Origin of the sequence: Pseudomonas sp. GD03862, from assembly GCF_029840855.1 — a bacterium.
Taxonomy (GTDB): domain Bacteria; phylum Pseudomonadota; class Gammaproteobacteria; order Pseudomonadales; family Pseudomonadaceae; genus Aquipseudomonas; species Aquipseudomonas alloputida.
Genome location: NZ_JAOCDI010000005.1, coordinates 170350 through 212942 on the forward strand (window position 1 = coordinate 170350; position 42593 = coordinate 212942).

The 42593-nt window shown below is 62.5% G+C and carries 45 protein-coding genes and 1 pseudogene (1 of these 46 running past the window's edge); 27 read left to right on the plus strand and 19 right to left on the minus strand.

What is annotated here, in order from left to right; all coding sequences use genetic code 11:
• Positions 1–425: the end of a phospholipase D family protein gene (locus tag N5D53_RS05525; protein WP_104886905.1), read on the plus strand. Its footprint begins 1129 nt before the window's first position; 425 of the gene's 1554 nt are visible here — the last part of the coding sequence; its start codon lies beyond the left edge, outside the window; its stop codon occupies positions 423–425.
• 34 nt (positions 426–459) lie between these two features.
• On the opposite strand, the gene N5D53_RS05530 is transcribed toward N5D53_RS05525, so the two are convergent.
• Together N5D53_RS05530 and N5D53_RS05535 are read right to left on the minus strand one after the other, a co-directional pair.
• Positions 460–1599, minus strand: coding sequence for an MFS transporter (locus N5D53_RS05530; protein WP_003253511.1), 1140 nt, complete (start codon positions 1597–1599; stop codon positions 460–462).
• Between the two features lie 110 nt (positions 1600–1709).
• Positions 1710–3203 (minus strand): aldehyde dehydrogenase, encoded by a 1494-nt coding sequence (locus tag N5D53_RS05535; protein ID WP_190869828.1) that lies wholly within the window; start codon positions 3201–3203, stop codon positions 1710–1712.
• A 196-nt stretch (positions 3204–3399) separates the two neighbouring features.
• Between N5D53_RS05535 and N5D53_RS05540 the strand changes: the two genes are divergently transcribed.
• Both N5D53_RS05540 and N5D53_RS05545 read left to right on the plus strand, forming a co-directional pair.
• Positions 3400–3759 carry a cupin domain-containing protein gene (locus N5D53_RS05540; protein WP_003258971.1) on the plus strand — a complete coding sequence of 120 codons (360 nt, stop codon included), beginning with the start codon at positions 3400–3402 and terminating at the stop codon, positions 3757–3759.
• An 83-nt stretch (positions 3760–3842) separates the two neighbouring features.
• Positions 3843–4046 carry a hypothetical protein gene (locus N5D53_RS05545; RefSeq protein ID WP_064493079.1) on the plus strand — a complete coding sequence of 68 codons (204 nt, stop codon included), beginning with the start codon at positions 3843–3845 and terminating at the stop codon, positions 4044–4046.
• A gap of 67 nt (positions 4047–4113) precedes the next feature.
• On the opposite strand, the gene rpmG is transcribed toward N5D53_RS05545, so the two are convergent.
• Positions 4114–4269 (minus strand): 50S ribosomal protein L33, encoded by a 156-nt coding sequence (gene rpmG, locus N5D53_RS05550; protein ID WP_003253507.1) that lies wholly within the window; start codon positions 4267–4269, stop codon positions 4114–4116.
• A gap of 11 nt (positions 4270–4280) precedes the next feature.
• The gene (rpmB, locus tag N5D53_RS05555; RefSeq protein WP_003253504.1) at positions 4281–4517 is read right to left on the minus strand and encodes a 50S ribosomal protein L28; all 237 of its coding nucleotides are present in this window, start codon (positions 4515–4517) and stop codon (positions 4281–4283) included.
• 361 nt (positions 4518–4878) lie between these two features.
• Here rpmB and N5D53_RS05560 point away from each other — a divergent pair, with 361 nt between their 5' ends.
• Positions 4879–6468 carry an ABC transporter substrate-binding protein gene (locus N5D53_RS05560; RefSeq protein WP_190869827.1) on the plus strand — a complete coding sequence of 530 codons (1590 nt, stop codon included), beginning with the start codon at positions 4879–4881 and terminating at the stop codon, positions 6466–6468.
• Between the two features lie 134 nt (positions 6469–6602).
• Here N5D53_RS05560 and radC read toward each other — a convergent pair whose 3' ends face one another.
• A complete protein-coding gene (gene radC / locus N5D53_RS05565; protein ID WP_121160857.1) occupies positions 6603–7283 on the minus strand; it encodes a DNA repair protein RadC in 681 nt (226 codons plus the stop codon).
• A 125-nt stretch (positions 7284–7408) separates the two neighbouring features.
• Here radC and coaBC point away from each other — a divergent pair, with 125 nt between their 5' ends.
• From coaBC to argB, 4 genes are all read left to right on the plus strand, one after another.
• Positions 7409–8620, plus strand: coding sequence for a bifunctional phosphopantothenoylcysteine decarboxylase/phosphopantothenate--cysteine ligase CoaBC (coaBC, locus tag N5D53_RS05570; protein WP_003253409.1), 1212 nt, complete (start codon positions 7409–7411; stop codon positions 8618–8620).
• A 5-nt stretch (positions 8621–8625) separates the two neighbouring features.
• Positions 8626–9081, plus strand: a complete 456-nt coding sequence (gene dut / locus N5D53_RS05575; protein ID WP_190869826.1) for a dUTP diphosphatase — start codon at positions 8626–8628, stop codon at positions 9079–9081.
• A gap of 111 nt (positions 9082–9192) precedes the next feature.
• Positions 9193–10593, plus strand: coding sequence for a phosphomannomutase/phosphoglucomutase (locus N5D53_RS05580; RefSeq protein ID WP_104962819.1), 1401 nt, complete (start codon positions 9193–9195; stop codon positions 10591–10593).
• A 30-nt stretch (positions 10594–10623) separates the two neighbouring features.
• Positions 10624–11529, plus strand: a complete 906-nt coding sequence (argB, locus tag N5D53_RS05585) for an acetylglutamate kinase (protein WP_004575216.1) — start codon at positions 10624–10626, stop codon at positions 11527–11529.
• A gap of 159 nt (positions 11530–11688) precedes the next feature.
• Here the strand turns inward: argB and pyrE are convergent, their stop codons facing one another.
• Complete coding sequence (gene pyrE / locus N5D53_RS05590; RefSeq protein ID WP_003253405.1) at positions 11689–12330, minus strand: orotate phosphoribosyltransferase; 642 nt, start codon at positions 12328–12330, stop codon at positions 11689–11691.
• Positions 12331–12410: 80 nt separating this feature from the next.
• Between pyrE and N5D53_RS05595 the strand changes: the two genes are divergently transcribed.
• The gene (locus N5D53_RS05595; RefSeq protein ID WP_003253401.1) at positions 12411–13190 is read left to right on the plus strand and encodes an exodeoxyribonuclease III; all 780 of its coding nucleotides are present in this window, start codon (positions 12411–12413) and stop codon (positions 13188–13190) included.
• Positions 13191–13223: 33 nt separating this feature from the next.
• On the opposite strand, the gene N5D53_RS05600 is transcribed toward N5D53_RS05595, so the two are convergent.
• Entirely contained in the window at positions 13224–13592 is a 369-nt protein-coding gene (locus N5D53_RS05600) for a DUF4870 domain-containing protein (protein ID WP_003253399.1), read from the minus strand.
• A gap of 23 nt (positions 13593–13615) precedes the next feature.
• Positions 13616–14338 (minus strand): ribonuclease PH, encoded by a 723-nt coding sequence (rph, locus tag N5D53_RS05605; RefSeq protein ID WP_003253397.1) that lies wholly within the window; start codon positions 14336–14338, stop codon positions 13616–13618.
• A gap of 227 nt (positions 14339–14565) precedes the next feature.
• Between rph and N5D53_RS05610 the strand changes: the two genes are divergently transcribed.
• Positions 14566–15429, plus strand: a complete 864-nt coding sequence (locus N5D53_RS05610) for a YicC/YloC family endoribonuclease (RefSeq protein WP_010955794.1) — start codon at positions 14566–14568, stop codon at positions 15427–15429.
• 13 nt (positions 15430–15442) lie between these two features.
• Positions 15443–16063: a guanylate kinase gene (gmk, locus tag N5D53_RS05615; protein ID WP_010955795.1), complete on the plus strand. Its 621-nt coding sequence runs from the start codon at positions 15443–15445 to the stop codon at positions 16061–16063.
• Positions 16064–16194: 131 nt separating this feature from the next.
• Here gmk and N5D53_RS05620 read toward each other — a convergent pair whose 3' ends face one another.
• The 3 genes from N5D53_RS05620 to N5D53_RS05630 form a co-directional block, all read right to left on the minus strand.
• The gene (locus tag N5D53_RS05620; protein WP_129931878.1) at positions 16195–17736 is read right to left on the minus strand and encodes an APC family permease; all 1542 of its coding nucleotides are present in this window, start codon (positions 17734–17736) and stop codon (positions 16195–16197) included.
• A gap of 119 nt (positions 17737–17855) precedes the next feature.
• Entirely contained in the window at positions 17856–18623 is a 768-nt protein-coding gene (locus tag N5D53_RS05625; RefSeq protein ID WP_012054103.1) for a gamma-glutamyl-gamma-aminobutyrate hydrolase family protein, read from the minus strand.
• A 4-nt stretch (positions 18624–18627) separates the two neighbouring features.
• Entirely contained in the window at positions 18628–20010 is a 1383-nt protein-coding gene (locus N5D53_RS05630; RefSeq protein ID WP_129931877.1) for a glutamine synthetase family protein, read from the minus strand.
• A 205-nt stretch (positions 20011–20215) separates the two neighbouring features.
• Between N5D53_RS05630 and N5D53_RS05635 the strand changes: the two genes are divergently transcribed.
• The 5 genes from N5D53_RS05635 (at position 20216) to N5D53_RS05655 (ending at position 24952) form a co-directional block, all read left to right on the plus strand.
• Complete coding sequence (locus N5D53_RS05635) at positions 20216–21088, plus strand: LysR family transcriptional regulator (RefSeq protein WP_003253385.1); 873 nt, start codon at positions 20216–20218, stop codon at positions 21086–21088.
• Positions 21089–21328: 240 nt separating this feature from the next.
• Positions 21329–21592 carry a DNA-directed RNA polymerase subunit omega gene (gene rpoZ / locus N5D53_RS05640; protein ID WP_003253383.1) on the plus strand — a complete coding sequence of 88 codons (264 nt, stop codon included), beginning with the start codon at positions 21329–21331 and terminating at the stop codon, positions 21590–21592.
• Positions 21593–21651: 59 nt separating this feature from the next.
• On the plus strand, positions 21652–23760 hold the full coding sequence (gene spoT / locus N5D53_RS05645) for a bifunctional GTP diphosphokinase/guanosine-3',5'-bis pyrophosphate 3'-pyrophosphohydrolase (RefSeq protein ID WP_010955800.1): 2109 nt from the start codon (positions 21652–21654) through the stop codon (positions 23758–23760).
• Between the two features lie 23 nt (positions 23761–23783).
• Positions 23784–24164: a RidA family protein gene (locus N5D53_RS05650; RefSeq protein WP_009684531.1), complete on the plus strand. Its 381-nt coding sequence runs from the start codon at positions 23784–23786 to the stop codon at positions 24162–24164.
• Positions 24165–24220: 56 nt separating this feature from the next.
• Complete coding sequence (locus tag N5D53_RS05655) at positions 24221–24952, plus strand: lipoprotein (protein WP_010955801.1); 732 nt, start codon at positions 24221–24223, stop codon at positions 24950–24952.
• A gap of 169 nt (positions 24953–25121) precedes the next feature.
• Here N5D53_RS05655 and N5D53_RS05660 read toward each other — a convergent pair whose 3' ends face one another.
• The gene (locus N5D53_RS05660; RefSeq protein WP_104962822.1) at positions 25122–25979 is read right to left on the minus strand and encodes an SDR family oxidoreductase; all 858 of its coding nucleotides are present in this window, start codon (positions 25977–25979) and stop codon (positions 25122–25124) included.
• A gap of 190 nt (positions 25980–26169) precedes the next feature.
• Between N5D53_RS05660 and exbB the strand changes: the two genes are divergently transcribed.
• From exbB to N5D53_RS05690, 6 genes are all read left to right on the plus strand, one after another.
• Entirely contained in the window at positions 26170–27132 is a 963-nt protein-coding gene (gene exbB / locus N5D53_RS05665) for a tonB-system energizer ExbB (protein ID WP_104962823.1), read from the plus strand.
• Positions 27133–27135: 3 nt separating this feature from the next.
• Positions 27136–27564 carry a TonB system transport protein ExbD gene (gene exbD, locus N5D53_RS05670; protein ID WP_003253367.1) on the plus strand — a complete coding sequence of 143 codons (429 nt, stop codon included), beginning with the start codon at positions 27136–27138 and terminating at the stop codon, positions 27562–27564.
• Entirely contained in the window at positions 27561–28292 is a 732-nt protein-coding gene (locus N5D53_RS05675) for an energy transducer TonB (protein WP_010955804.1), read from the plus strand. Before exbD ends, N5D53_RS05675 begins: the two co-directional genes overlap by 4 nt.
• 94 nt (positions 28293–28386) lie before the next feature.
• On the plus strand, positions 28387–29313 hold the full coding sequence (locus N5D53_RS05680) for a hydrogen peroxide-inducible genes activator (protein ID WP_003253362.1): 927 nt from the start codon (positions 28387–28389) through the stop codon (positions 29311–29313).
• 3 nt (positions 29314–29316) lie between these two features.
• Positions 29317–31395 carry an ATP-dependent DNA helicase RecG gene (recG, locus tag N5D53_RS05685; protein ID WP_064493087.1) on the plus strand — a complete coding sequence of 693 codons (2079 nt, stop codon included), beginning with the start codon at positions 29317–29319 and terminating at the stop codon, positions 31393–31395.
• 78 nt (positions 31396–31473) lie between these two features.
• The gene (locus N5D53_RS05690; RefSeq protein ID WP_010955806.1) at positions 31474–32877 is read left to right on the plus strand and encodes an HDOD domain-containing protein; all 1404 of its coding nucleotides are present in this window, start codon (positions 31474–31476) and stop codon (positions 32875–32877) included.
• 174 nt (positions 32878–33051) lie between these two features.
• On the opposite strand, the gene N5D53_RS05695 is transcribed toward N5D53_RS05690, so the two are convergent.
• The 4 genes from N5D53_RS05695 to N5D53_RS05710 form a co-directional block, all read right to left on the minus strand.
• Positions 33052–33426 (minus strand): helicase, encoded by a 375-nt coding sequence (locus tag N5D53_RS05695; protein ID WP_010955807.1) that lies wholly within the window; start codon positions 33424–33426, stop codon positions 33052–33054.
• Between the two features lie 148 nt (positions 33427–33574).
• Positions 33575–33874, minus strand: a complete 300-nt coding sequence (locus N5D53_RS05700) for an HU family DNA-binding protein (protein ID WP_003253355.1) — start codon at positions 33872–33874, stop codon at positions 33575–33577.
• 187 nt (positions 33875–34061) lie between these two features.
• Positions 34062–35210: an FAD-dependent oxidoreductase gene (locus N5D53_RS05705; protein WP_266023916.1), complete on the minus strand. Its 1149-nt coding sequence runs from the start codon at positions 35208–35210 to the stop codon at positions 34062–34064.
• 16 nt (positions 35211–35226) lie between these two features.
• Positions 35227–35394, minus strand: coding sequence for a rubredoxin (locus tag N5D53_RS05710; protein ID WP_003253349.1), 168 nt, complete (start codon positions 35392–35394; stop codon positions 35227–35229).
• Between the two features lie 225 nt (positions 35395–35619).
• Between N5D53_RS05710 and N5D53_RS05715 the strand changes: the two genes are divergently transcribed.
• Entirely contained in the window at positions 35620–36177 is a 558-nt protein-coding gene (locus tag N5D53_RS05715; RefSeq protein WP_012054112.1) for a chorismate lyase, read from the plus strand.
• Complete coding sequence (ubiA, locus tag N5D53_RS05720) at positions 36177–37067, plus strand: 4-hydroxybenzoate octaprenyltransferase (protein ID WP_004575206.1); 891 nt, start codon at positions 36177–36179, stop codon at positions 37065–37067. Before N5D53_RS05715 ends, ubiA begins: the two co-directional genes overlap by 1 nt.
• Positions 37068–37100: 33 nt before the next feature.
• Here the strand turns inward: ubiA and N5D53_RS05725 are convergent, their stop codons facing one another.
• A complete protein-coding gene (locus tag N5D53_RS05725; protein WP_020190123.1) occupies positions 37101–37472 on the minus strand; it encodes a hypothetical protein in 372 nt (123 codons plus the stop codon).
• Between the two features lie 174 nt (positions 37473–37646).
• On the opposite strand from N5D53_RS05725, the gene phoB reads away from it, so the two are divergent.
• The 3 genes from phoB (at position 37647) to N5D53_RS05740 (ending at position 41206) form a co-directional block, all read left to right on the plus strand.
• Positions 37647–38336 (plus strand): phosphate regulon transcriptional regulator PhoB, encoded by a 690-nt coding sequence (gene phoB, locus N5D53_RS05730; RefSeq protein WP_003253341.1) that lies wholly within the window; start codon positions 37647–37649, stop codon positions 38334–38336.
• Between the two features lie 48 nt (positions 38337–38384).
• A complete protein-coding gene (phoR, locus tag N5D53_RS05735) occupies positions 38385–39692 on the plus strand; it encodes a phosphate regulon sensor histidine kinase PhoR (RefSeq protein ID WP_020190122.1) in 1308 nt (435 codons plus the stop codon).
• 173 nt (positions 39693–39865) lie between these two features.
• Positions 39866–41206: a hemolysin family protein gene (locus tag N5D53_RS05740; RefSeq protein ID WP_104886899.1), complete on the plus strand. Its 1341-nt coding sequence runs from the start codon at positions 39866–39868 to the stop codon at positions 41204–41206.
• Positions 41207–41218: 12 nt separating this feature from the next.
• Here the strand turns inward: N5D53_RS05740 and N5D53_RS05745 are convergent, their stop codons facing one another.
• Entirely contained in the window at positions 41219–42115 is an 897-nt protein-coding gene (locus N5D53_RS05745; RefSeq protein ID WP_266023922.1) for a peptidoglycan DD-metalloendopeptidase family protein, read from the minus strand.
• Positions 42116–42261: 146 nt separating this feature from the next.
• Positions 42262–42593, minus strand: a pseudogene (locus tag N5D53_RS05750) (response regulator); the annotation flags it as partial.

Here is a 42593-nt window from a genome sequence, read left to right on the forward strand (position 1 = left end):
ATCGTCGTGCCTTGCTTGAGCACGGGGTGCAGCTTTACGAGCTTCGCCGCCAGCCAGGCGACCCCAGCGCGGGGCGATTGAGTTTTCGTGGCAGCTCGGATTCGAGCCTGCACACCAAGGCGATCGTGTTCGACCGGCGCAAGACCTTCATCGGCTCGTTCAACTTCGACCCGCGCTCAGTATTGTGGAACACCGAGGTCGGGGTACTGGTGGACAGCCCGGAGCTTGCCGAATACACCCGCGAGCTAGCCCAGCAGGGTATGGCGCCTGCGCTGAGCTATCAGGTGAAACTGATAGGCAACAAGCTGGTGTGGGCGACCGAGGACAATGGCCAACGGCACGTGCTGACGTCTGAGCCGGGTGGGGTCTGGCGGCGGTTCAATGCCTGGATCAGCAAGGCGGTTGGCTTGGAGAAGATGCTATAGCGGCGATTCCGGGGCCTTGCGGCCCCCAAAATCATCAGGCAGAAACCGGCTCAAAGGCTCCGCGCCGCCGGGTCAATACCACCAACCCCGCAGCCCCGGCCGCCATCAGGAACAGCAACGCATGCCCGCTGATCCACTGGCTCCCCGCCCCCGCCAACAACGGCCCGAGCAAACAGCCAATACCCCACAGCTGGGCCACGTGGGCATTGGCCCGTACCAACTCATCATCGCGGTAGCGCTCACCGATCAGCACCAGCGACAAGGTGAACAAGCCGCCGGCACTGGCGCCGAACAACACCCACAACGGCCAGATAACCGGCGTGTGCAACAGCAGCGGGATCGCCAGGCTGGACACCAGCAGGGTCACCGCACAGCCAGTGAACAGGGTACGTCGCGACATATGGTCGGCCAGCGCGCCGATGGGCAATTGCAGCACTGCATCACCCACCACCACGGTACTCACCATGAACAAGGCGATTTCGGTGCTGAAACCCTGCTGCAGGCAATACACCGGCAGCAAGGTGAGGATCATCGCCTCGAACGAGGCGAACAGGGCAATGGCCCAGGCAATTACCGGTAAGCGTCGGCAGAAGGCGAACAGGTCGCCAAAGGTGACACTGCAGGCTTCCGTGCTCGGCGCTCCACCACGCCCCAGCAGAACCAGCGGCGCGGCCAGCAGCAGGCCGGTCGCCGCCCAGAAGCCGAAGTCGTCATCAGAGCCGAGGAAACCCAGCACCAACGGCCCGGCCAACTGGCTCAGGGCGTAGCTGCTGCCATACAGCGCCACCAACCGGCCACGCCACTGTTCGACCACCAGTTGGTTGATCCAGCTTTCGCCGAGGATGAACACCACGGTCAGAGACATGCCGATCATCAGCCGCAGCAGCAGCCATAACGGGTAACTAGGCAGCAGCGCGAGTAGGCCAATCGACAGCGCCCCGCCCCACAGGCATAGGCGCATCGCCGAAGGTACGCCAACCCAACCTGCCAGGCGGCTGGCCAGGCTGGCGCCGGCCAGTACGCCCAACGCCGGCATTGCCGCCATCACGCCGATGGCGAAGCTGCCGTAGCCCCAGGCCTCCAGGCGCAGGGACACCAGCGGCATGCTCACGCCAAGCGCCAGCCCGACACTGAGCACCGATGCCAGTACGGCGAAGTAGGTACCCCAACGCATTACAGCCTCCCAGCCAATATTTCCAGGGGCCCATTTGCGGGCAAGCCCGCTCCTGCAACGGTCGCGAAGACCTGCAGGAGCGGGCTTGCCCGCGAAAAGGACCTACCGGGTTACAGCTTGATCCAGGTCGCCTTCAGCTCGGTGTACTTCTCCAGTGCGTGCAGCGACTTGTCACGGCCGTTGCCCGACTGTTTGAAGCCACCGAACGGCGCGGTCATGTCGCCACCATCGTACTGGTTGACCCAGACGCTGCCTGCACGCACGGCACGGGCGGTCTTGTGGGCCTTGGAAATGTCCGAAGTCCAGATACCAGCGGCCAGGCCATACGGGGTGTCGTTGGCAATGGCCACGGCTTCTTCGGCGGTGTCGAAGGCAATCACCGACAGCACCGGGCCGAAGATTTCTTCCTGGGCAATGCGCATGGCGTTAGTCACGCCGTCGAAGATGGTCGGCTCGACGTAGGTGCCGCCGGTCTCTTCCAGGGTGCGCTTGCCGCCGGCCAGCAGCTTGGCGCCGTCCTTGTGGCCAGCCTCGATGTACGACAGCACGGTGTTCATCTGCTGGGTATCGACCAAGGCACCGACAGTGGTCTGCGGGTCCAGCGGGTTGCCTGGCTTCCAGCCCTTCAGGGCCTCTACCACCATCGGCAGGAACTTGTCCTTGATCGAACGCTCGACCAGCAGGCGGGAACCTGCAGTGCACACTTCGCCCTGGTTGAAGGCGATGGCGCTGGCGGCGGCCTCGGCGGCTGCTTGCAGGTCCGGGGCGTCGGCAAAGACGATGTTCGGGCTCTTGCCACCGGCTTCCAGCCAGATGCGTTTCATGTTCGATTCGCCCGCGTAAACCATCAGCTGCTTGGCGATCTTGGTCGAACCGGTGAACACCAGGGTGTCCACGTCCATGTGCAGGGCCAGTGCCTTGCCCACGGTGTGGCCATAGCCTGGCAGCACGTTCAGCACGCCAGCCGGGATACCGGCTTCGATCGCCAGTTGGGCGATGCGGATGGCAGTCAGCGGCGATTTTTCGGACGGCTTGAGCACGACCGAGTTACCGGTGGCCAGTGCAGGGCCGAGTTTCCAGCAGGCCATCAGCAGCGGGAAGTTCCACGGCACGATGGCACCAACCACACCCACGGGTTCGCGGGTAACCAGGCCAAGCTGGTTATGCGGGGTCGGGGCAACTTCGTCGTAGACCTTGTCGATGGCTTCGGCAGTCCAGTGAATGGCCTGGGCCGCACCTGGGATGTCGATGCTGGAGGAGTCGCCGATCGGCTTGCCCATGTCCAGCGTTTCCAACAGCGCCAGCTCTTCGACGTTCTTGCGCAGCAGGTCGGCGAAGCGGATCAGCTTGGCCTTGCGCTTGGCGGGGGCCAGCTGCGACCACACGCCGGAGTTGAAGGTGGCACGGGCGTTTTCAACAGCGCGGTTGGCATCGGCCAGGTCGCAGCTGGCAACCTTGGCCAGGAAGCGTCCGTCGACCGGGCTCAGGCACTCGAAGGTTTCACCGGATACGGCATCGGTGTATTCGCCGTTGATGAAGGCACGGCCTTCGATCTTCAGTTGCTGGGCACGTTGTTCCCAGTCCGCACGGGTCAGGGTGGTCATACGAAACTCCTCCTCTTGTTTAGGTGCAACGCCGCACTGAGGACTCACAGGCGTTGTCAGAATTCTGGCCGGGCGCCACGCGCACACTGGCAAGCGATACCCTAAACCAGCCGGTGTAAACTATCAATATATTTGACACGAGAGGCTCAAAAGCCTACTGATGTTCATTTTATTAAACAACAACAGGAGCCGAACCATGAGTATTGATAGCATCATCGACTTCGCGCAGGTCATCACCGAGGCCGAACGCTACCGCCCGGCTGCAGAGAAAATCCTCAAGGGCGAGCCGGACCAGGCGGTCTACAACCATTATTCCAGCCCGTGCGGGCAGTTTGCCGCTGGCGTATGGGAAGGTGAGGTGGGCCAGTGGACAGTGAACTACACCGAGCACGAATACTGCGAGATCGTTCAGGGCGTTTCGGTGCTGCGCGACCAGGACGGTGGGGCGAAAACCCTGCGTGCCGGCGATCGGTTCGTCATCCCCGCCGGCTTCAAAGGCACTTGGGAGGTGCTGGAGCCGTGCCGCAAGATCTATGTGATGTTCGAGCAGAAATAACTATGTAGCGCAGGGAGTTTGCAGGCATGCGTGAGGATGACCCTGCCCGTTTCGGGCCATTCAGCCTCACAAGGAAAATCAGCATGACCAACGAAGAAGTTCTGCAAACCCTCGCCCACCTGGTCGGCACCCGCTACGTGCCGGAGCTGAAAGAAACCATCCGCGCCCTCACCGGGCGCGCTCGCGTTGTTGGCCCCAACGAGATATCCACCCGCGACTACGACGCCGCGCGCATCCAGATCAAGGCCGACGCCGACCTGATGATCCAGAGCTTCAGCTTCAACTGACCCTGACAGCAGCTAAAAAAAAACCCGCTTCCTTTCGGATGCGGGTTTTTTTCAGGTCGCCGATCAATTACTTGATCTTGGCTTCCTTGTACACCACGTGCTTGCGAACAACCGGATCATATTTCTTGATCTCGATTTTGTCCGGGGTGGTGCGCTTGTTCTTGTCGGTGGTGTAGAAGTGGCCGGTACCGGCACTCGAAACCAGACGGATCAATTCACGCATGATGCTCTCCCTTAAACCTTGGCGCCAGCTTTACGGATGTCAACCAGAACGGCGTCGATGCCGCGCTTGTCGATGATACGCATGCCTTTGGCGGAAACGCGCAGACGCACGAAACGCTTCTCGGATTCAACCCAGAAACGGTGGTGCTGCAGGTTCGGCAGGAAACGACGACGGGTTTTGTTGTTTGCGTGGGAAATGTTGTTCCCGGTTACTGGACCCTTACCAGTAACTTGACAGACTCTCGACATGACTCAGCCCTCTAAAACCACATGCCCAACCCGGCATGGGTTGGCCGCTTAATCTCTCAGTCTTTGGCGCCTGGGCGCCGTGATTCTGGAGGCCTTATCGACCGGATCCGCTTATGCGACAGGCCGAGCCCCTAGAAAAGAGCGCTGCTTTATACCAGAAAGACTTGGCTGCAACAACAGTAGATGCACATTACCGCTAGCCAGAACGCGCCGGGCCAGCATAGCGGCAGGCCCCGCCAGTCGTCGACCGCTCGTCGCAAGATTTGCAAAAAAGGGTGTGGTCATTTGCCGGCGGGCGCACTAGGGTAAGCCTTTTCCAGACTGCACTGGCAGATGGGCCACTGACAGCCAAGGAGCCACCATGCGTGTCGCCGCACTTTCCTTATTGTTCACCACCCTGTTCGCCGCTGGCGCTGCCCAGGCCGCTCCGCTGAGCGTTTGCAGCGAGGCCAGCCCCGAAGGCTTCGACGTGGTGCAGTACAATTCGCTCACCACCACCAACGCCACCGCCGACGTGCTGATGAACCGCCTGGTGGAGTTCGATGCGGCGCAAGGCAAGGTGGTGCCGAGCCTGGCGACCAGCTGGACGGTATCGGCCGACGGCCTGGTGTATGACTTCACCCTGCGCGATGACGTCAAGTTTCACAGCACCCCCTACTTCAAGCCAAGCCGCAAGCTGAATGCCGACGACGTGCTGTTCAGCTTCCAGCGCATGCTCTACCCGGCCCATGCCTGGCACAAGACTGCGCCGGGCGGCTACCCGCATGCCCAATCGCTGCAACTGGGCAGCCTGATCAAGGCGATCGAGGCACCGTCGCCGAACACCGTGCGCTTCACCCTCAGCCACCCGGACGCCACCTTCCTGGCCACCCTGAGCATGGGCTTCGCCTCGATCTACTCCGCCGAATACGCCGACAAGCTGCTCAAGGCCGGTACGCCGGAGAAGCTCAACAACCAACCGATCGGCACCGGGCCGTTCGTGTTCCAGCGTTTCCAGAAAGACGCCGTGGTGCGCTACCGCGCCAACCCGGACTACTTCGCCGGCAAGCCGGCGGTCGACCCGCTGATCTTCGCCATCACCACCGATGCCAACGTGCGCCTGCAGAAGCTCAAGCGTGGCGAGTGCCAGGTTGCCCTGTCGCCCAAGCCGTTGGACATTGCCGAAGCGGGCCAGGACGGTAACCTCAAGGTGGCCACCACCCCGGCATTCATGACTGCCTTCGTCGCCATCAACAGCCAGCACCCGCCGCTGGACAAGCCGGAAGTGCGTCAGGCGATCAACCTGGCCTTCGACAGGCAAGCCTACCTCAAGGCCGTGTTCGAAGACTCTGCGGTGGCTGCCAATGGCCCCTACCCGCCCAATACCTGGAGCTACGCCAAGGACCTGCCCGGCTACCCGCTGGACCTGAAGAAAGCCAAGGCCCTGCTGGCCAAGGCCGGCCTGGCCGAAGGCTTCAGTACCACCATCTGGACCCGGCCCTCGGGTAGCCTGCTCAACCCCAACCCCAGCCTTGGCGCGCAGATGCTGCAAGCCGACCTGGCGAAGATTGGCGTTAAAGCGGAGATCCGCGTGATCGAATGGGGCGAGCTTATCCGCCGCGCCAAGGCCGGCGAGCATGACTTGCTGTTCATGGGCTGGGCGGGCGACAACGGCGACCCGGACAACTTCCTCAGCCCGCAGTTTTCCTGTGCGGCGGTCGAGTCAGGAACCAACTTCGCACGCTTCTGCGACAGCCGCCTCGACCAGCTGATCAGCGCCGGGCGCACCACCAACGACCAGAGCGTACGCAGCCGGCTGTACCAGCAGGCGCAGACACTGATCCAGCAGCAGGCGCTGTGGGTGCCACTGGCGCACCCGACGGCAGCGACCTTGCTGCGCCAAGGCGTCGAGGGGTACCAGGTGAGCCCGTTCGGGCGGCTGGATTTCAGCAAGGTGACGGTGACCAAGTAAGCCTGTACCGGCCTCTTCGCGGGTAAACCCGCTCCTACAGGACAGCGCCAGCCTGGCAGTTGGCGCTACCCCTGTAGGAGCGGGTTTACCCGCGAAAGGGCCCGTACTGACCCTATAAGGCTCTCAGTACTCCCTCAGGCCACAATCCACCCATGCTCGACCATCGACAATGGCTCCCCGTCACCGATGATGATGTGATCCAGCACCCGCACGTCGATCAACGCCAACCCCCGCTTCAACGTCAGGGTCAAATGCACATCGTCCTGACTCGGTTCACTGATCCCTGAAGGATGGTTGTGGCACAGGATCAATGCCGCAGCGTTGTGCACCAACGCCCGCCGCACCACCTCTCGCGGATAGACACTCGCCCGATCTATCGTGCCCCTGAACAGGATCTCAAATGCCAGTGGCCGGTGCTTGGTATCGAGAAACAGACACCCGAACACCTCGCTGGCCTCATGCCTGAGCATGGCTTTCAAGTAGCGTCGCACCGCTGCCGGGCTGTCCATGGCAGACTCCCGCTCAATCGACGTTGCAAGGTGCCTGCGGCCGATCTCAAGCAGTGCCTGCAGCTGGCTGTACCTCACCGGGCCCAACCCAAGCTCGCCGACGAAGGCCTCGCGGTCAGCCTCCAGCAACCGGCGCAAGCTGCCGAACTTCACCAACAAGCCTCGCGAAAGCTCCACGACATTACGCCCACGTACGCCTGAGCCGAGAAAAACGGCCAGCAGCTCCGTATCTGTCAGGCTCCCTGCCCCTCGCTGCAACAACTTCTCCCTAGGCCGTTCTTGCGCCGGCCACTCCCTGATGTTCATTCCACCCCTGCCTTTGCTGCGGCCCATTTCGGCCCTGTGTTAATCTATTTCGCCTCGTACATGCGACGTTCCGCCGCAGGCATTTCAAACGTCGTCGCCCGCTCTCACTGGAAAAAGGCAAGCCTATGCAGCGGCTGTATCGCAAGCGCATCGTTCTCGGCGTGGGTGGCGGCATTGCCGCCTACAAAAGCGCCGAGCTGATTCGCCGTCTCCTGGAGCACGGCGCGCAGGTGCGCGTCGTCATGACCCGGGGTGGTGCAGAATTCATCACCCCGCTGACCCTGCAGGCGCTGTCGGGCCACCCCGTACACATGGACCTGCTCGACCCGGCCGCCGAAGCTGCCATGGGCCATATCGAACTGGCCAAGTGGGCGGACCTGGTGCTGATCGCCCCAGCCACCGCCGACCTCATGGCACGCATGGCCCAGGGCATGGCAGACGACCTGCTGACCACCCTGGTGCTGGCCACTGACGCCACCGTCGCCGTGGCGCCGGCGATGAACCAGGCCATGTGGCGTGACCCGGCCACCCAAGCCAACCTCGAGCTGCTCAAGAGCCGTGGCATTCAGGTGTTCGGCCCGGCATCCGGCAGCCAGGCCTGTGGCGACGTCGGCCTGGGGCGCATGCTCGAAGCCACCGACCTGGCCTGGTGCGCCGCGGAAAGCTTCAAGCGCCAGGCACTGACCGGCAAGCACGTGCTGATCACCGCCGGGCCGACCCAGGAAAACATCGACCCGGTGCGCTACATCACCAATCATAGCTCCGGCAAGATGGGCTTCGCCCTGGCCGAAGCGGCCGCCGAAGCAGGGGCTCGGGTGACCCTCGTCACGGGCCCTGTGCACTTGCCAACCCCTGACCGGGTCAGCCGCATCGACGTCGTCAGCGCGCGGGACATGCTCGCGGCCTGTGAAGCGGCCATGCCGTGCGACCTGTTCATCGCCTCGGCAGCGGTTGCGGACTACCGCCCCGAAGTGGTTGCCACACAAAAACTGAAGAAAGATCCTACGACCGGCGACGGCATGCTGCTGCAGATGGTGCGTAATCCCGATATCCTTGCCACCATTGCTGGCCGCGCCGACCGCCCGTTCAGCGTCGGCTTTGCCGCCGAAACCGAGCACCTGCTCGATTACGCCACGCGCAAGCTCAAGGACAAGAACCTCGACCTGATCGTCGCCAATGATGTGGCCAACCCCAGCATCGGCTTCAACAGCGAAGAAAACGCCTTGACCGTGATCGACCGCCAGCAGCACCAGACCCTCTTCGCGCAGACCAGCAAGGGCAAGATCGCCCGGCAACTGGTCGCCTTCATCGCCGAACGGCTCAACCAGGTTCAATAAGTTACATGCACGCTCTTCAAGCCAAGATCCTCGACCCACGCCTGGGCAGCGAATTCCCGCTACCCGCATACGCCACCCCCGGCTCCGCTGGCCTCGACCTGCGCGCCCTGTTCAAGGAAGACACCATCCTCGAACCGGGCCAGACCATTCTGATTCCTACCGGCCTGTCGATATATATCGGCGACCCGGGCCTGGCGGCAGTCATCCTGCCGCGCTCGGGCCTGGGCCATAAGCACGGCATCGTGCTGGGCAACCTGGTCGGCCTGATCGATTCGGACTACCAGGGCGAACTGATGGTGTCGTGCTGGAACCGCGGCAACACGCCGTTCACCATCGCGGTTGGCGAGCGCATCGCCCAGTTGGTGCTGGTGCCGGTGGTGCAGGCTCACTTCGACATCGTCGAAGCGTTCGACGAAAGCCAGCGTGGCGCTGGCGGCTTCGGTCACTCCGGCAGCCACTGAGCCGGCAAATGACCGTTCAGGCCAAGGATGGCGAACTCTCTGGCGAAACCACCGTCCAAGCGTTCAGTTTGCGCCTGCCCAGAAAGCCTTTGACTAATGGAGCTTCCAGAGATGAACGACATGGCCCACCTGGTCCCCGCCGCATTGCCCGACAGCATTTTCCGCGCATATGACATCCGCGGCGTGGTCGGCAAGACCCTTCACGCCGAAACCGCCTACTGGATCGGCCGCGCCATCGGCGCGCAAAGCCTGGCCCAGGGCGAACCGCAGGTTTCGGTAGGGCGCGATGGCCGCCTGTCGGGCCCGATGCTGGTGGAACAGCTGATCAAAGGCCTGGTCGATGCGGGCTGCCACGTCAGCGACATCGGCCTGGTGCCCACCCCGGCGCTGTACTACGCAGCCAACGTGCTGGCCGGCAAGTCTGGTGTGATGCTGACCGGCAGCCACAACCCGTCGGACTACAACGGTTTCAAGATCGTCATCGCCGGTGACACCCTGGCCAACGAACAGATCCAGGCCCTGCTGACCCGCCTGAAAACCAACGACCTGACCCTGGCCCAAGGCCGCGTGGAAAAGGTCGAGATCCTCGACCGCTACTTCAAGCAGATTGTCGGCGACGTGAAGCTGGCGAAAAAGCTCAAGGTGGTGGTGGACTGCGGCAACGGCGCCGCTGGCGTGGTTGCACCGCAACTGATCGAAGCCCTGGGCTGCGAAGTGATCCCGCTGTTCTGCGAGGTCGACGGCAACTTCCCCAATCACCACCCGGACCCGGGCAAGCCGGAAAACCTCGAGGACCTGATCGCCAAGGTCAAGGAAACCGGTGCCGATATCGGCCTGGCCTTCGACGGTGACGGCGACCGCGTCGGCGTGGTGACCAACACCGGCAGCATCGTCTACCCCGACCGCCTGCTGATGCTGTTTGCCCAGGACGTGCTGTCGCGCAACCCGGGCGCCGAGATCATCTTCGACGTCAAATGCACCCGCCGCCTGACCCCGTTGATCGAACAGCACGGTGGCCGCGCCTTGATGTGGAAAACCGGCCATTCGCTGATCAAGAAGAAGATGAAGCAGACCGGTTCGCTGCTGGCAGGCGAGATGAGCGGTCACATCTTCATCAAGGAACGCTGGTACGGTTTTGACGACGGCATCTATAGCGCCGCGCGCCTGCTGGAGATCCTCAGCAAGACCGAGCAGAGCGCCGAAAACCTGTTTGCCGCCTTCCCGAACGACATTTCCACGCCGGAAATCAATATTGATGTGACCGACGAGGGTAAATTCAGCATCATTGATGCACTGCAACGCGACGCCGACTGGGGCGAAGCCAACCTGACCACCATCGACGGTGTGCGGGTCGACTACGCCAACGGCTGGGGCCTGGTTCGCGCCTCCAACACCACCCCGGTGCTGGTGCTGCGTTTCGAGGCCGACAGCGACGCCGAATTGCAACGTATCAAGGATGTTTTCCGCACCCAGTTGCTGCGGGTAGAGCCTGAGCTGCAACTGCCGTTCTGACCGACTATCTGTTCCTTACAGGAGCCCTGCATGACCCTCGATCGCGATGCCGCTTCCCATGTAGCCGAGGTTTTGTCCGAAGCACTGCCTTACATCCGCCGCTTTGTCGGCAAGACCCTGGTGATCAAGTACGGCGGCAACGCGATGGAGAGCGAGGAGCTCAAGACGGGCTTCGCCCGTGACATCGTGCTGATGAAGGCTGTGGGCATCAACCCGGTGGTAGTCCACGGCGGTGGCCCGCAGATCGGCGACCTGCTCAAGCGCCTGTCGATCGAGAGCCACTTCATCGACGGCATGCGCGTCACCGACTCGGCGACCATGGACGTGGTGGAGATGGTGCTGGGTGGCCAGGTCAACAAGGACATCGTCAACCTGATCAACCGCCACGGCGGCAGCGCCATCGGCCTGACCGGCAAGGACGCGGAGCTGATTCGCGCCCGCAAGCTGACTGTCAGCCGCCAGACGCCTGAGATGACCACTCCGGAAATCATCGACATCGGTCACGTCGGTGAAGTGGTGAGCGTGAACACCGACCTGTTGAACATGCTGGTGAAGGGCGACTTCATCCCGGTCATCGCGCCAATCGGCGTGGGTGCCAACGGTGAGTCGTACAACATCAACGCCGACCTGGTGGCGGGCAAGGTGGCCGAAGCGCTGAAGGCCGAGAAGCTGATGCTGCTGACCAACATCGCCGGCCTGATGGACAAGCAGGGCCAGGTGCTGACTGGCCTGACCACCGAGCAGGTCAACGAACTGATCGCTGACGGCACCATTTATGGCGGCATGCTGCCGAAGATCAAGTGCGCGCTGGATGCGGTGCAGGGCGGCGTGAACAGCTCGCACATCATCGATGGCCGCGTGCCGAATGCAGTGCTGCTGGAGATCTTCACCGACAGCGGCGTGGGCACCCTGATTACCAACCGCAAGCCGCGCTGATTGATCGGTTAGCCTGCACTGGCCTCTTCGCGGGTAAACCCGCTCCTACAAAGGAAATCCCCGTGTAGGAGCGGGTTTACCCGCGAAAGGGCCAGATCAGGCGGCACAAAAAAAGGCGACCCTCTGAAGAAGGTCGCCTTTTTCATTCCTGGGCCAGGATCAGATCCCGTACTGCGCCCGGTAGGCCTCGACAGCCGGCAGATGCTGTTTCAGCTGCGGATCGTCAGCCAGGAACTCCAGCACCTGGGTCAGCGAAACAATGCTGACCACCGGGATACCGAAGTCGCGTTCCACTTCCTGGATCGCCGACAGTTCGCCATTGCCGCGCTCTTCACGGTTCAGCGCGATCAGTACACCAGCGGCCTTGGCCTGCTGGGCGTTGATGATCTGCATGACCTCACGAATGGCGGTACCGGCAGTAATCACGTCGTCGATGATCAGCACGTCACCGGCCAGCGGCGCGCCGACCAGGCTGCCACCTTCGCCATGGTCCTTGGCTTCCTTGCGGTTGAAGCACCATGGCACGTCCAACTGATGCTGGTCGGCAAGGGCCACGGCGGTAGTCGCCGCCAAAGGGATACCCTTGTAGGCCGGGCCGAACAGCACATCGAACGGGATCTTGCTGTCGACGATGGCGGCGGCGTAGCAACGCCCCAGCTCAGCCAGTGCGGAGCCGGTGTTGAACAAGCCGGCATTGAAGAAATACGGGCTGGTACGCCCCGATTTCAGGGTGAATTCACCGAAACGCAGTACCCCGCGATCGATGGCAAAACGGATAAAGTCGCGCTGATACGGCTGCATGAATAGTCCCGGACACCACGGATTTAGCTAAATGGGTTGAGCTCGGGTATCATACACGCACGAGATTTTTGGGGCCATTTATGCGGATCATCAGTGTGAACGTAAATGGCATTCAGGCTGCGGCCGAGCGTGGTTTGCTCAGCTGGCTGCAAGCCCAGAATGCCGACGTCATCTGCCTTCAGGATACCCGCGCCTCGGCCTTTGAACTCGACGACCCAGCTTTCCAGCTCGATGGCTATTTCCTTTATGCCTGCGACGCGGAGGTGCCTGCCCAAGGTGGTGTGGCCCTTTACTCGCGCATGCAGCCCAAGGCAGTCATCACCGGCCTGGGCTTCGAGACAGCCGACCGCTACGGGCGTTACCTGCAAGCAGATTTCGACAAAGTCAGTATTGCCAGCCTGCTGCTGCCTTCGGGCATGAACGGCGACGAAGACTTGAACCAGAAGTTCAAGTTGATGGACGACTTCGCCAAGTACCTGGACAAGCAGCGTCGCAAGCGTCGCGAATACATCTATTGCGGCTCGTTCTACGTGGCGCAGCAGAAGCTCGACATCAAGAATTGGCGTGACAGCCAGCAGTCGCCGGGCTTCCTGGCGCCAGAACGCGCCTGGATGGATGCCATCACTGGCGAGATGGGGTATGTCGATGCCTTGCGCGAAGTCAGCCGTGAAGGCGACCAGTACAGCTGGTGGCCGGACAACGAGCAGGCCGAGATGCTCAACCTGGGGTATCGGTTCGACTACCAGATCCTGACCCCGGGCCTGCGCCGCTTCGTACGCAACGCTCGCCTGCCGCGTCAGCCACGCTTCTCCCAGCATGCGCCGCTGATCGTCGACTATGACTGGACGCTGACCATCTAAAAGGCCATTGGGGCTGCGTTGCAGCCCCAATGGTTATTTGATCGGCCGCCAGATCATCGGGTAGCGATAAGGCTTGCCCTCATTCGCCCGCACCGCCGCAATGATGATCAATATCATCACTGCCACCGTGAGCATGGCAAACAGCACCAGCCCGATAAACACGAACATCAGCAGGAAGCAGATGAACCCGGCAATGGTCACGCTGATCTGAAAGTTCAGCGCCTCTTTGCCCTGGGCGTCGATAAAAGGGTCTTGCTCGCGCTTGAGGTGCCATAGCACCAGCGGGCCCAGCAGGTGCCCAAGCGGCACTACCAGGCCCAACAGCGCGGAGAGGTGGCAGAACATCGCCCATTGCCGGATTTCGGCATTGGGCGGGGTGATCGACAGGTTCGAATCGCTCATGCCCCGCACCTCCTTGGCTGGTTTCAGTCAGCCAGTGCTGCCTGCTGCAGTTCGAAAATCTCGTTCATGCCCTTCTGCGCCAAAGCGAGCATGGCGTTGAAATCTTCCGGCTGGAACGGTGCGCCTTCGGCAGTACCCTGCACTTCAATGAAACCACCAGCGCTGGTCATGACCACATTCAGGTCGGTTTCGGCTGCGGAGTCTTCCAGGTAGTCCAGGTCGAGCACCGCTTCGCCCTGGTACATGCCTACCGACACGGCAGCGATCATGTGCTTGAGCGGGTTGCCGCCCTTGAGGCCGCCGCGCTTCTTGATCACTGCCAAAGCGTCGCACAAGGCAACCATGGCGCCGGTGATGGACGCGGTACGGGTACCGCCATCGGCCTGGATCACGTCGCAATCGACGTACAGGGTGATGTCACCGAGCTTGCTCATATCCAGCGCGGCGCGCAGCGAACGGCCGATCAGGCGCTGGATTTCCAGGGTGCGGCCACCCTGCTTGCCACGGCTGGCTTCGCGCTGGTTACGTTCGCCGGTGGACCGCGGCAGCATGCCATACTCGGCGGTCAGCCAGCCTTGGCCCTGGCCTTTGAGGAAGCGCGGTACACCGTTTTCAACGCTGACCGTGCAGATGACTTTGGTGTCACCGAACTCGACCAGTACCGACCCTTCGGCGTGCTTGGTGTAGTTGCGGGTGATGCGGATCGAGCGGAGCTGATCGGCAACGCGACCACTTGGACGTTTCATCTGGGATACCTGTACTGGGACTTTGAATCTGCCGAGCATTATAGAGCCCGCAGCCCGGGGAAGACATGCCTATTGTCGCGCCCGGCACAGCCTGTCGCCTTTTCCTACCGCAGTAGCCACCCGTCAGTAACATAGGCGGATTGGGCGCCACGGCGACACTGCGCTACAATCCTGCGCCTTGCAGCCGAGAGGCTCCCACCGTTCATTCATTACGCGAGGTACTCCCCATGGTGCACAGCATGACCGCTTTTGCTCGTGTCGAGCGCGCCGGCAGCCAAGGCACCCTGGTCTGGGAGCTGCGTTCGGTCAACCACCGTTACCTGGAGCCGCACCTGCGCCTGCCCGAGGCCCTGCGCGACCTCGAAGGCGGTGTACGTGAAGGCCTGCGCCAGGGCCTGTCACGCGGCAAGGTGGAATGCACCTTGCGCCTCAACGAAGACAGCAATGGCAAACCGCTGAAAGTGGACCATGAGCGCGCCGCGCAACTGGTTGCCGCCGCCGAGGAAGTGGCTGGCCTGATCAAGCAGCCGGCCCCCCTGAACCCGCTGGAAGTGCTGTCATGGCCAGGCGTGCTGGTGGCCGACACCAGCGACCCCCAGGCACTGAACGCCGAAGCCATGGCGCTGTTCGACGAAGCGCTGGCCGAACTCAAGGCCGGGCGCCAGCGCGAAGGCCAGGAACTGGCCCGGCTGATCAACGAACGCCTGGACAACATGGCCAGCGAAGTCACTACCCTGCGCGCCCTGGTGCCGCAGATGCTGGCGGCGCAGCGGCAGAAGATTCTCGACCGCTTCGGCGACATGCAAGCCGAACTGGACCCACAGCGCCTGGAGCAGGAGATGGTACTGCTGGCCCAGAAAAGCGACGTGGCAGAGGAACTCGACCGCCTCAGCACCCACGTCACCGAAGTGCGCCGCGTGCTCAAGGGTGGCGGCGCCGCAGGCCGACGCCTGGACTTCCTGATGCAGGAACTCAACCGCGAAGCCAACACCCTCGGCTCCAAGGCCTTCGACCCACGCAGCACGCAAGCGGCGGTCAACCTGAAGGTATTGATCGAACAGATGCGTGAACAAGTACAGAACATCGAGTAAGGCCACCCCGACCATGAACCACAGCAGCGGCACCCTCTACATCGTTTCGGCCCCCTCGGGTGCCGGCAAGACCAGCCTGGTCACCGCCCTGACCAAAGACGACCAGCAGATCCGCGTCTCGGTCTCGCACACCACCCGCGCCATGCGCCCGGGCGAGCAGCACGGGGTGAACTATCACTTCGTCGTCCACGAGGAATTCAAGGCGCTGATCGCGCAAGGTGACTTTCTGGAGCATGCCGAAGTGTTCGGCAACTTCTACGGCACTTCACGCAGCGCGCTGCAGCAGACCCTGGACCAGGGCTACGACCTTATTCTGGAAATCGACTGGCAAGGTGCACAGCAAGTGCGCAAGCTGATGCCACAGGCGCTGTCGGTGTTCATCCTGCCTCCAAGCCAGGAGGCGCTTCGCCACCGCCTGGACGGACGCGGGCAGGACAGCGAAGAGATCATTGCCGGGCGCATGAAGGAAGCGGTCAGCGAGATGGTGCACTACGACGAGTATGACTACGTCATCATCAATGATGATTTCGACACGGCGCTGGCAGACTTGAAAGCAGTGTTCCGCTCGAATCGGCTGCTGCTAAAGAAGCAGCAGCAGCGTCATGCGGCATTGCTCAAGCAAATGATCGGCTGAAGATCGATGGGGCTGCATTGCAGCCCTTCGCGGGCACGCCCGCTCCCACGGATTGATCACTGCCTTGAGGCTTGTGCCGCACCTGTGGGAGCGGGCGTGCCCGCGAAGGGCCGCTGAGCGGCCCCAATGGTTTAGTCCTGCAGCGGCAAGGTAGCCTGCTGACGCAGGGTAGCCCCGAGGAAGTACGCCGGCGCACGCATGCGCGACAGCATCATCAGGCCGATGCCAAGCACCGAGATGATCGCGGCAATCACGAACACCAGCCCCAGCCCGCCCACATGCGAGCCGCTGCCAAAGTCCGGCGAAGCACTGTCGATGGCGGTACGCACGAAGATCACCGACAAGATCACCCCACCCACCAGCGGGCACAGGCCGCGCATGATGAAGTGGCGCAGGCTGTCAAACAGGCTGTCGCGGAAATACCAGACGCAGGCAAACGCGGTCAGCGAATAGTAGAAGCAGATCATCATGCCCAGTGCAGTGATGGTATCTGCCAGTACGTTCTCGCTCAGCGTACGCATGGTCACGTAGAACAGGCCTGCGGCCACGCCGGCGCAGATGGTGGCATAGCGCGGCGTTTGCGAGCGCGGGCAGACGCTGGCGAACTTCTGCGGTACCGCACCGTAATAACCCATGGCCAACAGGGTGCGCGCCGGCGCCACGAAGGTGGACTGCAGCGACGCCGCCGTACTGGCCAGCACGGCGATGGACATCAGGATCGCCAGCGGCCCCATGACCGGGCCGGCCAGGTGGGCAAAAACGTTCTCCTGGATGCGCGGGTTGTTCAGGCCCAGACCCGTTTCACTGATACCGGCAAACTGCAGGGTGGCGATGGCGGTGAACAGGTACAGGCCCAGGATCAACATCACGGTCCAGGTAGCGGCCTTGCCCGGCACCTCTTCGCTGCCCACCGATTCTTCACTGACGGTCAGGCAAGTGTCCCAGCCCCAGAAGATGAAGATCGACAGTGACAGGCCAGCGGCAAAGGCCGAGAACGACTCGACACCGAACGGGTTGAACCAGGCGAAATCGAAGGCCAGCGGTGGCGGCGCGGTAGTGCCGCCGAAAGCGGCGAACGCAAAGCCGATCAACACCAGCAGCTGCAGGGCCACCAAGCCGTACTGCACGGTCATTGTGGTGGCGATACCCCGACAGCAAATCCACACTGCCAGGCCAATGAACACGCAGCAGGTAACGATATTGATCAACAGGTTGTCGGCCAACGCTGCCAGCTCATGCTTGCCGGTGATCTGGCCAAGGAACAGGTAGAAGAAATCCACCGCCACACCTGCCAGGTTCGACAGCACGATCGTGGTGGCAACCACCAGTCCCCAGCCGCCGATCCAGCCGATCATCGGGCCGAATGCACGCGCCGACCAGGTAAACGAAGTACCGCTGTCAGGCTCCGCCGAGTTCAGCTCGCGATAGCCCAGGGCCACCAGCAGCATCGGCAGGAAGCCCACGATGAACACGGCAGGCAGGTGGGCACCCACCTCTCGCACGGTAGGGCCAAGGGCGCCGGTCAGGGTATAGACCGGGGCGATGGTGGAAATGCCCAGCACCACGCTGGCCAGCAGCCCCAACCGGCCCTTGGCCAGGCCTTTGCTGCGCTGAGTGTTGCCCGCGTCGGCCGCCACATCGGGTGGGCGGCCGGCTTCTGTGTAATTGCTCATGAGTATTTGCCGTAAATTTTGGAATTGTTTTAACAAGCCTTGGATACAAGGCTCGCTTTCACTCATTGAAAGCTTGCTATCGGGGACGAGTCATCCGAGACCTTCGGCTGACGTCAGAATCATTCCTGCCGTGAGCCCTCCCGTGCTGCGTAGGCATTGCAGGCCTCGCGAAACGCCTGAAACAGACGCAGCGAGACCGGGTTTTCGTTGAAGCGCCACTCCGGGTGCCACTGCACCCCAAGCACAAAGCCCGGCGCCGCAGGCATGGACACTGCCTCGATCAGGCCATCCGGGGCCCGTGCCTCGACGCGCAGGCCCGGGGCCAGACGGTCGATGCCCTGGCTGTGCAGCGAATTGACCTCGAACTGCGCCGCCAGGCCCAGGCGCTCGAACAACCCGCCAGGCTCGATACTGACCGAGTGGCGAGGGCTGTATTGCACCTCCAGGGGGGCATCCTCGGGTTCGCGGTGGTCAAGGTAGCCAGGCAGCTCCTGCACACGCTGGTGCAGGCTGCCGCCAAGGGCCACGTTCAGCTCCTGATAGCCTCGGCAGATGCAGAATACGGGCACACCGACGGCAATGGCTGCCTGCAGCAGCGGCAGGGTCAGGCGATCACGCGCCAGATCATGCCGGGTACCCGCCACACTGGGGGCGCCATTGTAATGATGCGGCTCGATATTTGAAGGCGAGCCGGTAAAAACAATGCCGTGCAGGCGAGCCAGCAGCGCTTGCGTGTCGCTGCCGCCATCACGGGCCGGCAAGATCAGTGGCAAGCCGGCAAAGCCGGCCGCCTCGACATACTTGTCGCCGACCGTGTGCGAGGAGTTCTTCCCTACCTGCTGACGGCAGGCGCTGACACCGATCAAAGGGACCGCATTTGCGCTCATGGGCTTACACCGTGTGCAGGTACCAGTTGTACTCGAGATCGGAAATCGACACTTCGAACTCGGCCAGTTCGCTTTCCTTGCAGGCCACGAAGATATCGATGTAGTCCGGGCTGATGTATTGGTTGAGGACTTCGCTGTCATCCAGCGCGCGCAGGGCATCGCGCAGGTTGTTCGGCAGGCTTTGCTCCAGCTGCTCGTAGGAGTTGCCTTCGATCGGCGCCTCGGGCTCGACCTTGTTGGTCAGGCCATGGTGAACGCCGGCAAGGATCGCCGCGAGCATCAGGTACGGGTTGGCATCGGCGCCGGCTACACGGTGCTCAAGGCGCACGTTTTCGCTGCTGTCGGTGGGCACGCGTACGGCCACGGTGCGGTTGTCCAGGCCCCAGCTCGGCGCATTGGGCACGTAGAACTGCGCACCGAAGCGGCGGTAGGAGTTGATGTTGGGGCACAGGAAGGCCATCGACGCCGGCATGGTTTCCAACACGCCACCGATGGCGTGGCGCAGCGTATCGCTTTGCAGCGGATCGTCACTGGCGAAGATGTTCTTGCCGGTTTTCTTGTCCAGCAATGAAATGTGCACATGCAGGCCGTTGCCTGCCTGGCCCGGGTAGGGCTTGGCCATGAAGGTGGTGTCCATTTCATGGTCGTAGGCGATGTTCTTGATCAGGCGCTTGAGCAGGATCGCGTAATCGCAGGCCTTCAGCGGATCCGCCACGTGGTGCAAGTTGACCTCGAACTGCGCCGGGGCGCTTTCCTTGACGATGGCGTCGGCGGGCAGGCCCTGTTCCTTGGCAGCTTCGAGCATGTCCTGCAAGCAGTCAGCGTACTCGTCGAGGTCGTCGATCAGGTACACCTGGGTCGACTGCGGGCGCTTGCCGGAGATCGGCGAGCGCGGCGGCTGCGGGCGGCCGTTGAGGTTGTCCTGGTCGATCAGGTAGAACTCCAGTTCGAACGCGGCGCAGATAGTCAGGCCCAGGTCGTCGAACTTGCTCACCACCTGGCGCAGCACTTCACGCGGGTCGGCGAAGAACGGCTGGCCATCCAGCTCGTGCATGGTCATCAGCAGCTGGGCGGTGGGGCGCTTTTGCCACGGCTCGTCCGACAGCGTGCCGGGGATCGGGAAACAGATGCGGTCGGCGTCGCCGATGTCCAGGCCAAGGCCGGTGCTTTCGACAGTGGAACCGTTGATATCAAGGGCGAACAGCGATGCGGGCAGGTTGATGCCCTTCTCGTACACCTTGTGCAGGCTGGCCCGCTCGATGCGCTTGCCACGTACCACGCCATTCATGTCGGAGATCAGCAGGTCTACGTACTGCGTGTCCGGATGGGCCTGGAGGAAGTCATTCATCTCGCTGGAAGAACTGGCGCACGGGGTTACCGACGTCATGGTGTACATCCTTTGATGTGCTGCGGCGATGTGGGGATACGGCTGGCGCCTCACGGGCGACGATGGTTGCAGCTGTTGTTGTTTTCACTTTCCCATCGTGGGGACTGGTTACCCGACCGGGCGCATTGATTCCGGGGGGCCGTTTCACTATAAAATGGCCCAGACGCAACAGACATTGGCAATTTGGCAAGCAGAGCGTGCATCAATGCAATATCAGATAACCCACGCAGACCTCTCTCTGGTCCTGGCACTGGAACGTGGCCGCTCGCTGGCCAAAGCCGCCGAACTGCTCAAAGTCGACGTTTCGACCGTGTTCCGCTCGATCCGCCGATTGGAGTCGGCGCTGGGCACCGCCTTGTTCGTCAAGAGCCGAAAGGGCTATCTGCCGACTGACACCGCCCAGGCCTTGGCCGAGCAGGCCGAACGTGCCGAGCAGGCGCTGGAAGCAGCGCGCATTGCCATGACCAGTGGCGAGCAAGTGGTCAGCGGCACGGTGCGCCTGACCTGCACGGAGGCGGTGATGCACAGCCTGTTGCTGCCCGCACTGGCCGAGTTCATGTCCAACTACCCGGCCTTGTCGCTGGAGATGGGCACCTCCAACACCTTCGCCAACCTCAGCCGGCGCGACGCCGACATCGCCCTGCGCCTGACCAATACGCCACCGGAGCACCTGGTGGGCCGCAACCTGGGTTCGACCTCCTATGTGGTCTGCGGCCAGCCACAGTGGCGCGAGCGCCTGAGCGAGTCCCCCGCCAGCGTGCCGTGGATCGCACCAGACGATTCGATGCAGGACCACCCTACGGTGGTCTGGCGCAACCAGCAACACCCGGGCCTGAGCCCGCGCTACCAGTGCAGCAGCATGTCGACCATCGCCCAGTTGGTAATGGCCGGCCTGGGCGTGGCAGCACTGCCGGACTACATGGTGCATGCGCTGCCCGGGGTGGATGCACTCAGCGGCCCCCTGCCCGGCTGCGACACTCAGCTGTGGTTGCTGACCCGGCCGGATTGCCGGGCGTTGCGCTCGGTGCAGACCTTGTTCGAAGAGCTGACCCCGCGGTTGCGTGACGCGATGCTCTGAGGTTATCGTCAGGCTCATGCACTGAGGGTGTCTGTTCCGGCCCTTTCGCGGGTAAACCCGCCGCTACAAGCTACGCGGCCCCTGTAGGAGCGGGTTCACCCGCGAAGAAGGCATCGCTGGTTTTGCAGGTACCGCCCGGCAAAACAGCGCTTCCCTATTGGCTGGTGAATTTTTATACTATCGAGTCCGCCTGCCCATTAATGGGCTGCACGCCCACCGCAATTGCTACTGAGGAAGACCATGGCCCGCGTAACTGTTGAAGACTGCCTGGAACACGTGGATAACCGCTTTGAGCTGGTCATGCTCTCGACCAAGCGCGCTCGCCAGCTGGCGACCGGCGGCAAAGAGCCACGCGTTGCGTGGGAAAACGACAAGCCAACCGTTGTTGCCCTGCGTGAAATTGCTGAAGGCATCGTCACCAACGAGTTCATCGCCGCTGAAGAGATCGTCACCGAGGATCCGGTGTTCGCCGCGTTCGAGGACGAGAACAACGAGGCTGTCTGATTGATGCCAGGTCGACGTCGTACGGCGCAAGGCCCTCTTCCTCGGCAGGAGGTGAACCCATGCCGGGTATAGAAGCCTTGGCCGAACGGCTTTCGACCTATCTTGGCCCCGAACAGGTCAACCTGGTCCGGCGCGCCTATTTCTACGCCGAACAGGCCCACGATGGGCAACGCCGCCGCAGCGGCGAGCCCTACGTGACCCACCCGCTGGCCGTAGCCAGCATCCTCGCCGACATGCACATGGACCATCAAAGCCTGATGGCGGCCATGCTGCACGATGTGATCGAAGACACCGGCATCGCCAAGGAAGCCCTCAGCCAGCAGTTTGGCGAGACCGTGGCCGAACTGGTCGATGGGGTCAGCAAGCTGACCCAGATGAATTTCGAGACCAAGGCCGAGGCGCAGGCGGAAAACTTCCAGAAGATGGCCATGGCCATGGCCCGCGATATCCGCGTGATCCTGGTCAAGCTGGCCGACCGCCTGCACAACATGCGCACCCTGGAAGTGCTGTCTGGCGAAAAACGCCGGCGCATCGCCAAGGAAACCCTCGAGATCTACGCCCCCATCGCCAACCGCCTGGGGATGCACACCGTGCGCGTAGAGTTCGAAGACCTTGGCTTCAAGGCCATGCACCCGATGCGCTCGTCGCTGATTCATCGTGCAGTGAAGAGCGCGCGCGGCAACCGCAAAGAGATCGTCGCCAAGATCGAGCACTCGCTGGCCAACTGCCTGGCCGCCGACGGCATCGAGGGCGAGGTCAGCGGTCGGCAGAAACACCTCTATGGCATCTACAAGAAGATGCGCGGCAAGCGCCGTGCCTTCAACGAGATCATGGACGTGTATGCCTTCCGCATCATCGTCGACAAGGTTGACACCTGTTACCGCGTGCTCGGCGCCGTACACAACCTGTACAAGCCGCTGCCCGGACGCTTCAAGGATTACATCGCAATCCCCAAGGCCAACGGCTACCAGTCGTTGCACACCACCCTGTTCGGCATGCACGGCGTGCCCATCGAAATCCAGATTCGCACCCGCGAAATGGAAGAGATGGCCAACAACGGCATCGCCGCGCACTGGCTGTACAAGTCAAACGACGACGAGCAGCCCAAGGGCAGCCACGCGCGCGCCCGCCAGTGGGTCAAGGGTATCCTTGAACTGCAGCAACGTGCCGGCAACTCCCTGGAATTCATCGAGAGCGTGAAGATCGACCTGTTCCCGGACGAGGTCTACGTGTTCACGCCCAAAGGCCGGATCATGGAGTTGCCCAAAGGCTCCACGGCAGTCGACTTCGCCTACGCGGTGCACACCGACGTCGGCAACAGTTGCATCGCGTGCCGCATCAACCGCCGCCTGGCGCCGCTGTCCGAACCGCTACAAAGCGGCTCGACAGTGGAAATCGTCAGTGCCCCGGGCGCTCGGCCAAACCCGGCCTGGCTCAACTTTGTGGTCTCGGGCAAGGCACGCACGAATATCCGCCACGCGCTCAAGCAACAGCGCCGCTCGGAGTCCATCAGCCTGGGCGAGCGCCTGCTGAACAAGGTACTCACTGGCTTCGACAGCAGCCTGGAGAAAATCCCCCAGGAACGCATCCAGTCTATTCTCGCCGAGTACCGCCTGGAGCTGATAGAAGACCTGCTCGAAGACATCGGCCTGGGCAACCGCATGGCCTACGTGGTCGCGCGCCGCCTGCTGTCGGCCGAAGGCGAACAGCTGCCGGCGCCAGAAGGCCCGCTGGCGATCCGCGGCACCGAAGGCCTGGTGCTCAGCTACGCCAAGTGCTGCACGCCGATCCCGGGCGACCCGATTGTCGGCCACCTGTCGGCCGGCAAGGGCATGGTCGTGCACCTGGAGAACTGCCGCAACATCAGTGAAATCCGCCACAACCCCGAAAAGTGCGTGCAACTCTCCTGGGCCAAGGACATCACTGGCGAGTTCAATGTCGAACTGCGTGTCGAACTGGAACACCAGCGCGGGCTGATCGCCCTGCTGGCCAGCAGCGTCAACGCCGCCGACGGCAACATTGAGAAGATCAGCATGGACGAACGCGACGGCCGTATCAGCGTGGTCCAACTGGTGGTCAGCGTGCACGACCGCGTGCACCTGGCGCGTGTGATCAAGAAGCTGCGTACCCTGACCGGTGTGGTCCGCATCACCCGCATGCGTACGTAGTCCGCCAACCGCAAGGAGTCATCATGAGCAAAACCGTCATCAACAGCGACAAGGCCCCTGCCGCCATCGGCACCTACTCGCAGGCGATCAAGGCCGGCAACACCGTGTACATGTCGGGCCAAATCCCTCTGGACCCGAAGACCATGGAGCTGGTCGAAGGCTTCGAAGCCCAGACCGTGCAGGTGTTCGAGAACCTCAAGGCCGTGGCTGAAGCTGCTGGCGGTTCGTTCAAGGACATCGTGAAACTGAACATCTTCCTCACCGACCTGAGCCACTTCGCCAAGGTAAACGAGGTGATGGGCCGCTACTTCGAACAGCCCTACCCGGCCCGCGCCGCCATCGGCGTTGCCGCACTGCCGAAAGGCGCCCAGGTCGAAATGGACGCCATCCTGGTCATCGAATGATGCCCTGGTGACGGGCCCTGCCCGTCACCCTCCTTCCTCTGCAAGGTTACCCCGTCATGCGTCAAGCACTGCCCTTCGCGCTGGCAGCCCTGCTACTGGGCGGCTGCACCAGCCACAAACCCGAAGATTTCAACGGCATCTGGATCAACCAGGAAGCCATCACTGCGGCGGTCAAAGCCGGCAGCCTGCGCCAGGCGCTGAATGAGCACGGCCCAGTGTTCGAGTGGAAGCTCGACGTGGCCAATCAGCAAGCTAGCTATAGCAATGGTTTCGAGGCCGCCGACGGCCAGCTGAGCGCCAATGAAAAGCAATGGCAGGCCCGTTTCCAAGGCGGCCAGACCGAGCAGCTTTCGCTCGATGGCGACGAGCTGCTGGCCGTCGACCAAAACGGCACCAAGCAAACCTTCGTGCGCGCCAAGGCACAGGCTGCAGCCAATGCACCACTGGGCAGCAGCTTCGAGAAAGCGCTTTACCAAGCCTACCTGGGTGGTAACTGGAAGATCGTCGAAGGCCAAGGCAAGGGTGCCAGCGTGCGCTTCAGCGACACCGGCAACGTCACCGGCCTACCGGGGCCGGACCGCTTCGCCCTGTGCCTGGCGGGTGATTGCGCGACCATGGGTGGCAACAATGACAGCCTGTGGCTGGAGCGCAACCAGCGTGGTGCACCGTTCATCATCAAGCGCGATGGTGACAAGCTGGAGATTTTCCAGGCAGTGAACCGTGCACAGCCGGATGAAATGCCAGAGCTGGCAGCGGGCAAGCGTCAGTGGACGCTGGAGCGCAGCTGAGATGATGCGCGGTCCCTGTAGGATCGGGTTTACCCGCGAAGAAGACACCGCGGTGGATGGCACGGGCTTCGCCCGTGTTCGCGGGCAAGCCCGCTCCCACAGGGATCGCGCCAGCTTTTAGAAATTGAGCAAGACCGTTGCTCCCACAAGGAATCGCGCCAGTTGCCAGCTAGGCTTTTCCTGCCAGGATCGCGGCGTAGCCTTCCTTGTAGCTCGGATACTCAGGCGCCCAGCCCAGCGCCCTCGCCCGGGCATTGCTGCAGCGCTTGCTGCCAGTACGCCGCACCCGCTGCTCATCGGACCATTCGGTAACCCCCATGTACGCCCGTAGCCAGGCCACCACATCGGCCAGCGGCGCCGGGTCGTCATCGACGCCAATGTAGCAGTCGTCCAGAGCCTTGCCATCAGCATCGGCCTGCAGCAGAAACGCCAGCAGGCTGGCGGCATCTTCGGCATGAATGCGGTTGCCATACAGCGGCGGCTCCTCGGCAACGCGGTAACCCTGACGCACCTGGCTCAGCAACCACTCGCGCCCTGGGCCATAGATACCGGTCAGGCGGACCACGCTCGCCGGGATGCCGCTGGCCAGTGCCAACCGTTCAGCCTCCAGCATCACACGCCCGGAATAGCCCTCAGGCTCGGTGGCAGCGCCCTCCTCTATCCACTCGCCGCCTTTCTGCGCATACACACTGCTGCTTGAGATGAACAGCAGGCGACGCGGGCGCTGGCCACGCTCGGCCAACCAGGCCAACACATGGCGCAAACCATCGACATAGGCTGCCTGGTAACCCGCCTCATCGTGCTGGCTGGCTGCCACGCAGTACACCAGGTAGTCCAGCGCGCCCTGTGGCCAGGCCTGCGGTATCAACGGTTCAGCCAAGTCTGCGGCAACCGGCTGAACCCCAGCGGGCAGCTGACCAACAGAACGGCGCAGGCCGCTCACCTGCCAGCCTTTAGTCAACATCTGCCTGGCCAGACGCCCACCCACATCACCACAACCCACCACCATCACGGAAAGGTCTGACATCTCTAAACTCCCTAGACCAATTGATCAGCCTGGCCACGCTACACGATGGGCGGCTAGACCATAGGCGAAAAAAGCTACAATATTACTTTTGTTAACAAGAATTACTTGCAATAATGGCCGCCAAATTGTTCTCGGCCTACATCGAGGCCTTGGAGAACGCTCACTTTTTTCTTCATCAGGTCCGGCCAGCATGACACGTACTCAACCTTCCGCTTCGCCAACCCCGTCGCGCGCCTGGCGCGCCATCGCCGCGCTGACACTCAGCCTGGTGCTGGCCCCGGTGGCCATGGCCGATGAGCCAACCACCAACGCCGCCACACCTGCGGCTGCTACTGCCCCGGCCGCACCTGCTGCTGCCCCGGCGGATGCACCGGCGCCTGATGCCAATGCCAGCAACCCAGCCGCAGCAGACCCAAGCGTTCAAGCCCTGGTCGAAGATACCTCGCTGGGCATGGCCCATGACCTGTCCCCATGGGGCATGTACAAGAACGCCGACATCGTGGTGAAGATCGTCATGATCGGCCTGGCCATCGCCTCCATCATCACCTGGACCATCTGGATTGCCAAAGGCTTCGAGCTGATGGGCGCCAAGCGTCGCCTGCGTGGTGAAATCGCCCAGCTGAAGAAGTCCACCACTCTGAAAGAAGCCAGCGAGGTCACCAACAAGGAAGGCACCCTGGCCCACACCCTGGTCCACGACGCCCTCGAAGAGATGCGTCTTTCGGCTAACGCTCGCGAAAAAGAAGGCATCAAGGAGCGCGTCAGCTTCCGTCTGGAGCGCCTGGTGCATGCCAGCGGCCGCACCATGAGCAGCGGCACCGGCGTCCTCGCAACCATCGGCTCCACCGCGCCGTTCGTCGGCCTGTTCGGTACCGTATGGGGCATCATGAACAGCTTCATCGGCATCGCCAAGACCCAGACCACCAACCTGGCCGTCGTTGCCCCAGGTATCGCCGAAGCGCTGCTGGCCACTGCTCTGGGCCTGGTCGCGGCAATCCCGGCCGTGGTCATCTACAACGTCTTCGCCCGCTCCATTGCCGGTTACAAGGCGCAGGTGTCCGATGCCTCCGCCCAGGTACTGCTGCTGGTCAGCCGTGATCTGGACCACCAGGGTAGCGAGCGCGCCGCCCCGCACATGGTGAAAGTGGGGTAAGCCATGGGCCTGCATCTCAACGAAGGTGGCGACGACCTCGCCGAAAACCACGAAATCAACGTTACGCCGTTCATCGACGTGATGCTGGTGCTGCTGATCATCTTCATGGTCGCCGCCCCCTTGGCTACGGTCGACATCAAGGTCGACCTGCCGGCCTCAACCGCCAAACCGGCGCCAAGGCCGGAGAAACCGGTGTTCGTCAGCGTCAAGGCCGACCAGAAGCTGTATGTCGGCGACGATCAGGTTGCTGCACCCGATCAGCTTGGCCCGATGCTCGACGCCAAGACCAAGGGTGACAAGGAAACCACCATCTTCTTCCAGGCTGACAAAGGCGTGGATTACGGCGACCTGATGGAAGTGATGAACAACATGCGCGCGGCCGGCTACCTGAAAGTCGGTCTGGTAGGTCTCGAGACGGCAGCCAAGAAATGATGAAAACGCGCTCTAACATGGCGCGCTACGGTGGCAGCCTGGCGATCGTGCTGGGTGTGCACGTGGTCGCCGTGCTGCTGACGCTCAACTGGTCGGTGCCACAGGCCATCGAGCTGCCCCCGGCAGCGATGATGGTCGAACTGGCACCGTTGCCGGAGCCTGCGCCACCACCACCCCCAAAGGCAGCTCCGCAGCCACCGGCCCCGGTCGAGGAACCACCGTTGCCGAAGCTGGCAGAAGCGCCCAAGCCCAAGATCGCCATCCCCAAGCCGCCCAAGCCGAAGGCCAAGCCCCAGCCGCCCAAGCCCGAGAAAAAGCCTGAGCCGCCGAAGGAAGCACCACCCACCGAGCAAACGGTGGACGCACCGCCCAGCAACTCGCCACCGCAGAAGTCCGCGGCACCGGCACCGAGCATTGCGTCCAACAGCAACGCCTTGCCAACCTGGCAGAGCGACCTGCTGCGCCACCTTGCCAAGTACAAGCGTTACCCGGAAGACGCGCGCCGTCGCGGCCTGCAAGGCATGAACCGCCTGCGCTTCGTGGTCGACGCCGAAGGCAAGGTCGTGTCGTACTCCATGGCCGGTGGCTCAGGCAGTGCCGCACTGGACCGGGCGACCCTGGAAATGATCCGTCGGGCCGGCACGGTACCCAAGCCGCCACCCGAGTTGCTGAACAATGGCACGATTGAAGTCGTGGCACCGTTCGTCTACTCACTGGACCGCCGCTAAGACTTTTGCTTCTGTCACAATTCGGCAAGTCTGATAACGTGCGTCTATCGATTGCAGCCGCTATGCTGGGCCCGCAACTTCATGGACGCACGTTATGACCCTTACAGAATTACGCTACATCGTCACACTCGCCCAGGAACAGCACTTCGGCCATGCCGCCGAGCGCTGTCACGTGAGCCAACCCACCCTGTCGGTCGGTGTGAAGAAGCTCGAGGACGAGCTTGGCGTTCTGATCTTCGAGCGCAGCAAAAGCGCAGTACGCCTGACCCCGGTCGGCGAAAACATCGTCGCCCAAGCGCAGAAGGTACTGGAGCAGGCCCAGGGCATTCGCGAGCTGGCCCAGGCCGGCAAGAATCAGCTGACCGCTCCGCTCAAGGTCGGCGCCATCTACACCGTCGGCCCCTACCTGTTCCCGCACCTGATCCCGCAGCTGCACCGCGTGGCGCCGCAAATGCCGCTGTACATCGAAGAAAACTTCACCCACGTACTGCGTGAAAAGCTGCGCAACGGCGAACTGGACGCGGTGATCATCGCCCTGCCGTTCAACGAAGCCGACGTGCTGACACTACCGCTATACGACGAACCGTTCTGCGCCCTGATGCCTGCCGACCACCCATGGACGGCGAAAAAGACCATCGACACCGCCATGCTCAATGACAAGAGCCTGTTGCTGCTTGGTGAGGGCCACTGCTTCCGTGACCAGGTACTGGAAGCCTGCCCTACCCTGAACAAGGGGGGTGAAGGCTCAAGGCACACCACGGTCGAGTCCAGCTCGCTGGAAACCATCCGTCACATGGTGGCTTCCGGCCTTGGCGTATCGATCCTGCCGCTGTCGGCAGTGCACAGCCATCACTATGCCCCCGGCGTCATCGAAGTGCGCCCGCTGACGGCACCGGCACCGTTCCGCACGGTAGCCATCGCCTGGCGCGCCAGCTTCCCGCGGCCAAAGGCCATCGAGATCCTCGCCGATTCGATCCGCCTGTGCTCGGTCGCCAAAAACCCTGCGGAACAACCGGCCTGAGTCATGAGTGAGCTGTCGAAGGTCCCGGTCACAGTACTGAAAGGTGTGGGCGAGGCGATGGCGGAGAAACTCGCCAAGGTCGGCCTGGAAAACCTGCAGGACGTGTTGTTCCACCTGCCCCTGCGCTACCAGGACCGCACGCGCGTGGTGCCAATCGGCCAGCTGCGTCCCGGCCAGGATGCGGTTATCGAGGGTGTGGTCAGTGGTGCCGATGTGACCATGGGCAAGCGCCGCAGCCTGGTGGTGCGCCTGGGCGACGGCAGCGGTGTGCTGACATTGCGCTTCTACCACTTCAGCAACGCGCAGAAAGAGGGCCTGAAGCGGGGCACCCACCTGCGCTGCTACGGAGAAGCCCGCCCCGGCGCTTCGGGCCTGGAAATCTACCACCCGGAGTACCGTGCGCTGAACGGCAACGAGCCACCACCACCGGTGGAGCAGACCCTGACGCCAATTTACCCGTCCACCGAAGGCCTTACCCAGCAACGCCTGCGCCTGTTGTGCCAGCAGAGCCTTGCGCTGCTTGGCCCGCGTAGCCTGCCCGACTGGCTGCCTGACGAACTTGCCCGGGACTACCAGCTGGCACCCCTGGACGAAGCCATCCGCTACCTGCACAACCCGCCGGCCGACGCCGACCTCGAAGAGCTTGCCGAAGGCCAGCACTGGGCCCAGCATCGCCTGGCTTTCGAAGAATTGCTGACCCATCAGCTGTCGCAGCAACGCCTGCGCGAAAGCCTGCGCAGCCTGCGTGCGCCGGTACTGCCCAGGGCCACGCGCCTGCAGGCGCAATACCTGGCTAACCTGGGCTTCCAGCCGACCGGCGCGCAGCAGCGGGTAGCCAACGAAATTGCCTACGACCTTAGCCAGCACGAACCGATGATGCGTCTGGTGCAGGGCGACGTGGGTGCCGGCAAGACCGTGGTCGCTGCACTGGCGGCGTTGCAGGCGCTGGAGGCGGGCTACCAGGTGGCATTGATGGCACCCACCGAGATCCTCGCCGAGCAGCACTACATTACCTTCAAGCGCTGGCTGGAACCGCTGGGCATCGAAGTCGCCTGGCTAGCCGGAAAACTCAAGGGCAAGGCCCGGGCAGCCTCCCTGGAGCAGATCGCCAACGGCGCACCCATGGTGGTCGGCACCCACGCACTGTTCCAGGAAGAGGTAAGGTTCAAGCACCTGGCCCTTGCGATCATCGACGAACAGCACAGGTTCGGCGTACAGCAACGCCTGGCCCTGCGCAAGAAGGGCGTGGCCGGCGAGCTTTGCCCGCACCAACTGATCATGACCGCCACGCCTATTCCGCGCACCCTGGCCATGAGCGCCTACGCCGACCTGGACACCTCGGTGCTCGACGAATTGCCGCCAGGGCGTACGCCGGTGAACACCGTGCTGGTGGCCGACAGCCGCCGCTTCGAAGTGGTCGAGCGGGTACGCGCCGCCTGCGCCGAGGGGCGCCAGGCCTATTGGGTATGCACGCTGATCGAAGAGTCCGAAGAACTCACCTGCCAGGCCGCCGAAAGCACCTATGAGGAGCTTGGCAGTGCGCTGGGTGAACTGAAGGTGGGGTTGATCCATGGGCGCATGAAACCGGCAGAAAAAGCCGAGATCATGGCCGAGTTCAAGGCTGGCAACCTGCAGCTTCTGGTCGCCACCACGGTCATCGAGGTGGGCGTGGACGTGCCCAACGCCAGCCTGATGATCATCGAGAACCCCGAGCGCCTGGGCCTTGCACAGTTGCACCAGCTGCGAGGCAGGGTTGGCCGGGGCAGCGCCGTGAGCCATTGCGTGCTGCTGTACCACCCGCCGCTGTCGCAGATCGGCCGCGAGCGCTTGGGGATCATGCGAGAGACCAACGACGGCTTCATCATCGCCGAAAAAGACCTTGAACTGCGTGGCCCGGGCGAGATGCTCGGCACCCGCCAGACCGGTCTACTGCAGTTCAAGGTCGCCGACCTGATGCGCGACGCCGACCTGCTGCCGGCCGTGCGCGACGCGGCCCAGGCCTTGGTATCACGCTGGCCGGAACACGTCAGCCCGCTGCTGGACCGCTGGCTGCGCCACGGCCAACAATATGGCCAAGTGTGACGCTAGTCCCAGAATGGATCCAGATTTGCTCGCAGGCTGGTTATACTTCGCGTTTAAAAGATACAGTGGATACGGACCATGACTGAAGTTGCCCTGGACACCGCAACCCCACACGCCCCCTCCGTCATCAGGCTGCTGCTCGACAAACTCGGCGTGCCCTACCGCCAGGTGGTCGAACACTCGCACCTGCCTGCGGCTTCGCGGGTGCAGGCTGTCCTTCTCGACGACGAGGTCGGCGCCCTCATGGTGCTGTTCCCGCAGAGCCACCTGCTGGACCTCAACCGGCTGGCCGAGCTGACCGGGCGCAAGCTGACCGCCGTGTCGGTGCCGCGCCTGAAGCAGATGCTCGACAAGCACCACCTCAAGGCCCTGCCGGGCATCCCGGCGCTGACCAGCTCGCCATGTCAGTACGAAAAGAGCCTGCTCGACGCTGAAACTGTCTTTATCCAGTCAGGCGAAGCCGGCCTGTTGCTGGAAATCGAACGCGCACACTTCAAGCGCATGCTGGCCAAGGCCAGCGCCAGCAGCTTCGGCCAGCAAGTCGAAGCGATCAGCCCCAATCTCGACCGCCCCGATGACGACACCCGGGAAATCACCGATGCGGTCCAGGCCTTCACTGCCCGGCGCATTCAGAAACGCCTGGAAGAAACCATCGAAATTCCACCGCTCGCCGACACGGCGCAGAAGATCATCAAGCTGCGGGTAGATCCCAACGCCAGCATCGACGACATCACCGGCGTGGTCGAAACCGACCCGGCGCTGGCGGCACAGGTGGTGAGTTGGGCTGCATCGCCCTACTATGGTTCGCCGGGCAAGATCCGCTCGGTGGAAGACGCCATCGTGCGTGTGCTGGGTTTCGACCTGGTGATCAACCTGGCCCTGGGCCTGGCGCTGGGCAAGACCTTGAGCCTACCCAAAGACCAACCGCAGCAGGCCACGCCCTACTGGCAACAATCGATCTACACCGCCGCGATCATCGAAGGCCTGACCCGCGCCATGCCTCGTGCAGAACGCCCCGAGGCCGGGCTGACCTACCTGGCCGGGCTACTGCACAACTTCGGCTACCTGCTGCTGGCGCACGTGTTCCCGCCGCACTTCTCGCTGATTTGCCGCCACCTTGAGGTCAACCCGCATTTGAACCACACCTATGTGGAGCAACACTTGCTGGGCATCAGCCGCGAACAGATCGGTGCCTGGCTGATGAAGCTGTGGGACATGCCAGAAGAGCTGTCGACTGCCTTGCGCTTTCAGCACGATCCGGCCTACGACGGCGAATATTTCGCGTTCCCCAACTTGGTGTGCCTGGCCACCCGCCTGCTGCGCTCGCGAGGTATAGGCTCAGGGCCGCAGGAAGAGATACCTGACGAACTGCTGGAACGCCTGAGCATTACCCGGGACAAGGCCGAGGATGTGGTGAACAAGGTGCTCGAAGCAGAGAACCTGTTGCGTGAGCTGGCTTCGCAGTTCCATGCACCGCATTAAGCATTAACACATAGCCTGCGGGAGCAACTGTCTTGCTCAATTTCTAACAGCTGGCGCGATCCCTGTGGGAGCGGGCTTGCCCGCGAACACCGGAAGCCGGTGCCATGCACCGCGTCGCTTGTTTCGCGGGCACGCCCGCTCCCACAGGTAAAGCATCGGCATCCCCGTTGGGTTTCAGCCTTTCTTCTTCGGTTTCAGGTATTTCATCAACCCCTGGAACCACATCACCAGCGCCGGGTTGCCCTTGATCTGGATGTGCTTGTCCTGAATCCCCTGCATGAACGCCAGCTGCTTGTTACCCGCCTGCATGGTGGCGAAGCCATAGGCGGCGTCCTTGAAGGCAATGGCGAATGCCGGCTGTGGGTGCGCGCCGCCCTTGCTGCTGATGCGTTCGTTGTTGACGATGAAGTGCCGGGCGACCTTGCCGTCCAGGGTCTGCATCTGGAACACCAGGTCCTTGCCCTTGAGCTGCTGCTGGAATGCGGGGTTATTACGACTGGCCCTGGCCATCAACAGCCCCATGGCCCAGAGAAGAAAGCGGAACTTCATCAACGCGCCTCGAATGAAAAGTGACTAAGGCGCGCAGTTTATCCTTTTCCAGAACTATTTATGCAAGTTCGAAACATTTTGCCTGCAGAAAGCACAACGGGCGCCTTGGGGCGCCCGCTTGGCCGACACTGGGGTTGTCAGAGAGCGATCACTTGCCTTTCTTGGCTGGCTTGGCGGGGGCGTTAACGCTGTCACGCAGGTTCTTGCCAGGCTTGAAGGCCACGGTATTGCTGGCCTTGATCTTGACCGGTTCCCCAGTTTGCGGGTTCTTGCCGGTACGCGCACCGCGATGACGTTTTTCGAAGGTGCCGAAACCGACCAGGGTCACGGTGTCCTTGTCCAGGGCACCGGTGATGCTGTCGAGAATCGCGTTCAAAACCTGATTGGCCTTTTCCTTGGTCAGATCAGCCTTATCGGCGATGACGGCGGCGAGTTCTGGTTTGCGCATAGTGAAGCCTCTTTGACGGAATTCTTGTTGTTATGCCGTGCTGCCTCTGGGAGCAGCGCTCAAGGCACCGCAGGCTCTAATCTGCGGCAGACGGGAGTGAGAATGGCACGAGCTCTGGGGCCGCGCCAGTATCTGGGCGGCCATTGTGCAGGCAACAACAGGATAAATCCGACAGAACGCGCGCTATTTACGCCATAACCGGTGGCAACTGACGATTCAGCGCCAGTTTCTCCATCACCGCCGCTCCGGTCAGGGCGTAGCCCAGCAGCTTGCCGTCGGCATCAAGGCAGAGCACCTTGAGGTCAGTGCCCTGCCCCTCTACCTGCCAGATGCCTTCGCAGCCCTGTGGCGCTGGCGAGACCACCAGCGGACAGGCCGGGGTTTTCACGGTGATAGGCATCGGCCCGTAGGAAACTGCCGTCGGCTTGCCGGCCAGGGTTTGCGCCAGCGCCCGGGCACAGCTCATCAGCGGCATCACGTACAGCAGGTTGATGCCATCGACTTCGGCACAGTCGCCAAGGGCAAAGATGTTGGCGTGTGAAGTACGCAGCTCGCGGTCTACGCTTACGCCACGGTTGGTCTGCAGGCCGGCCGCGGCAGCCAGGTCGGTACGTGGGCGCAGGCCGATGGCCGAAACCACCAGGTCGCAGGCGATCACGCTGCCGTCCGACAGGTGCGCCTCCAGGCCTTGAGTCACCTGCTGAAGACGGGTCAGCACCGGCCCCAGGTGGAAGCGTACACCCAAGCCCTCCAGACCACCCTGCACAGCCGCCGCAGCGGCCGGGTGCAGCAGGGTCGGCATGATCTGTTCACACGGTGCCACAACGTCGACCTTGAAGCCGCCCAGGCTCATGTCGTTTGCGAATTCGCAGCCGATCAGGCCGGTGCCGAGGATCAGGACTCGCTGCTTGCCAGCGGCGGCAGCACGGAAGCGTGCGTAGTCTTCCAGGTCGTTGATCGGGAATACCAGATGGCCGCCGTCACCCTCGATCGGCACCTGCACGGTCTGCGCCCCCCAGGCCAGCACCAGGTCGCGGTATTCCACGGCCTCTTCGCCGATCCACAGCCGCTTGTGGCCCGGGTCGATGCCGCTGATGCGGGTATGGGTACGGATCTCGGCGTTCAATTGCTCGGCCATGGCGCCCGCCTCGGCCATGCACAGGCCGTCGGCGTCCTTCTGCTTGGCAAAGCCCATGGAAAGCATCGGCTTGGAGTACGAACGACCATCGTCGGCGGTGATCAGCAACAGCGGCGTCTGCGCATCGAGCTTGCGAAATTCACGGGCCAGGTTGTAGCCCGCAAGGCCGGTACCGATGATTACCACAGGGGACGTCATGTCGTGCTTTCCTCGATTAACCGATGGAGATCATTTCAAAGTCGCTTTTGCCGACGCCACAGTCGGGGCACAGCCAGTCCTCAGGCACATCCTCCCAACGGGTGCCGGGGGCGATGCCGTCGTCGGGCCAGCCTTCGGCTTCGTCGTAGATCAGGCCACAGACAATACATTGCCACTTTTTCATCAGGTCTATTTCCTCGGTTCAGGCTGGGGCTTGTGTTGCGGCTGATGGCCTCTTGGCGGGCAAGCCCGCGCCTACAGTGACCGCGCAGGCCGGGCGGGCTTGCCCGCGAATGGGGCCAGCGCGCAATGCGTGGGGGCTTTGTAGCGGCCCTGCCGGCAGTATGCAAGCAGTTGGGGCAATCATGCTAAGCTCGCCGCCTCTCTGGCTGTAACAAAGCATACCGACGTGTCGTACGAATCCCCGCAAGCAGCCGCTGTCGCGTGGCTGCCGTATTCACAGCTGGCGACCGACATCGACCAGCCCACCCTTGACTGGCTGTTCGACGAGGGCTCGCTGACCCGCCGCCTGACCCGTCTGTCCATCGATCACTTTTCCGTCACCCCGCTGTTCGAGGGCTGGCAGCCGCTGCGCGATGACGAATGCCAAGCGCTGGGCATCGCTGCTGGCGCCGAAGGCTGGGTGCGCGAAGTGTACCTGCGCGGCCATGGCCAACCTTGGGTATTCGCCCGCAGCGTGGCCAGCCGCAGCGCCCTAGAACGTGGCGGTCTGGACCTGGAATCCTTGGGCAGCCGCTCGCTGGGCGAGCTGCTGTTCTGCGACCAGGCGTTCATCCGTCATCCACTCGAAGTGTGCACTTATCCACAGGCCTGGCTGCCGTCCGAAGCTGCACATGCGGCGCTGTGGGGCCGCCGCTCGCGCTTCGAGCGCAACGGCCTGGACCTGCTGGTGGCAGAGGTGTTTCTGCCGGCATTGTGGCAAGCGGCCAAGGAGGAAAACCGCTGATGTACCTGCAACTGCTCAAGTCGCTCAACCGCCTGCATCCACGGGCCTGGGACTTCGTCCAGCTCAGCCGCATGGACCGGCCGATAGGCATCTACCTGCTGTTGTGGCCGACCCTGTCGGCAGTGTGGATTGCCGGCAATGGGTCACCCACCCTGGCCAATGTGCTCATCTTCGGCCTTGGTGTGGTGCTGATGCGCGCCGCCGGCTGCTGCATCAACGACTTTGCCGACCGCAAGGTTGACGGCCATGTCAAGCGGACCGCCGACCGCCCCCTGGCCAGTGGCCGGGTGCGGCCACGCGAGGCGCTGACACTGTTCGCGATTCTGGTCGGGGTGAGTTTCCTGCTGGTGCTGTGCACCAACAGCCGCACCGTCTGGCTGTCGTTCGGGGCGGTGGCCTTGGCGTTCTGCTACCCGTTCATGAAGCGCTACACCTACTACCCGCAGGTGGTGCTGGGGGCGGCGTATTCGTGGGGCATTCCCATGGCTTTCACAGCCGCTGGCGGTGAATTGCCGGCCGGCGCCTGGCTGCTGTATATCGCCAACCTGCTGTGGACGGTGGGTTATGACACCTATTACGCCATGGTCGACCGCGATGACGACCTGAAAATTGGTGTGAAATCCACTGCGATCCTGTTCGGCGACGCTGATCGCAGCATCATCCTGACCCTGCAGTTGCTGTCGCTGGGCTGCCTGTTGCTGGCCGGTAGCCGCTTCGACCTGGGTGGCTGGTTCCACCTTGGGTTGCTGGGTGCGGCGGCTTGCTTTGCCTGGGAATACTGGTCAACGCGCAAGCTGGACCGGGAATCGTGCTTCAAGGCATTTCTGCACAACCACTGGGCGGGGATGCTGGTGTTTATCGGAGTTGTGCTGGATTACGCGTTGCGCTGAGTAGTTTGGGGCCGCAGAGCGGCCCCGGCTATATCATGGCTTGGCAACGTGCCAGACGTCTTTCATGCCGTCGCCGGTCATGTCACCGGCCTTCTTGTCCTTGATGAAGGTATACAGCGGCTTGCCGTCGTAAGCCCACTGCATCGAGCCGTCGTCACGCGTTACATGGGTCCATTTATCCTTCGGTGCTTCGTCTTCTTTCTTGACCATCAACGGTGGCCAGTTCTTGGCGCACTCGCCATTGCACATCGACTTGCCACCCGCATCCTTGTCAAAGGTGTACAGGGTCATGCCGGCATGATCGACCCACATGCCATCCTTCTCCATGGCATGGTGGGCCAACGCCACCCCCGGCAGCGCCAACGCAGTGAAAAGGGCCATCCAGCTCAGCGTATGTCGTGTCATTGGATTCACCATTGTTTCGGGGGGGAAATGAGTTCGGGTTGCCATCAAAGCGGCCCTCTGTAGCCTAGTTCAGTCACGGAATGTCGCCAGAACGGCCAACACCCTGTCACACAGCTGCAATAATTCCGTTATCTAATGCGGGCCAAGACACCGAATCCAGGAGAGGTTTTGAGCATGGTAGGCAGGAACATTCTGATCGTCGACGACGAAGCGCCCATTCGCGAGATGATCGCCGTTGCCCTGGAAATGGCCGGCTATGACTGCCTGGAAGCGGAAAACTCCCAACAGGCCCACGCGATCATCGTCGACCGCAAACCGGACCTGATCCTGCTCGACTGGATGCTGCCGGGCACCTCCGGCATCGAGCTGGCCCGCCGCCTGAAGCGCGACGAGCTGACCGGTGATATTCCGATCATCATGCTCACCGCCAAGGGTGAAGAAGACAACAAGATCCAGGGCCTGGAAGTGGGCGCCGACGACTACATCACCAAGCCGTTCTCGCCGCGTGAACTGGTAGCGCGACTGAAAGCCGTGCTGCGCCGCACCGGCCCGAGCGACAGCGAGGCGCCGATCGAGGTCGGCGGCCTGCTGCTCGACCCGATCAGCCACCGTGTGACCATCGACGGCAAGCCGGCCGAGATGGGCCCTACCGAATACCGCCTGCTGCAGTTTTTCATGACCCACCAGGAGCGCGCCTATACCCGCGGCCAACTGCTGGACCAGGTGTGGGGCGGCAACGTCTATGTCGAGGAACGTACCGTCGACGTGCACATCCGTCGCCTGCGCAAGGCGCTGGGTGAAGCTTACGAGAATCTGGTACAAACCGTCCGGGGCACTGGCTACCGTTTCTCGACCAAGAGCTGATCGAGTTCCCGAGCGCCAAGCTGCACGTCGTTGTACAAGGACCGTCAATTGAACCAGAACTGGCACGCAACCCTGATTCGCCATCTGCTGTTGCTGATTACCGTCTGCCTGATCGGCGGGCTGGTCAGCGGCTACTACGGCTGGAGCCTGGCCATTGGCCTGGCGCTCTATCTGGGCTGGACCCTCAAGCAACTGCTGCGCTTGCACGACTGGCTGCGCAATCACCAACCCGACGAAGCACCGCCCGATGGCTACGGCCTGTGGGGCGAGGTATTCGATAGCATCTACCACCTGCAACGCCGCGACCAGCGCGTACGGGGCCGCCTGCAGGCAGTGATCGACCGAGTGCAGGAATCCACCGCTGCGCTGCGTGACGCGGTGATCATGCTCGACAGCGACGGCAACCTGGAATGGTGGAACCGCGCCGCCGAGACTCTGCTGGGCTTCAAGACCCCACAGGACGGCGGCCAGCAAGTGACCAATCTGGTGCGCCACCCGCTCTTCAAAGAGTACTTCGAGGCAGAAAACTACCTCGAACCGCTGGAAATCCCTTCGCCGATCAATGACCGCATGCGAGTGCAGTTGCACATCACCCGCTACGGCAACAATGAACACCTGATGCTGGTGCGCGATGTCACCCGCATTCACCAGCTGGAACAGATGCGCAAGGACTTCGTCGCCAACGTGTCCCACGAGCTGCGCACGCCGCTGACGGTAATCACCGGCTACCTGGAAACCCTGCTGGACAACGTCGAGGACGTGAACCCGCGGTGGAGCCGCGCCCTGCAGCAGATGAGCCAGCAAGGCTCGCGCATGCAAACCCTGCTCAACGATTTGTTGCTGCTGGCCAAACTGGAAGCCACCGATTACCCATCGGACAACCAGCCGGTGGCAGTCGATGCCCTGCTCGCCGCCATCAAGAACGACGCCCAGGCCTTGTCCGGGCCGCGCAACCAGCGCATCAGCCTGGAAGCGGCGCCTGGCGTCAAGCTGAAGGGCAGCGAGTCGGAACTGCGCAGTGCCTTTTCCAATCTGGTGTTCAACGCGGTCAAGTACACCCAGGACGAAGGCAACATCCGCATCCGCTGGTGGGTCGATGCCCAGGGCGCACACCTGTCGGTGCAGGACTCGGGGGTGGGCATCGATGCCAAGCACTTGCCACGCCTGACCGAGCGCTTCTACCGGGTAGACTCCAGCCGTGCATCGAATACCGGCGGTACCGGGCTGGGGCTGGCAATCGTCAAGCATGTGCTGATGCGCCACCGCGGCAAACTGGAAATCAGCAGTGTACCGGGGCATGGCAGCACCTTTACCTGTCACTTTCCGCCAGCACAATTGGCCAACGAAAAGGCTTGAGATTGGGGCTGCGGCGCAGCCCTTCGCGAGCATGCCGGCGGCCACTGGGCCCGCAATGAGTCCGCTGCCCTTTGCTTTTACAGCCCCAGCCGCTACATTGGATCCCCTGTGCCAGCAAAAGCTGGCACTTTTTTTCTCTCTATCTCAAAGACGGACCCCGAAAAAACTCCATCATGGACCCTTCCTCTGGTATTAGCCTCACCTCGCTATTCGCCGACTTCGGCATGATCATCTTTGCCTTACTGCTGGTGCTGCTCAACGGCTTCTTCGTTGCTGCAGAGTTCGCCATGGTCAAACTGCGCGCCACACGCGTAGAGGCCATCGCCGAAAAGCACGGCTGGCGTGGCAACATCCTGCGCAAGGTTCACAACCAGCTCGACGCCTACCTGTCGGCCTGCCAATTGGGCATCACCCTCGCCTCGCTGGGCCTGGGCTGGGTGGGTGAGCCCGCCTTCGCCCACCTGCTGGAACCATTGCTGGCCTATTTCGGCGTGGACAGCGCCGAGCTGGTCAAGGCGATCTCGTTCTTCGTCGCCTTCTTCGTCATCTCGTACCTGCACATCGTGGTCGGCGAGCTGGCCCCCAAGTCCTGGGCTATCCGCAAGCCAGAGCTGCTGTCGCTGTGGACCGCCGTGCCGCTTTACCTGTTCTACTGGGCGATGTACCCGGCCATCTACCTGCTCAATGCCAGCGCCAACACCATCCTGCGCATTGCCGGCCAGGGCGAGCCTGGCCCGCACCATGAGCACCACTACAGCCGCGAAGAGCTCAAGCTGATCCTGCACTCCAGCCGTGGCCAGGACCCAAGCGACCAAGGCATGCGCGTGCTGGCCTCGGCCGTGGAAATGGGCGAGCTGGAAGTGGTCGACTGGGCCAACTCGCGTGAGGACATGATCAGCATCGACGCCCATGCGCCTCTGAAGCAGATCCTGGGCCTGGTGCGCCGCCACAAGTTCAGCCGCTACCCGGTGTACGACGCCGAGCGCGAAGAATTCACCGGCCTGCTGCACATCAAGGACCTGCTGCTGGAGCTGGCTGAGCTGGAGCACTTGCCAGAGACCATCGACCTGGAGGACCTTGCCCGGCCACTCGAACGCGTGTCGCGGCACATGCCGCTGGCACAGTTGCTGGAGCAGTTCCGTAAGGGCGGCGCGCACTTCGTGCTGGTCGAGGAAGCCGATGGCAAGGTGATCGGCTACCTGACCATGGAAGACGTGCTGGAAGTGCTGGTAGGCGACATCCAGGACGAGCACCGCAAGACCGAGCGCGGCATTCTCGCCTACCAGCCGGGCAAGCTGCTGGTGCGTGGCGACACCCCACTGTTCAAGGTCGAGCGCCTGCTGGGTATCGACCTTGACCACATCGAGGCCGAAACCCTGGCCGGGTTGATCTACGAGACGCTCAAGCGCGTGCCTGAAGAAGAGGAAGTGCTGGAGGTCGAAGGGCTGCGCATCATCATCAAGAAGATGAAAGGGCCCAAGATCGTCCTGGCCAAGGTGCTGAAGCTGGATTGATGGCACAATCGGTCAGGGGTTGCCGGCAGTGAAATCCGGTATCCCGCTGATCGGCCTGTCGAAGCGGTAAGGTATCGACTCCAGCGCCAACCCCACATTGCGCTGCACCACAAAATGCAGGTGCGGCCCAGTGCTGTTGCCGGTATTGCCCGACTTGGCCAGCATCTGGCCCTGCCGTACCCGTTGCCCCTCCGCCACCACCACCGAACCACGCATCAGGTGAAGGTAGACGCCCATGGTGCCGTCCGGGTGCAAAATCCTGACAAAGTTACCCGAGGGGTTGGGGCCGCGCCCGCTCTGGCTGTTCTGCGTCTTCACCACCACCCCTTCCCGCGCCGCGATGATGGGTGTGCCTTCGGGCATGGCGATATCCATGGCGTAGCGCCCTCGGGGCCCAAAATGACTGACACGGCCATTGGGGCCCTGAGTGACGCGGAACGGCCCGCCAATCCACGGGAACGCATAGCGGAAGCCTAGCGGCCGTTTGCCCGGATCACCCATGGCCTGCAGCAGGGTCGAACGGTAGTTCAGCAGCAGCCCGGGCCGCCCCCTGAGCACACTGAGCATCTGCGTGGTGCGCGGTGGCAGCAGCCGGCGCACGATACGCGGGGCATCACCGCCTTGTGCGTTGACCAGGTTGTCCAGCCGCAACTCTACCTCTACCGGCACATGCAGCTCGTTTCGTGCCGAAAAGCTCACGCCACCGTCGAAGGTTTTCGCGTTCAGCAGTACCTGGCCCTCGAGCGTTTCGACCATGGGTTCGAGCAACACCAAGGGCTTGGCGCCGGGGCCAGGGCGGTCGGAATAGGAGACGACACCGGAATCGTCAGTGATCTTGTAGAGCGTCACGCCCTGGCTCGACGCCGAGGCCATGAGCAATGCACAGAACAGCAGCAGGCGCGCGGGCATGATAGTGGCTTTTTGACAGTTATGATCTGTCGAAGCCTAGCAGCGGGTTTTACGGTAGGTATTGCAGTTGGTCGGATGGGGCAACTCGGGCTTGGGCAGGAGCACCCGTGTGCTGCTCCTGCCCAAAGCATGACGCGGGGCCGGGTTCAGGCACCGGGGGTGAAGTGCTTCTGCGCTGTGCCGCGGGCAATCAACCGAGACAGGTAGTCGAGCTTCTGGGCATCCTGGTCGACAAACTTGAACGTCAACTGCAACCAGTCGCTGTCAGGTTTTGGCTCCAGCGCCGCCACCGCATGCAGGTAGCCGTTCAGGCGAGCGACTTCGGCACTTTCGCCCTGCTCCAGGTCCAGCACCGCACCTTCCAGCACCTGTGGCAGCGCTTCGTTGCGGCGTACCACCAGCAGTGCCTCTTTCAGGCTCAAAGCCTTGATCACGCATGGCTGCATGCCACTGGCCAGGCGCAGCTGGCCCTGGCCAC

Bases quoted from the DNA above. Each gene is read 5' to 3' on its own strand.
- N5D53_RS05530 (WP_003253511.1), bottom strand. From the start codon at position 1,599: ATGCGTTGGGGTACCTACTTCGCCGTACTGGCATCGGTGCTCAGTGTC.
- N5D53_RS05535 (WP_190869828.1), bottom strand. From the start codon at position 3,203: ATGACCACCCTGACCCGTGCGGACTGGGAACAACGTGCCCAGCAACTG.
- N5D53_RS05540 (WP_003258971.1), top strand. From the start codon at position 3,400: ATGAGTATTGATAGCATCATCGACTTCGCGCAGGTCATCACCGAGGCC.
- N5D53_RS05545 (WP_064493079.1), top strand. From the start codon at position 3,843: ATGACCAACGAAGAAGTTCTGCAAACCCTCGCCCACCTGGTCGGCACC.
- rpmG (WP_003253507.1), bottom strand. From the start codon at position 4,269: ATGCGTGAATTGATCCGTCTGGTTTCGAGTGCCGGTACCGGCCACTTC.
- rpmB (WP_003253504.1), bottom strand. From the start codon at position 4,517: ATGTCGAGAGTCTGTCAAGTTACTGGTAAGGGTCCAGTAACCGGGAAC.
- N5D53_RS05560 (WP_190869827.1), top strand. From the start codon at position 4,879: ATGCGTGTCGCCGCACTTTCCTTATTGTTCACCACCCTGTTCGCCGCT.
- radC (WP_121160857.1), bottom strand. From the start codon at position 7,283: ATGAACATCAGGGAGTGGCCGGCGCAAGAACGGCCTAGGGAGAAGTTG.
- coaBC (WP_003253409.1), top strand. From the start codon at position 7,409: ATGCAGCGGCTGTATCGCAAGCGCATCGTTCTCGGCGTGGGTGGCGGC.
- dut (WP_190869826.1), top strand. From the start codon at position 8,626: ATGCACGCTCTTCAAGCCAAGATCCTCGACCCACGCCTGGGCAGCGAA.
- N5D53_RS05580 (WP_104962819.1), top strand. From the start codon at position 9,193: ATGAACGACATGGCCCACCTGGTCCCCGCCGCATTGCCCGACAGCATT.
- argB (WP_004575216.1), top strand. From the start codon at position 10,624: ATGACCCTCGATCGCGATGCCGCTTCCCATGTAGCCGAGGTTTTGTCC.
- pyrE (WP_003253405.1), bottom strand. From the start codon at position 12,330: ATGCAGCCGTATCAGCGCGACTTTATCCGTTTTGCCATCGATCGCGGG.
- N5D53_RS05595 (WP_003253401.1), top strand. From the start codon at position 12,411: ATGCGGATCATCAGTGTGAACGTAAATGGCATTCAGGCTGCGGCCGAG.
- N5D53_RS05600 (WP_003253399.1), bottom strand. From the start codon at position 13,592: ATGAGCGATTCGAACCTGTCGATCACCCCGCCCAATGCCGAAATCCGG.
- rph (WP_003253397.1), bottom strand. From the start codon at position 14,338: ATGAAACGTCCAAGTGGTCGCGTTGCCGATCAGCTCCGCTCGATCCGC.
- N5D53_RS05610 (WP_010955794.1), top strand. From the start codon at position 14,566: ATGGTGCACAGCATGACCGCTTTTGCTCGTGTCGAGCGCGCCGGCAGC.
- gmk (WP_010955795.1), top strand. From the start codon at position 15,443: ATGAACCACAGCAGCGGCACCCTCTACATCGTTTCGGCCCCCTCGGGT.
- N5D53_RS05620 (WP_129931878.1), bottom strand. From the start codon at position 17,736: ATGAGCAATTACACAGAAGCCGGCCGCCCACCCGATGTGGCGGCCGAC.
- N5D53_RS05625 (WP_012054103.1), bottom strand. From the start codon at position 18,623: ATGAGCGCAAATGCGGTCCCTTTGATCGGTGTCAGCGCCTGCCGTCAG.
- N5D53_RS05630 (WP_129931877.1), bottom strand. From the start codon at position 20,010: ATGACGTCGGTAACCCCGTGCGCCAGTTCTTCCAGCGAGATGAATGAC.
- N5D53_RS05635 (WP_003253385.1), top strand. From the start codon at position 20,216: ATGCAATATCAGATAACCCACGCAGACCTCTCTCTGGTCCTGGCACTG.
- rpoZ (WP_003253383.1), top strand. From the start codon at position 21,329: ATGGCCCGCGTAACTGTTGAAGACTGCCTGGAACACGTGGATAACCGC.
- spoT (WP_010955800.1), top strand. From the start codon at position 21,652: ATGCCGGGTATAGAAGCCTTGGCCGAACGGCTTTCGACCTATCTTGGC.
- N5D53_RS05650 (WP_009684531.1), top strand. From the start codon at position 23,784: ATGAGCAAAACCGTCATCAACAGCGACAAGGCCCCTGCCGCCATCGGC.
- N5D53_RS05655 (WP_010955801.1), top strand. From the start codon at position 24,221: ATGCGTCAAGCACTGCCCTTCGCGCTGGCAGCCCTGCTACTGGGCGGC.
- N5D53_RS05660 (WP_104962822.1), bottom strand. From the start codon at position 25,979: ATGTCAGACCTTTCCGTGATGGTGGTGGGTTGTGGTGATGTGGGTGGG.
- exbB (WP_104962823.1), top strand. From the start codon at position 26,170: ATGACACGTACTCAACCTTCCGCTTCGCCAACCCCGTCGCGCGCCTGG.
- exbD (WP_003253367.1), top strand. From the start codon at position 27,136: ATGGGCCTGCATCTCAACGAAGGTGGCGACGACCTCGCCGAAAACCAC.
- N5D53_RS05675 (WP_010955804.1), top strand. From the start codon at position 27,561: ATGATGAAAACGCGCTCTAACATGGCGCGCTACGGTGGCAGCCTGGCG.
- N5D53_RS05680 (WP_003253362.1), top strand. From the start codon at position 28,387: ATGACCCTTACAGAATTACGCTACATCGTCACACTCGCCCAGGAACAG.
- recG (WP_064493087.1), top strand. From the start codon at position 29,317: ATGAGTGAGCTGTCGAAGGTCCCGGTCACAGTACTGAAAGGTGTGGGC.
- N5D53_RS05690 (WP_010955806.1), top strand. From the start codon at position 31,474: ATGACTGAAGTTGCCCTGGACACCGCAACCCCACACGCCCCCTCCGTC.
- N5D53_RS05695 (WP_010955807.1), bottom strand. From the start codon at position 33,426: ATGAAGTTCCGCTTTCTTCTCTGGGCCATGGGGCTGTTGATGGCCAGG.
- N5D53_RS05700 (WP_003253355.1), bottom strand. From the start codon at position 33,874: ATGCGCAAACCAGAACTCGCCGCCGTCATCGCCGATAAGGCTGATCTG.
- N5D53_RS05705 (WP_266023916.1), bottom strand. From the start codon at position 35,210: ATGACGTCCCCTGTGGTAATCATCGGTACCGGCCTTGCGGGCTACAAC.
- N5D53_RS05710 (WP_003253349.1), bottom strand. From the start codon at position 35,394: ATGAAAAAGTGGCAATGTATTGTCTGTGGCCTGATCTACGACGAAGCC.
- ubiA (WP_004575206.1), top strand. From the start codon at position 36,177: ATGTACCTGCAACTGCTCAAGTCGCTCAACCGCCTGCATCCACGGGCC.
- N5D53_RS05725 (WP_020190123.1), bottom strand. From the start codon at position 37,472: ATGACACGACATACGCTGAGCTGGATGGCCCTTTTCACTGCGTTGGCG.
- phoB (WP_003253341.1), top strand. From the start codon at position 37,647: ATGGTAGGCAGGAACATTCTGATCGTCGACGACGAAGCGCCCATTCGC.
- N5D53_RS05740 (WP_104886899.1), top strand. From the start codon at position 39,866: ATGGACCCTTCCTCTGGTATTAGCCTCACCTCGCTATTCGCCGACTTC.
- N5D53_RS05745 (WP_266023922.1), bottom strand. From the start codon at position 42,115: ATGCCCGCGCGCCTGCTGCTGTTCTGTGCATTGCTCATGGCCTCGGCG.